The sequence below is a fragment of the Microcoleus sp. T3_A4 genome (assembly GCF_036700465.1).
Taxonomy (GTDB): domain Bacteria; phylum Cyanobacteriota; class Cyanobacteriia; order Cyanobacteriales; family Microcoleaceae; genus Microcoleus.
In genome coordinates, this window is the sequence record NZ_JAUBOY010000048.1 from 1 (window position 1) to 51,734 (window position 51,734).

Sequence of the window (51,734 nt, forward strand, 5' to 3'; positions counted from 1 at the left end):
TGGTCAATCCTAAGCACTTTAAAAACTGGTTTACAAGCTGCTGTTACTGTACTTCATAAACCTGGAATCTGCTGTATAATATTTAAAATATTTTAACATTTAATATCGTTTCCGGTTGCATCGGTATTGTTCAAATTTCCAAACAGTCAACAGTCAACAGTCAACAGTCAACAGTCAACAGTCATTCCGGTGCAACCGGAATTGATTTAACAGATATCGGAATCTGCAAAATTAACTCGGTTCCTCGGCCCGGAGCAGAAGTACAACTGATTTGACCTCGATGTTTTTCCACTACAATATCGTGACTGATGGCCAACCCTAATCCAGTACCGCGACCTACAGGTTTCGTAGTAAAAAATGGGTCAAATATCTGGTGGCGCACTTCCTCACTCATCCCACAACCGTTATCGGCAATGTGAATAACAACGGATTTATAGTTTTGAGTGGCTAATATTGAATCTTGATTGTGCAGCGCAGCTTCTGAGTCAAAACCTACTGAAGTGCTGATGGTAATTTTTCGGGGAGACGATTGATTTTCCAGGGCATCAATAGCATTAGTTAGCAGGTTCATGAACACTTGATTTAACTCACTCGCATAACAGGTGACTCTTGGCAGTTGGCTGTAGTTTTTAATGACCTCTATCTCACCAGCTTTGTTTGCTCCCTTCAGCCGATGTTGCAAAATAACTAAAGTATTGTCAATGCCTTCATGAATATCCACTGGCTTGTACTTTTGTTCGCCAAGGCGGGAGAAGTTCCGCAAAGACATTACAATTTCGCTAATCCGAGAAGCACCCTCTGTCATCGAATTCAGCAGTTTTGGATAATCCTCTGCGATGAATTCCGGTTGAATCTCATCCAATTCGCCGATAATTTCTGCAACGGGGTGCGGATAGTAATGTCGGTACAATTCGACGAGGCGAAGCAAATCTCGTGCATACTCCGCCGCTAGAGCAATATTGCCGTAGATAAAGCTGACGGGATTGTTGATTTCGTGAGCAATTCCTGCAGCTAGCTGACCTAAAGAAGCCATTTTTTCCTTCTGTATTAACTGAGCTTGAGTTTTCTTTAGTTCAGTTACGCTTTGTTCGAGTTGCTGGGCGTAGGATTGTGTTTGCTGGAACAACTGGCGCTGCGCGAGTTGATTTGAGACGCGAGCGAGAACTTCTTGTTCGTGAAACGGTTTTGTGATATAATCTATACCACCAACTTCAAAGGCTTTGACTTTATCTAATACTTCATTCAAAGCACTGATAAAAATAACCGGAATGTCCTTGGTTTTGGGAGAAGCTTTCAATGCTTGGCAGACTTTGTAGCCGTCCATACCGGGCATCATGATGTCGAGCAAAATCAAGTCAGGAGGAGTTAACTCGATCGACCGCAGCGCTAGTTTGCCGTCGGGGGCGGTGCGTGTTTTGTACCCTTGCTGCGAGAGTATTTGAGCTAAAAGTTGCAAATTAGCCGGAATATCATCAACAATTAAAATATTCCCTTTTATGACGGGAGTTGGTTCGTAATTCATATCTAGTTCGGTAAAATAACCTTTATATAGCAATCCTTGCAGGAGTCGTAAATTTTTGACCCCACCCCAACCCTCCCCTTATCAAGGGGAGGGAGTAAGAAATTCACAAATGATTTAGGATGGCTATAGGTTTGTAGTGAGTACGATCGCCCGATCGCGTTTTATGAGGACGATCGTACTCATTACAAACCTATCTCATATCCTGATTATTTTGGTTCGGGATGGATGAGGTCTAGTATTTGATTGAACTGAAACTCGTTAGCCAAGGCGGCTAGAGCGCTAGCTAAAGCGTCATTACGATCGCGAATTTGCTCAATGTGGATCAGAATTAACTCTAAATCGCACTCTATTGTGGCTTTCTCTAAAGCTGCCAGCCAATCTGCGGGTAAAGCTGCCAGACTCTCTGGAGTCGGAGCCTCAATTTGAGTTGAATCGGGAACACTCTCCGGTTCACCGTAAATGTAACGCACTCCCAGATGTTTGTGCAGGGTGGCAAAAATTTCTGTATCTCGAAAGGGTTTGTGGATAAAGTCATCGCAATCATCTGATACAGTAACTGTTTGCGTTTCCTCGGCGTTACTGGCACTCACGGCAATAATTGCCGTAGCATGACCTTTAACGGTGGCTTTAATGCGTTTGGTCGCTTCATGTCCATCCATCACGGGCATCCACATATCCATAAAAATTAAGTGTGGCTCAAAACTCGACCACATTTCAATAGCTTCCATGCCGTTGCTGGCTTCTTCGAGTTCAAAGTCAAAGACAGCGAGGAGTTTAATCAGCAATTGGCGGTTGTCTAATTGATCGTCCACAATCAAAATACGATAGCGTGGCTGGTTGCGTTCCAGGGCTATCACCCGACGCGGTGGCTGTACGGGTTGAGTCGCCGGGGCATCAACGGCGCTGATGGGAATATCAAACGCGAAGGTGGTGCCGCGTCCTACTTCACTGCGTACGGTAATCAGGCCGCCCATCAGCTTGATAAACTGTTGGCTGATAGCGAGTCCCAAGCCTGTTCCTTGCTGAGATTTGGTTCCTGTTTTGGTTTGCACAAAGGCTTGAAAAAGCTGATCTAACTCATCAGCAGCTATGCCGGAACCCGTGTCTTCTATTTCAAAATGTAATTGGTAATTACTGATTGGCACTTGCTGATTTTCACCGTCTATAAATGCACTTACTCTTAACCTAATTACTCCGTATTTCGTAAATTTAATGGCGTTAGAAAGCAGATTAATTAAAACTTGACGTAACTTCATTTGATCTGTTTGCACGTATTCGGGAGTTTCGCTAGAGCAGTCAAATATTAACTGCAATTGTTGCTCCCTTGCCTGGAGTTGAAACATCTCTTCCAAATCGTTCAGCAGGCTGCTTAATTTAAAATCAGTTGGGTTGATTGTAATGCGCCCCGCCTCTATTTTTGCTAAATCTAATATTTGATTGATCAGAGCTAGCAAGTGCTCTCCGCTGCGGTTGATGATGCGGATATTTTCCTGTTGTTCGCGAGTCAGGTTGGTAGAGCGCTGCATCAATTGGGAGAATCCCAGAATTGCGTTTAGCGGGGTGCGGAGTTCGTGGCTCATATTTGCTAAGAAAGTGCTTTTGGCAAGGTTGGCAGCTTCTGCGGCCCAGGCGGCTTGTTGGAGCTGTACTGCTTGCTGTTGAGTGGCTTCTAGCAATTGAGCTTGTTGTAAGGCGACTCCCAATTGAGTGCTAATTTGCAGCCCAATATTGATTTCTGCTTCGCGCCAAGTGCGGGAGCCAGAATTTTGATAGCTGGCGAGCAAACCCCAAAGTTGACTGCCACAAAATATGGGAAAAATAACGTATGCTCTAGCTTGAAATTGTTTTAAAAGTTCTAGGTAACAAGGACTTAAACCAGCGCTGTATATGTCTTCAATTATGCGGTAAGGAACGCCTCTAGCATACATACCGCCTTGATTTTTTTGTAGATAGGTATCCAGCACTGGCGTACCGCCGGCTTGCATAGTTTTGACGGTACAGCGAGAGTCTTCGACGAGAGTGTTTGGCACATTAAAATCGTCGGCTTGTGGGATCAGAGACTTCCAGCCGGCAGCCATTGACTCGGCAACAAATTCCCCACTCCAATCAGGATTAAAGCGATAGATACCGACACGATCGCATTTTAGGGTTTGTCGCAGTTCAGAGGTTGTGGTTTTGAATATTGTGTCAATATCTAAGGATTGACGGATGCGATCGATCGATCGGGCGATGGCTTGTTCTCCCTGGGCGCTTTCTCGCAAAGCGGACTCGGCTTGTTTGCGCTCGCTAATATCTAAGACAGTGCCGAACAAACGGATCAACTGCCCTTTTTCATCATAAACAGGTTTCCCTCGGACTTCAATGTAACTGAGCGAGCCATCTCTTCGGATCAGCCGCAGATCAATTTCAAAGCTTTGTCCCTTCATCGCTTGATCGCGCACCATTGCCAGATAGCGCGATCGATCTTCTGGATGAAAACGCTCGATTAATTGTTCGGTTGGCAGCGGTTTTTGAGTAGGATCGAGCTCATAAATGCGATATAGTTCCTCACTCCAAGTGGTTGTTGCTGTGGCCATATCGTATTCCCAACTGCCAATACGGGCAATTTTTTGGGCTTCCAGCAGTCGGGATTCCGCCAACTGGCGATCGCTAATGTCGCGCGCTACCCAAACAGCGGAGCTATCGGACAGTGGCGAAATTTTAGCAGCAAACCAAACTTCTTGGTTATTAATCTGCATCCTGTAATCAAAACTAATAGTTTGTTGGGTTTCCAATGCCTGTTGAACTTGAGCGAAATAAATCTCCTCGTTTTCCTCGTGAAATAATTGTTCGATGATGGAGTCGATCTGATTCGTCTGATAGTTGTATTGATCAATCCCCTTTGTCGGTATAATCTGGATACTTTTTTCGGTCTGGTTAAATATCAATACAACATCGGTTATCGACTCAAATATTTTTACAATTTCCTCGGCAGAAGTGTAAAATTTTTGTTCGAGCAATTGGCGATTGGCAATTTCATCTTGTAATAGTTCGTTAGCACGAGCTAAGGCGTAGCTACGTTCGGCAACTTCGGCTGCTAAAGTGCGATTGTAGTCAGTTAATATTTTTTCAGCTTGTTTGCGCTGTGCGATGTTAGAAAAAGCAGTGATGGCATAAATAATGTTTCCCTCTTCGTCGAAAATGGGTGTGGCGCGCACCTCAAAAGGAATAAATTTCCCATCTCGATAAAGTTCTATATCTTCAAGGAATACCGTTTCGCCGCGCAGTGCTCGGAATGCAGGCAGTTCTTGAGTTGGATACGGCTGGTTTTGGCGGTACATTTGATAAACTTCTACTGCTTCTTCTAGAGTCGCATCGGGGATAGTTTCTACGCTGAGCCAATGCTTGGCAGTTTCGTTGAAGTACACGACTTTACCGGAGGCATCGTGGATAGATACTCCCGCAGGTATGGCTTCGATAAATTGCTTGAGTTGGCTCTCGCTGTGCGCTAAAGCTTCATTTAAAGATTTTTGGTCTGCAAAAGCCTTTTGCAGTTGCGCTGCCATAAGATTGAAGGAATTGGCGAGTTCTCCGACTTCATCGAAGCGTCTAATTTCTAAAGGTTGATCCCATTTTCCTGTGGCAACATTTTTGGCTGCGGTATTCAAGCGCATAATTGGCTTTGTTACCCAACGGGAAGTCAAAAATCCGATCGCGATCGCCAGCGGCAGTGTACCTGTCAATAACCACAATGTATGGCGCGTATTTGCTTGAATGCGAGCCATGAAATCAGACTCTGGCACCACCACCACAATCAACAAATCCAAGCCACGGAAATCTCGATAGGTAGTGACGCGGACAAACTGCCTATCGCCCTTGCTCGCTAGAGTCAATTTCTCGGTTGTTTGCAGGGTGCGGAAGTTGCCAAATCGGTTGGCGAGTTGTCGAGCAATATCTCGCGTTCGGGCATCCTTGCTGTTGGTGGCTAGCAATGGCGTCGGTTGCTTTTTTGTTGGCATCACCAAGGGTGTTTCTAGTGTGGATGTGGCAATCAGATTGCCCGATCGATCCATAATAAAAGTTTGTCCCGATGCCGAGAAGTGCAGCCTAGCCAGAAAGGTATTGATTGCCGAGAGTCCATTATTATCCGTGAGGCGATCGCTAATTCGCTCTCCTACTTGTTCGATTAGCTGATGCGCTACATCTTCGACTGATTCCTGACTACTTTTGAAAGAAAGATAGCCCACTAGCCCAACTACACTTAGCGTTTGCAAAACTAACGGAACAATCAGAACCGTTCGCAGCGGCAGCTTGCTGAAAAATTTGGCGGTTAGGCGGTTGAGCGGATAAATGGGCATGGGTGTGAACCAATTGCGCTGATAATCGTATTTTAACTGCTGGAGCGTGCCTTTCCCGGCAATTGGCGCGCCCTAAAAAATGTGAATTTTTCCGCCCGTTTCAATATAGGCAACTACCAGCGAAGATTGGACCATGCTGTCAAAATTTGCTTCTGTCAGTTCTGTTTTTAGCTGTTGGGAATTTGATTCAGTTTTACTTGCAAAAATTGTGATAAATTTTCTAATTGCTTTGTGTTTGTCGGCAATCCTGTTATTAATGAAAAGCCAGCGGGGGCGGGTTTATGAGTTTGTAGATTATGGGCGATTATTATTGGTGAACCCGCCCCTACAAGATTTAACATCATACAAATCCGAATCAAACGGAAGTGATATTATTTGTGGGTTCATCGAACCCGATCGCCCTAATGCCCATTTGTTAACTTGCCTAAAACGGTGGCGAAGAGAACGGGTTCGATCGGCTTTGTTAAGTGTTCGTTGTAACCAGAGGCGATCGCCCGATCGCGGTCTTCTTCGCTAGCATAAGCTGTCAGCGCCACGGCCGGCAAGCGCTTGATTTTGTCGGATGCGGACGATCGCACTTTGCGGATCAGCGAGTAGCCGTCCTCAACGGGCATACCGATATCACTAACTAAAATATCCGGCGGCGACTGCTGTAAAATGTCGATCGCCTCTGCAGCCGTTGCAGCAGCAATCGCAGTCGCCCCGCACTGTTGGAGGGCAACCATCAAAAACTCGCGGTTGTCGGGTTCGTCGTCAACTACCAACACCTTTAAACCAGCCAAAATACCCGGAGGCGTTGGATTGGATTTCCTTTCCCCTCTCAACTGCGGCTGCTTACTCCGACGCTGTTTGAGAGGCAGTGTCACCGTAAATGTCGCACCCTGGTCTTTACCGGGACTTTCCGCAGTCACAGTGCCCCCGTGGAGTTGCACCAAGTGCTCGACGATCGCCAATCCCAGTCCCAAACCGCTCTCAGCCTTAGTTTTCGAGGCGTCTGCTTGTCGGAAGCGATCGAACACGTAGGGCAGAAAATCAGCAGAAATGCCCTTTCCGGTATCGCTGACAGTAATTTGCACGTAATTGGGTGATGAAGAATCGCTAACAGCCACCGCAGACAAGCGCAGTTGCACAGTTCCCCCCGAAGGCGTAAACTTCACGGCGTTAGTCAGCAAATTCCACACTACCTGCTGCAACCTCGGGGCGTCGCCCCACATCAAGCCGACTGCGGGGTCAAGTTCTAACGAAATGGTGACAGACTTGGTTTCGGCTGCCAAACGAACTAAATTATGAGCCGCCTCGATCGTCCTTACCATGTAAAACCAGCCGGGTTTCAGAACCAGCTTGCCTTGAATAATCCGGGAAACATCCAGCAAATCTTCCACTAGCTGGATCTGCACCTTCGACTGACGCTCAATGGCTTCCAAACCCGAGGCTAATTTATCTTCGTTGTAGGGATGGGCGCGCAGGATCTGTGCCCACCCCTGAATCACATTTATAGGCGTTCGCAATTCGTGGGAAAGAGAGTCTAGAAACTCGTCTTTCCGGCGGCTGATCGCTTCTGCTTCCGCCCGCGCGGCTTGTTCGCGATCGAGCAACTGAGCGCGTTGGGCCTCGACTTGCTTGCGATCGCTGATGTCGGCGAGGATCGACATACAGTTGATATTGCCGTTGCTGTCGCGGACTGGAGTTGCCCACCAACTGATGTCGATCAAGCTGCCGTCTTTCTTTTGGCGGTGGGTTTCCATGCCGACGATCGCGTTTCCTGCGCGAATTTTTTTCAAATTAGCCGTAAATTCCTGCCGCTTGTCTGCGGGAACGCAGGGCACAAATTGACCTACCGCTTCTGATTCATGCCAGCCAAAAATCCTCTCGGCGGCTGGGTTCCACATTTTCACAGTGCCGTCGTCGCAGTCCAAAAGGGTAATTGCTAGGGGACAAGCCTGAATCAAGGCTTCTAAAGTTTGATGGATGTGCGATCGCGCCTCTTCTGCTTGTTTGCGATCGGTGATATCGACGTTCACCCCGATCATCCGCAAAGGCAAACCCCCATCGTCCTGAAACACCTTAGCCCTGCAAGCAATCCAGCCCACGCTTTTGTCCGGGCGGCAAATGCGAAACTCTATGTTTAATTCCTCCCCGGACATCGCCCCAGCCTTTACCTGCTTTTGAGTAACAGCGCGATCGTCTGGATGCAACATTTCCACCCAACTTTGATAGCTGTCGATACCACCGGCCGGCAGCCCGTACAAAGCCTCTAACTCCCGTGTACACGCGATATCCCCGGTTTCGATGTTCCATTCAAAAGTTCCGATTTTGCCTGCTTGCTGAGCGATTTGCAGCCGTTCTTGATTGTGTTTGAGTTCTGCTTCCACCCGCGATATCTCGGTCAAGTCGATGTAGAATGCGACGATCGTCTCTGGTTCGCGATCGTCCGGGGACAGAGTGGTTCCGCCCATCAGAACCGGCACGCGGCTGCCATCTTTGCGGATGTACTCTTTCTTGAAAGGAGTTGCCACTCCCTGATCCCGCAGTTCTTGGGCCGCCAGGGCGTCGAGGTGCAGGTATTCGGGGGGGGTCATCCTGTCCCACCGCATTTTACCCGAGAGCAAGTCTGAGCGGGTGTAGCCGACCATGTTGAGCAGGGATTGGTTGGCGTAGGCGATGCGGCCGCTAAAATCGCCGATCGCAACTCCGAAAATATTTGACTCAAACAGCCGCCGGAATATGGCTTCGCTTTGCTGCATTACCCGTTTTGCTTGGTTGCGATCGGTAATTTCGGCAATCACGGTGCTGACTCCCAGCAGCGTTCCTGATTCATCGCTCACTGGGTAAAAGCTGATTTGCCAATCCCGCAAAACTCCCGGCTGTTGCTTGGTTTCGGCCTTAACTTCCAAGTCGAGCACGGGGGTTTGCGTCGCCAGCACTTGGCGGTAAATCCGCTCTACCATATCGGCCATTTCGGGAATTACTTCTCTAACGGTGCGCCCGATGTGCTCTGCGATCGATCGGCCGTTGATCGCAGCGAGGCATTCGTTCAGGCGGATGTAGCGCAAATTGGTATCGAGAAAGCACAGCCCGACTGGTGTAGTCTTGTAAACTAAGTCGAGTTCTGCTAGTTGGCGGCGAATGCGTATTTCGTTTTCTCGAAGTTGATTTTGGGCTTGTTTGCGATCGGTGATATCTAGTACGAAAAATGCTCCTTTGTCTTTGCTTCCTTGGAAGTTTCCGCCGCCGACTAAAACGGGGAAGCGCGTGCCGTCTTTGCGGAGATATTCTTTTTCAAAAGGCGCGCAACTTCCTGATGCTTCGACTTGCGCGAGGGCGATGCGATCGAGTTCTTGATATTCCGGCGCGGTGAGTTCGAGCCAGCGGATATGTCCCGAAACTAAGTCTTCCCTCGTATATCCGATCATTTCCAGCAAGGCGTCGTTAGCGTCCGTAACTTCGCCGCTGGCATCCCAGAAACCAATGCCAATCATGTTAGATTCTACCACGCTGCGGAAGCGCATTTCGCTTTCCCGCAAAGCTAATTCGGTTTGTTTTTCTGCGGTAATATCTGTGATAATTAGGCCTACTCCGATTATTTCTGCCCTTTCATTTTTTACTGGGTAGTAGTTGGCGAGCCAGTAGCCGAAATATCCCGGTTTTCCATCAGGTTCGCCGCTCATTTCTAAGTTTAAAACAGGCTGACCGGTTGCTAAAACTTGCTGAATTATCGGCGCAAATTTGGCTGCATGTTCTGGCAACAATTGCCGGAAGTCTTGGCCGAGATGCTGTTCTATCGGCAAACCGTTGAGTTCTGCTAAAACTTGATTTATACGGATGAAGCGCATTTCGCGATCCATAAAGCAAATCGCTAGGGGAGATGCTTCTAATAGCGAGTCAATTAAGGCGAAGGATTGCGATGTTTTAGATAGTGCTTCTTGCGCTTCTGTGTAAAGTCGGGCGTTGTCTAGGGCGATCGCCACGCGGTATGCTAAATCTTCTAGCATTGCCATGTCTTCTGCACTGTAGCGGCGGCCCAACTTCTGCGTAAAGCAAGTGATGGAACCCATTACCCGCCCGCGAGCCCTCAGCGGTACGCAAGCGTGAGATCCGATATTGAGCGATTGCAATATTTCCAATTCTGCTGCATTTTCGGCTCCTGCTGCTAAAATCTCCTCATCCACTTCGGCAATTAGTTCGGATTTTCCGCTGCTGATTACCAGCGGATAGCCGTTAACAGCATTTTCGGCGCTCACACTTCGGATGCTCAAGTTATTAATAGTCTCAACCGTTGAGGGTTCTGCGTGAGCCACAGCGACTAGACGCACATTTGAGTCGCTTTCGGTCAAATGAATGCAGCACCCATCGGCGATCGAATTTATGGCTAATTCTGCTACCTTTTGCAGCACCGTTTCCCCGTCAAACGCATCAGCCAGCATTTTGCTGACTTCTGCTAAAAATGCCGAGCGCTGCTGTTCTATTTCCGCTTTTTCTCTTGCTGTTTGCTCGATTGTCAACTGCAATCTTTGAGTTTCTGCAAGTTTTATTTCTGTGATATCGCGGGCGACAATTAAGGCTGATTCTGGTACGCCATTTTTGTCAAATTCTGGAACTACGCGGGATTGATAACTTCGGATGCCGTTGATTGATAAAGCCTGAAATTCGATAATTTCTTCTTGACCTGTTTCTAACACTTTATGCAGGGTTTCATCCCACCTCTGGCACAGTTCCGGCGGCATTCCTATTTCTTGACTGGTTTTACCCAAAAAGAATGAAACAGGTTTTCCTTGGGTTCTTTCAACTGCTTTATTGACATAAATATAACGCAGTTCTTTGTCGGTGCGGATAATGATGTCTGGCGTATTTTCTAGCAGCGTTCTCAGTTGCTGTTCGCTGCTTGCTAATGCTGCTTGCGCTTGTTGTCTTTCCGTGACATCTCTCACCGTGCCCACGTATCCGATGAGTTCGCCGGAGTCGGAGAACATCGGCGATGAACAAACGTTAATCCAGCGCACAATCCCCTGTGGTGTTTGCACGCGATACTCGATCACATAATCCCCACCTTTCCGAGTATAATTCAGCCATCGGGCCAATACGCGATCGCAATCTTCCGGGTGAATGCAATTCTCCCAACCGTCTCCTAAAAGTTCTGTCAAACTTAAGCCGCAAATAGCCTGACAGCGAGGGTTTCCATAGGTGTAGCGCCCCTCAAAATCTGCCATAAAAATGCCGACAGGCGAACAGGAACTTAAACAGCGAAATCGTTCTTCTTGAGCTTGCAGCGCTTCTTTAGCTACTGTTAGTTCTGCTGTGCGTTCTTTAACACGACTTTCTAGCTTAGTGTAGGATAAAGCCAGGGCTATTTCTGCTTCTTTGCGGTCAGTAATATCGATCCCCGTTCCTATCACATATTCTACCAAACCCTCGCCATCTGTCGTCACAGTATTCGACCAAGAAATTAAGCGCTTCTCGCCGTTTTTACTGCGCCAATAGTTTTGATATTCGCTGTTATAATTTTCGACTTTTAGCTGGGTAAAAACTGTTTTAACCGGCTCTATTTCTTCGGGAATTAAGAATAAATCCCAAACATATTTATTGATTACTTCTGCTGCCGAGTATCCTGTACTTTTTTCGCAAGCTTGGTTAAACCGGACAATCCGGCCTTGGCTGTCGAGAACTACAATCAAGCAAGCCGTCGTCTCAATGACTTTGGAAATAATCTTACGTTCTATTTCTTGTTCTTGTTCTACGGACTTTAAGCCAGCATACCAAGCGCTAACCATTGCAGTGGCCAAAAGTAAGATTACAGGAGCTGCCTGGTATGAAAACAGTAACAGAGTTGTCAGCAGTAAAGCGGTGCCGGCACTCAATGTAGCAATTTTGTAAGATGTAATGGGTGAGGTCAAGACCTGAAACCGACTCATTTTTATTGACCTGTAGCGATGGCGCGATCGCACTATTGCTGATGTCGATGAAACAACCTGGTTAAAACTTAGTTAAAACTAAGTATTTATTTTTTCTATACAAAACCACATTTGTCGGCTCTGTGCCATCTTCCCAGAGACAGATTGGCTGCGGGATTGCTGCTGAAGCAACTGCTATCATAGATCAAGAGACAAATTAGATAATCTAATTTCTGGGAGCAATAAGCGAGTGAATCACAAGCTGGCAAAAATTATCGGATTATTTTTCGCAGCCGCCACCCTCTTTGGATTCGTCGGTTACGCGCTTCAAAATCCCAACTTTGCCAGCAGCTCAGCGATATCGATCGGCTTCCCCAATCTTACCACCCTGGCCGTCGGGGCGATCGACAACAAACGATCCCAAATCTATCTTAACGGAACTTGGCAATTTGTCCCCGCAGTTGGCAACCCCCAAAACCCCCCCGTCTCCCCAAGTTGGGGTTCCATCCAAGTACCCGGAGACTGGCAAAAAGAAAACAACGAATCCGTACCCGGAATCATCACTCGCGGCAGCGGCAAAGATTGGGAAAACTTCAACAGTAAACAACTATCAAAAGCTTGGTATCAGAGAAATATAGACATTCCCGGCGACTGGACAAACCGCCGAATTTTTCTCGACTTAGCCAGAGTCAGCACCGATGCAGTCATCTTTGTCAACGGCATTAACTGCGGTCAAATCCCCTGGCCCTACGGCACTATTGAAATTACCAAAGCAGCCAAACCAGGTCAAAACACCCTATCTATTTTAGTGGTGGCAGTATCCGATGAAAAGGAAAAAGCCGTCATCATGGGCCCCACAGAAATTTACACAGAAAAATCCAAGTTGCAATCGCGGGGAATCATCGGTGAGGTAAGGCTTCTGAGCCTTCCCCCAGGCCCGCTGATTAGCGACGTATTCGTCCAAACTTCCACCCGAAAAAAGCAAGTTAAATTAGATGTAGAACTCAAAGACGTTGCCCAAAGCGGTCAAGTTAAATTAATCGCGGAAATGCTCGATGAAAAAGGCAAAGTACAACAAAAATTCACCGCAACTACCAAGGTTCAAGCTAAACCAATTCAAACCGTCCAAGTTCAGTGGAATTGGCCAAATCCCCGTCTTTGGGATGTCGGACAACCAAACCTTTACACCCTGCAATTAGAAGTAAAAGGCAGCGGCATAGACACGCAATACCACCAACCTTTTGGCTTCCGCGAATTTTGGATAGAAGGGCGCAAATTTTTCTTAAACGGAACCGAATTGCGGCTGCGACCAATCTTGCACTCGGATACTTGGCAAGGCGGGACATTAGAAGTTGCTGATAGCCTAATTGACAGCTACGTCAAAGCCGGTTTTAACATAACAGAAATGTGGCCTTGGAATCACGACGAACGGGGTAGATGGCACTTCCGAGAGTTATTTTCCGAAAGAGCAGACCTCAAAGGTTTTCCCATTATGGCTCCCGCTTTAGATATTAGTCCTATCGCTTGGAACGGCAAGTGGAAGAACCCCCTGTGGAAAAACCGCTGGAAAGACCGAATGGTGACAGAAATGCGCCGCTACCGCAATCATCCATCAGTATTAATGTGGGCGACAAGTCCTAATTTTTTCGGCAACGCTGACGACCTAAATCCGCGTCGCATCGGCAAAAGCAAAGTAGAAGGAACTCTCAGTCCCTCGGACAACCAGCGTTTGCGGGTCAACACTCCCCTAGGAAATGAGGCTATAGCTGCGATAAAATCGGCTGACCAAACCAGACCTGTGATGGTACACCAAGGCGCCAACTTCGGTGATGTTTATGCGCTGAATTCTTATTTAAATCTGATTCCCTTGCAAGAACGAGAAGAGTGGATTTCTGAGTGGAGCAAAACCGGGGAAAGACCCTACATGGCAGTCGAGTTTGGGACTCCTCTGCACGCAACGATGATGCGGGCCCGCAAAGGTTTTGGTCTGGCAATTCTCAGCGAACCTTGGATGACGGAGTTTGCGGCAATTTATTTTGGTAAGCAGGCTTACGAGTTGGAAACATCCGCTTATAAATCTAAAATTCGCGAGCAATTTGTCAAGGGTCAGGAGTATCAAAGCTGGCATTTTCAAAAAGAGTTGGATTTTGCACCCGCTTTTCAAAAGTTGCAGCAGTTATTCAGTACAAATACTTGGCGGAGTTGGCGGACTTTTGGAATGTCTGGGGGGATGATTCCTTGGAATGACGGACATGGTTGGGAAGTTTCCGACGCTGGCAGAAAAAAGGTGGATATTGGGGCATTTCAACCGGGTGGCAGGGGAGTTTATTTGAAGCAAGTGTCGAATAATCTTTTGAATTATTTGCAGCCCGAAGCTTACACTGTTCATCCTGGGGGCGAGGCAATTATGAAGAATAATAGCTCGACTTTGGCTTGGATTGCTGGTGCTAGCCCGGTTTTTACTGCGAAAGATCACAATTTGTTTGTGGGCGGAAAACTGGCAAAGCAAGTAGTGTTAATTAACGATACGCGGGCGGCGCAAGAATTTTCGTTTAATTGGCGAGTTTTGGTGGGGGGCAAAGAAGTAAAAAAAGGCGAGCAAAAAGGGAGGATTGAGCAGGCAGGAACACTGTTTTTCCCAATTGATGTAAATTTGCCAAATACCATTTCTAGCAAGGCTGACGGCGAAATTCGCTTGACTGCACGGGTGGGCGATCGATCGCATTCTGATACATTTGCTTTCCGAGTTTTTCCCAAACAATCCAAAAGTAAGGATACGCTGACAATTTTCGATCCAGTCGGCAAAACATCGGCCATGTTCAAACAGTTAGGTTATCAGCTTGTACCGTGGAATGGTTCGCAAGTTTCATCGCTATTAGTTATCGGTAGGGAAGCATTTTCTAGCGGGGAAAATTTGCCGGGAAGTGTAGAAAATTTGGTGCAAAATGGCGGCAAAGCAATTGTGTTTCCTCAACGGAGGGAATGGCTGGAAAATACGGGTTTCCGAGTTGCTGCCCACGTCAGCCGCCGCGCTTTTCCAGTTGACAGCAACCATCCCGCAATTAGCGGTTTAGACAGTGAAGATTTGCGGGATTGGGCAGGGGAAAGCACGCTGCTTGAAGCTTATCCAGATACGATCCAAACTGGCCCTAATTTGAGTCCGGCAAATAAACCTTGGTACGGCTGGCGTTGGGGAAATCGCGGCGGTGTCAGTAGCGCTTCAATTGAGAAACCGCACCGCAGCGGTTGGCGTCCAATTTTGGAATCTGAGTTTGATTTAGCTTATTCGCCACTGATGGAATTGGATTACGGAAAAGGGCGGCTGATTTTAAACGAGTTAGATTTGGAAGACCATTATTCTGTAGATGCTGGGGCGGCGCAGTTAGTGCAACAAATTGTGAGTTACGGCATGAATTCTTCGGTGGTTGGAAAGCCGGATCAAGTGGTTTTAATAGGGGGAGATGAAGATGCCCAAAAATTGGACAGTTTGGGGGTAATTTATCAGCGCGCTAGTTCCCTTTCTAATGATGTTGGTTTGGTGATTGTGGGGAGAGAAGCGAATCTAAAAGATGCAGATTTGCGCGGTTATTTGAATGCTGGCGGAAAGGCGTTTTTCTTGCCGCGTCAAGTAGCTGCTGCGGGTTTGGGCGTGGGTTTGCAGCAAGCGCAGGATTTTGGGGGTTCGCTGGCGGTTCCGAGTTGGGATGAGGTGAAGGGGGTTAGTGCTTCAGATTTGCGATCGCGCTCTTTTTATGATACTTGGTTGATTAAGTCTGGGGGAGAAGTCGGCGCTGACGGTTTGTTAAGTCGGGTAAAAGTTGGCAAGGGTGTGGCGATTTTTTCTCAGATTGAACCGGACAGTTTGAATGCTGATACTAAGACTTATTTGCGTTTTACTCGCTGGCGGCAAACCAGAGCAAATGCTCAGATTTTGGCTAATTTAGGGGCGAGTTTTAAGGCGGATGGATCTGTGTTTAACGGTGCGAGTCGGGAGTTTTATCACTGGGATTACAAAACGGATTTTGAGAAGGGGGACGATCCTTATCGGTATTATCGATGGTAGGAAGAAGGAAGTTTAGCAACGGATTCGCTCCACGGATGTAACGGATGTAACGGAGATGTTGCACCATTCTCAATTACTTGCTTAGGAACAGGCAAGATGCCTGTTCCACAAGAGATAAATTTTCTTGTGGAACAGGCATCTTGCCTGTTCTTGACAATGGTGCAAGATGTGAGATGTAACGGATTGAAGGAAGAAGGAATAATGTATGAGTATCCAGCAGTAATTTCATAGATTCCCTGTCCAAAATTCGTCTGGTAACGGTTCATCAAAATCATTACTTGTCCAGATTGCTCCTGCGTGCAATCCTGCTGTACGCTGCTTAGTTGGGGATGAGATCGGCGCTAAACGGACAAGGGGAATGCCACCTTCTGTGAGAACAACCTCTATGCCTTTAAGTGCTAGAGATAATAACTCTTTTAAATTTGTCTGTGCTTCTTGCACGTCTACTGTTTTTGTCAGCATTGCAGTTATCCAAGCTAGGGATTAAAAGTGCGATCGAACAGAGGTTAGCAATTTCAAGCTTAAATTGCTGATTTTATTATACTGTTAAATATCACAGGTCAAAGTGACGACGGAAGCGGGGGTCTAGTTTGTCGGTTTTCTTTTGGTTGCAGGTGCCGCAGAGGGTTTGCAAGTTGCTGATGTCGTTGCTGCCACCGCGCGCTAGGGGGATGATATGATCGATCGTGAGTTGGGTTTCTAGTTTGGTTTGGCCGCAGCTTTGGCACTGGTATTTATTGCGAGTAAATACGTATTTTCTGACTTCTGGGGGAATCGGGATTCTAGGGGTTTTGCTCATGAATTGTTCGGTTGATTTTCTTGATTGAGGAGTTGGCGGCGCAAATCGTCAAGTGGTGATTCTGGCGGGATGATTTGTAATTGATTGCTTTCTGGTGTTTCTTCAACTTCTGGTTCGTCGGGGCAAAATTCTATAGTGACATTGAGTTTGAGCTTAATCTTTCCTTTCTTCCAGCCCTGAGCACCCACTCTGAGAATTTCACAATCTATACCTTGACCAAACCATTCTTCGTATGACCAATTTTTTTGCGGATGATTGCAAGGAACATCTATATTTAGGTTTTCTTTTCTTAATAAATCATCAAGTGTTTCTCCTAAATCCCACTCAGACAAAAGTTTATTTACTGTTTTCCTGAGTTTTTCCATTTTTAGCATTGTCATACCGAAAGATACAGCATCATCATTGCCACAGTTGTGGAAATCTAATTTATTTTTCATATTAATCTCTCAGTTTTTTTAACTGTCATCCTAACTATTTTAGAGTAGCATCTCTCTTTTGACAATAGCCCCGGCGAATAGAATTCGCGTCTACACAAACAATGTCCGCCTGCGCGGACTAAGAATGTTTTCTTTCAACCCGCGAAGGCGGGTTTTGTCTGTGTAGGCGCGATTTCCAATCGCCGTAATTCCAATCGCCAAAATTGCAATCATTCACCATCCGCCGAAACGCTATCATTTTGTCCAATTACCGGCAACAAATGCTCGTGCAACTTCATCGCCTGCAAACAACTATTAATCCCCGAAACCGCCCGATCGTACTTTTCGATTTTTTCTTCATTCTCCCCTTGCAGCCGCTGGTTGCGGGCAATTTTCTCCTCCGCCTCCTGCGCCAAAGTTTGTTCCACATAATCGCGGGCTTGACTGTATTTCTGCAAAATATCATCCGCTTGCTTTTCGGCCAGCGGTAACAAATGATCTTTCAGCGTCTTATTAACAGTTTGGCGGAAGGTTTGCCGAATAGTTTTAGATACTTTTGGCTCGAAATCCAGCCGCAACAATTGCCGAATTGCGGGTTGGGCATCTACCATGTTTTCGCAGTCGTAACCTTGAGATGTTTGCTGCAATGTTTGCCGAAATTGATAAATAGAAAATGTGTCTTCGTCGTAAAAACGGGGACTTTCTCGCACGTAGCGATCGCACTCCACCCCCGCCGCATTTACCAAAGCATCAGAAACCCGCTTTGATAACTCCTCTAACTGCTGTTCAATTCCCCCGTCGTTCCCCAACAACCGATAGAGTAATCGATAGTATTCCGACTTGCGAACGCTATCTTTCAAATACTGGAAATAATTATCAACCAGTGACTTAGTAGCCTCTACTAAAATATCTTCCAACTGATTCGCTAAATAATAAAGCGCTTCAACTAAAACAGCAATTAAAGGGGCTGTGGCATTGCGGGGATGATTCCGCAAAGTGCGTCCGTAAGCCGCCTCAACAGAAAATCCGTCTAACAATTCATCCAAGCGCCGGATCATCCGAGATTGCAATTGCCGAAAGTCTATATCGAAAATATCGCATCTGTTCATAATCATTTCATTGACTTCTTCGGCGATATGTTCCCGAAAATCCTGTCCGACTTGCTGCAACTCTTGATTTAGCCGCAAAAGTTCTTGCGCTTTCATTGCTTCAATTTCGCGGGGCTGGCTGTCCAAATTCCGCTGAATTGTTTGGTAATGTTTCCGCAGTTGAATGCACAAATCTTCTAAATCGTCAGCGAGATTTTTGAACAGTTGCGGGCGTTTTTCTTCTGTGAGGTAGCGGGTGATGGCTGTGCGAAAATCTTCGATACCGCTATCTTGAATTAATTGAGCAATTAATGGTTGTCCTTGTTCCGCAAGAATCCGCACGTAGTTTTCATTTGGTGTTTCGTAGCTGTTTACTGAAATGCGAAATTTGCTTGGAGATAACTTGCCAGAATTCGCACAATAGCGATTAAATTCACTAACAAATTGCGGAGTTTCTTCACTAATACCGATAAATTCTGAATCTAATTTATCATCTACAGAAACTCGCCGTTGACTGGTGGCAAAGATTGTATTTAAACCAAAGCGATCGCGCCCTGTTGTCCCTCGAATCAAACTCCCGTAAAATCCCAACAATCCGCTAGTTTTGTAAACTCTCGCAGTATCGCGAAAGTCGGAATTAATCAGATTTTCTAAGCGCTGTCGCAGTTGCGTGTTGTACCAAGTTTCGTCAATGCGGTTGAAAATGTAAAACAGTCGATCGCGAATTCCCGGATTTCCCCGTGTCTTTTCCATCAACTCGGTTTCTTCCGTCGTCATTTCCCCAGACGAAGCCGCTTTCAAAACACAGACAACTGCCGAAGTATCCGGGCTTTCAATCTTATCATAAGTCAATTCTGCATCCCGCTGCACTGGCGCATCAATTCCCGGCGTATCGATAATAATATTGCCATCTTGCAGCAGCGGATGATAACAGTAATATTCAACTCGCTTGAGTACAGCACTGTTACTACCGCGACGGGCATAACTAGCAGCTTCCTTGAGATTGGAAAAATTAAACTGTTCCATCGAATAGGTAGCGTTTTCGAGAGTTTGGATGCGATCGCGATTTGCCTCAAAACCTTCTAACAGCAGCATCAAGGCCTTAGCTTTTTTGGCTAGTTCGGATTTATTTTCGCCGCCTTCCGTTTCAATAATTATGTTACATCCCTGAGACAACAGCGACACTACATCTGTTTGATTAATATTAAGTTCAGTAGCCAAACCTAATTGATGGCAAAGCACAGAAGCTTGCTGGCTAATCTCAAACTCGCTCAAAAAAGTGAGAACTACGCGCTCTTTTTCCGGCTCAGCAAAGGCGATATAACATTCCGTACCTGTCGCGTGTCCTTCAGCACTGTAGAGCAATTCCCGCTCCAGCAAAGCATTAATCAGCATCGATTTTCCCGCACTGAAAGCGCCAGCAAACACAATTTCAAACTCAGGAGAAATTGCCTTTTTCAGAGAAGCTTGTACCGCCGTGATATCTTGTTGTCGCAAAGACGATTCCTGACGCAGCAGTTGCACTAAAGAATCAACTTGCTCTTGCAGACTGGTGCATTGAGGGGGCATTTGAGTCATGGCGGCAGACTGCTCCTGATTGTGGGAAAATTACCTTATTGTTAATTCTCTGCTAGTTCAGGAATAATCACAACAGTAATTTTACTTATGGGAGCCAGGATTGCTGAAAGTGCGATCGGCTATTCTGGCGACAAATCCTATCGTTTACGGTTGTTTTGGAATGATTAAACCGCAGAGGCCGCAGAGGGCGCTGAGTTAGAGAAGAGAGAGAGGAATAAGAGGAATAATTGGTATACCCACGGATTTGATATCATCTATTTACAGCCAAGTGGCTAAATGTCATATGTCAGTAAAATTTAGCCAAGCATCTCCTAATTTTTCGTACAAAATTAGTAGTAAGGCGCGCATTATTGCGCCCCTACAGAATTAAACGAGCGCATTGCGTACTCTACATTAAACCGATAAATCCTGACGCGGTTTAAAAGACTCAACCTGCCGCAACTTTTCGTATAATTCCCGTTCCTCTTCAGTAATTTCTTTGGGAATTAACACCTGAATTTCTACCAATTGATCGCCCCGATCGCCATTTCCCGTCGGATAGCCCTTGTTAGCCAGCCGCAACCGCTTTCCAGACGTTACTCCCGGTGGCAATTTCATCTTTACCAAGCCGTCCAGCGTCGGTACTTCAATATCTCCGCCTAACACCGCTTCGCTGGGAGTCAGAGGCAATTCGCAGCAAATATCTGACATTTCCAATCGAAAAAATGGATGGGGAGAAACCGTGATTTTCAAATATAAATCTCCGCCGCCCATACCTTGATTTCGCAAGCGAATCCGCTGGCCTGATACCATAGCAGGAGGCAGATTCACCTCGATCGCTCGCCCATCTTCCAGACGAATTCGCTCGGTACCGCCCGAATAAGCCCTTTCCAAAGGCAGAGTTAGCCTGGCCTCGATGTCTCTTCTCGTTTCGCGCTCGACTGTTTCCCTAATTTCCCGTCGCATTTCGCGATCGGCTATATCCCTTCTGATTTCGCGATCGACTATCTCCCGTCGCATTTCGCGATCGACTGTTTCTCGTCGCATCTCGCGATCGTCTGTTTCTCGTCGCATTTCGCGATCGACTGTTTCTCGTCGCATTTCGCGATCGTCGAAATCCCTTCTAGGTGGGCGAGAATTAGCAACATAACTCGTTTTCTTAGAAGCCGTACTCCACGGTTCAGAGGAGGCGACTCCCGCTGCATCATTCGCTGTCGCCATCCTCACTTCCCGGCGCCTTCCGAGCACTTGGTCGAGAAATTTATTAAAATCCGAGTAATCACTAAAATCTACATCTTCTGTCGGTTTTTTGCGGGTAGTTTTACTGTTTCCCCAAGTTTTGAAATTGGGAAGTCGCACCCCTTGCTTTCCTTGAAATCCTTTTTGTTTCCAGAATTTACTAAACTGATCGTATTGAGCGCGCTTGTCAATATCGGAAAGAATATCATAAGCTTCATTAATATCCTTAAACCTATCTTCAGCAGATTTGTCCCCTGGATTTACGTCAGGGTGCAACTGTCTGGCTAGCCGTCGATAGGCTTTTTTTATCTCATCAGCCGTGGCCTCTTTGGGCACTCCCAAAATTAGATAGTAATTACGAAAATTCTGCATAATTAGTCATTAGTCATTAGTTATTAGTCATTAGTTATTAATTATTAGTCATTAGTCATTAGTCATGCTGCTTCCCTGCTTCAAACTAGGGACTAATGACTAGGGACTAATGACTAACCACTAATTACAGCCAATCGTCGTCATCATCCCAATCGTCGCTTTGATTTTGATAAGGGCGAGTGGGGCGATTAGCACTGCTTCTACGATCGCCCATACGATCGCCCATACGATCGCCCATACGATCGCCCATGCGATCGCCCATACGATCGTTCATACGATCATAGGGGCGATCGGGAATTGGATCGACAGTCGATCGCCTGTACGGCTTAGCATTGGTATAATAGCTGCTGTCATCGCTGCGTCGCTTGGTACTGTCGCCTGTAAAAGTCCGCTTCACAGACTCAAAGAAATCATCATCATCGTCATCATCAGCAAAAGCTGAAACTTCTCGGCTCAAATCGTAAAGAGCATCTTGCAAATCCGAACCAACTTGGTCAACTCCCCGCTCATCATTGCGTTCCAAACTGTCTCGCAATTCCCGAATTAAAGTTTCAATTCGCTGGCGGCTTCTTTGAGCAAACTGCATTCCGCGATCGAGCGCAACTTCCCGCAACTGTCGCTCGGCTTGATAAGCTAAAGCTTCAGCGCGATTGCGTTTTTCCACCTTTTCGCGCTGCAACTTATCAGCTTGAGCAAACTGTTCCGCATCGCGAATCATTTGATTCACTTCCTGCTGAGTCAGCGTCGAAGCACCTTGCACAGTAATGCTTTGTTCCCTGCCGGTTGTTTTGTCCAAAGCAGTCACCAACAGCATCCCGTTAGCATCAATATCAAAAGCTACTTGCACCTGCGGAATCCCTCGCGGTGCCGGCGGAATTCCCGTCAGTTTAAACCGTCCCAAAGACTTATTATCTCTGCCTAATTCCCGTTCCCCTTGGATCACGTGAATTTCTACCACAGTTTGGTTGTTTTCAGCAGTCGAAAAAATGTCCGATCGCCTGACGGGAATAGTAGTATTGCGAGGAATCAATTTTTTCATCACCCCGCCGATAGTTTCCAAACCCAGCGACAGCGGCGTCACATCCAACAGCAGCACATCGCGGACATCGCCACCCAAAATCCCCGCCTGAATTGCCGCACCCACCGCCACAACTTCATCGGGATTCACATTTTGATTGGGTTCTCGATCGATTAAACTGCGAACAACTTCCTGCACCAAAGGAATGCGAGTCGAACCGCCGACCAACACAACTTCATCAATGCGAGAAGGACTCAAACTTGCATCAGCCAAAGCTTGTTTGACTGGCCGCCGCAACCGCTGCACCAAATCTGTGCACAGCCCCTCAAATTGACCGCGAGTCAGCCGCGTCTCCAGATGCAAAGGCCCATCTTCATTCGCATCGATAAACGGCAAATTAATCTCCGTGACACCGACTCCCGACAGTTCAATCTTGGCTTTTTCAGCCGCTTCGATTAAGCGCTGCAAAGCTTGGCGGTTGCGTCGCAAATCAATTCCTTCTTTTTCTAAGAATTGTTCTGCCAACCAGTCAACAATTTTAGAGTCAAAATCATTGCCGCCTAATTGAGTGTCGCCGCTAGTTGCTTTAACTTCAAATACTCCGTCTCCCACGTCTAAGATAGAGACATCAAAAGTACCGCCACCCAAATCAAACACTAAAATAGTTTGACTTTCTCGCCTCTCCAAACCATAAGCCAAAGAAGCCGCCGTCGGCTCATTTAAAATCCGCTTAACATCAAGTCCCGCAATTCGTCCAGCATCGCGCGTCGCCTGTCGCTGCGAGTCGTTGAAATAAGCGGGAACAGTAATTACAGCCCCCGTTACCTCTTGTCCCAGATAGCGGCTGGCTTCATCGGCCAGTTTCCGCAACACCATCGCCGAAATTTCCTCTGGGGCAAAATCTTTTTTCAGGCGCGGACACTTGACTTTGATGTTCCCGTTGTCGTCGCGGCGAGTTGTGTAAGGGACGCGCTTTGATTCTGGAGTCAATTCAGTATATTTGCGTCCGATGTACCGCTTGACGGCGTAAAAGGTGTTTTGCGGGTTGAGAACAGTCTGGCGTCGGGCCATCTGTCCCACAAGGCGTTCTCCTTCCTTTGTGAAAGCGACTACTGAGGGAGTTGTCCGCATCCCTTCTGCATTGGCAATCACAACCGGTTTGCCGCCTTCCATGACGGCTACTACTGAGTTTGTTGTTCCGAGGTCAATGCCAACTACTTTACCCATGCGTCAGTTGTCTCCTGTGGCGTTGTGTGTAGCCTTTTCAATATAAGCGTTAAGTATGATTGCATTTATTGTACCGCGTCGAGAAGCGGGGGCTGCAGGGGGATTGCCTCACCTGCGGTTCAGGTTGCTGGGGTTGGCTGGGTGCGATCGATCCACTGGTGGATCGGCGAGATCCTGCGAGAAGTAGGAGTGTCAACTTGGGAAAGCAGTGTATGTTCATCTTTTGACAGCCAAAAAAATTTCAGAATAGATTAACTAATGCGTTTTGCTAAACTAAAAGCAGCTAGCAGGATTGTTGAGTAAACAGGAACATACAAATATGACTGTCAACTCTGTTCAAAATTCAGAATCCTCTCAAGAACACTCGATCGTTGACGTGCAACAGACAAGCTGCTGCATTGTCGGAGGTGGGCCTGCAGGTGCTGTTTTAGCTTTACTTTTAGCGAGGCAAAACATTCCAGTCATCCTGCTAGAACTACACAAAGATTTCGATCGAGAATTTCGCGGCGATACGCTGCATCCGTCTGTAATGGAAATTATGGAGCAATTGGGTTTAGCAGAAAAATTGCTGCAATTGCCCCATACAAAAATGCACAAACTCACCATCCAAGCTGCTGGGAATACCGCCACACTCGTAGATTTAGCCTGTCTTAAAACCAAGTATCCTTACATCACTATCCTTCCCCAAGTCAAGTTTCTCGAATTCATCACTGCCGAAGCGCAGCGCTACCCCAGTTTTCAGCTAGTAATGGGAGCTAATGCACAAGAAACGATCGTAGAAAATGGGGTTGTGTGCGGAATTCGATACCGGGGACGCGGGGGATATCATGCAGTGCGATCGACCCTCACAGTCGGTGCAGACGGTCGATTTTCCCGCCTGCGCCAATTAGCAGGTTTTGAACCGATTAAAACTTCCCCGCCGATGGATGTCCTTTGGTTTCGTTTGCCGCGCAGTCCCCATGATGTCCAAGATTTTGGCGTGGGAGGTCGAGCGGTTGGAGGTCATTTATTAGTCATGATTGACCGCTTGGATTATTGGCAACTCGGTTACATTATTCTGAAAGGCAGCTATCAGAAATTGCGCGACTCAGGAATAGAAGCTTTGCAAAAATCTGTTGCTGAATTAGCACCAGAATTTGCGGATAGGGTCGAGCAACTGAAAGATTGGTCGCAAATTTCTTTCTTGTCGGTTGAATCGAGTCGCCTTCCCCGCTGGTATCGTCCCGGTTTGCTCTTAATTGGGGATGCTGCTCATGTCATGTCGCCTGTAGGCGGTGTGGGAATTAACTATGCTATTCAAGATGCTGTCGTCGCGGCTAATGTACTCAGCACCCCCCTGAAAAATAATCACTTGCATCTGTGGGATTTGGCAGAGGTGCAGCGACAGCGGGAGTTGCCCACACGCATTATTCAAGCATTTCAGTCGTTTGTACAGGAGCGAATTATTAAGGGGGCATTAGATACAAATCGACCGTTTACACCGCCACTTTTGTTGCAGTTACCAATTTTGCGAAATATTCCAGCGCGATTAATTGGTTTTGGATTAAACCGGGTTCGGGTGCGAAATCAATGAGATACACCAATCCTAAATATAGAGGTAGAATGACGCACGGGTGGTCAGAAATCGGGTTTTTTGACGAAAATCTTTCGCACTCACCCAGATATTCGGTAAAAAACCCGGTTTCTTTGGCATAGATGAGTAATTCCTGACCAGATTGAATTTCAGTACCAACTTAATGAGGCCAGAGTTATGCAAAGTATTAAAGTACGATCGCGCGTTGGTGCAGACAGAATTACTTGTTGAGAAATATTGTTTGCAGACTTAGAGGAAAACGATGATCGAACAACTGACCCCGCAACAAAAAGCCCTGATTCCAGTTTATCGAGAAAAATGGCGAAAAATTGCACTCTCTACTGAGCCGATCGAGCGCGAAGCAGCAGCAAAATCCGTAAGATTTGCCTATGCAGCCCTCGGCTATAAAGAGCCGCAGATAATAATCTGTGATAGCCCCCGTGCAGCTTTCGATCGCATCTTTATCCCAATTTTTGAAAGCTGCCAAAAATCTCCATCTGGGAGAAATATCAAACAGGAAATAACCGCAGTTTTAGGCCATGATCTGACATACAAAATGCTGACTCAAATAGTGACCAGAAAAGAGGAGTTTTTTTTTCTCTGCTGAATACAGAGGTATATAGATTTCTAAGATACCAATTGGTAGACTATTTTAACCTGCTGCTGTGGTCAGCATTTGGCAGTTTAGAAAGCTGTATCAATTTTCGCAGGCAAATCACCGGAATTTATACATGGCACGAAAGATGGCGTAAATTCGATAGGTTTGCCAGACACCAACACAATGACATCAATAAATTTTTTTTTGCATCGATATCTCGCGGCGCGTTAAGTGATTTCTATATTTCAGTATTAAACGGCGATCGCGATCCAGTTAAATGGAGAGCATTTCAGTTGCTAGTTGCCAACTGTGGGTGGATTTATCCTTTTGAAAAGACTTGTATTGTGTGCGATCGCCCCCGCATCCTCTCCTTCGACAGTGAACACCGCCTCCACGCCGAAGGAGGGCCCGCCATTCAATTTGCTGACGGATACAGCCTCTATGCTTATCACGGCGTCACCTTACCCGAAAAATACGGCAAAATCCATCCGAACGAATGGCGATCGTAATGGCTTTTAGAGGAAGAAAATACCGAATTAAAGAAATTCCTAATTCAAACAATTGGTGATAACTGATATCTGGCATCAATAGTTATAATTTCAGTTAAAACCTCCATTGCTCTCCCTATCAAAAACACCTACAATCTAAATAAAACTATGAAATTTACCCTAGATGTAGAAAACAACCCTACAGGCTGGCCAGACCACACTCAGCTACCCGAATCAGACGGTACTTTTGTGAAAAATTTCCAAGAACACCCTCAAAGCATCCTGCTAACAGATTCAATTACTCCCGTTTTGCAAAGAATTCACGCTGACGGGAACTATTGCATCGGTCAAGACAGCGGCATTTATTGGCGATTAACTGAGCCGCTAGAACGGGGTGCGGAAGCACCGGACTGGTTTTATGTGCCTAATGTTCCGCCAACAATTGACGGTCAATTGCGCCGTTCTTATGTGATGTGGCAAGAGTTTGTATCACCGTTAATTGTGTTAGGATTTGTATCCGGTAATGGGGTAGAAGAACGGGAAAGAACGCCTTTATTGCGATCGGGTCAACAGGAAACTAAGCCGGGTAAATTCTGGATTTATGAAAATGTCATCCATCCGGCATTTTACGGAATTTATGAAGTAACAAAGGCTAGTGTTGAAGTCTATCACCTGATCGAAGATAGGTATCAATTAGTTGCTGCAAATGAGCGCGGTCATTATCCCATTGAACCGTTAGGAGTGGAATTGGGAATTTGGCAAGGAATGTATCAAAATGTGGAATTACCTTGGTTGCGCTGGTGGGATAGTGAAGGGAATCTGTTGTTATCGGGAGCAGAAAAAGCCGATCGCGCCGCAGACCAATTAGAGCAATTGCGCGCTCAGTTGCGAGGGGCTGGAGTTGAACCGCAATTGTGAATTGTCTGAAAATGCGATCGCGCCCATCCCCAGCGATCGCACCTAAAAACTTTACAATGGCGATCGGGAACATCGATCGCTCCTATTGAAGCTAAAATCAAACAACAACCCAAAATAAATCTATGGGACTCTTTGACAAGATTCGCGGCGAATTTGTCGATATCATCGAATGGTTGGACAATACCAGCGATACCATTGCCTATCGATTTGAGCGCCACCAAAACGAAATTAAACAAGGTGCTAAACTAACTGTACGACCAGGACAAATAGCAGTCTTTGTCAGCGAAGGTCAAGTTGCCGATGTATTCGCTCCGGGAATGCACGAACTGTACACCCGCAATTTACCCGTTCTGAGTACCTTAAAAGGTTGGCCCTACGGTTTCAACTCTCCCTTTAAAGCAGAAGTCTACTTTTTTAACACCAAAATATTTACCAACCTGAGATGGGGAACCTCTAACCCTGTAATTATCCGCGATCCAGAACTCGGTCCAGTGAGAATGCGGGCTTTTGGCACATACAATATTAAAGTTTCCCATCCAGAACAACTCTTAAAACAACTAATCAGCACTGACGGACTATTTCAAGTAGATGAAATCACCGATCAACTCCGCAATACAATAGTCAGTGCCTTTGCCAATTGGGTTGGCAATTCCCGCGTTCCCCTGCTGGACTTTGCAGCAAACTACACGCAGATGGGCGAACAGGTACGAGTTGCCATAGAGCCAAGTATCCAGCAGTTTGGGTTAGAATTAACTCAGATATTAATTGAAAATATCTCGATGCCGCCTGAAGTTGAAGAAGCACTCGACAAACGAGCCTCTATCGGACTTCTGGGAAATATGCAGCAATATACCCAATATCAAGCTGCTAACGCCATAGAAGCATCAGCAAATAACCCCAGCGGCGGCAATCAAGCATTAGAATTGGGCATGGGAATGGCACTAGGTCAGCAAATGACAAATATGATGCAGCCGCCAGCATCGCAAACACCGCCGCCACCTCCTCCGCCAACACAACATCAGTGGTATATTGCCCAGAACGGTCAACAATCAGGCCCTTTTGGATTGGAGCAACTTTTGCAAAATGGTTTGACACATCAGGTAATGGTGTGGCGTGCCGGTTTTGACGGCTGGAAGTTAGCATCGCAAGTGCCGGAATTAGCATCTTTGTTGGCGACAGTACCGCCGCCTCCCCCGCCAGCAGCAGCATAAATTTTTGTTTGCATATTTAGTTAATTGGTAATTGGTAATTAATCTGCTTTCCCGATTACCAATTACCAATTACATCACCAATAAACTATTATGAATACTTCTGAAACTGCTGTTAAACGTTTTCCCTGTCCTAGCTGCGGGGCTTATTTAGAGTTCAACCCCCAAGCAGGAAAGCTCAAGTGTGCTTACTGTGGCTGGGAAGATGCAATTCCCCAAACTGCTGAAGAGGTAAAGGAGAACTCTTACGAACAATATCTCCAAGTCGATCGCACGACGCTGGCAACTTTATCAACAACAGCCGTTGAAGTAAAATGCAATGATTGCGGAGCAAGTGTTACTTTTGAACCGCCGAAAGTAGCGGGTAAATGTCCATTTTGTGCTTCTCCAATTGTGACGCAACCTGCAAAGGCTAGCCCTAGCGTGCATCCAGAGGGAATTGTTCCTTTTGAAGTTACTGATAAACAGGCCAGAGAAAGCATTCAGAAGTGGCTAAGCAACCGCTGGTTTGCTCCTTCTGCTTTGAAATCCCTAGCCCAACAGGAGCAAATTCAAGGCGTTTATTTGCCGTTTTGGACTTACGACACTTATACAGTGAGTTATTATCAAGGTTCTCGCGGAGAACACTACTATGTGACTGAAACTTATACAGAAAAAAACTCCCAAGGCGAAACTGAAACTAAAACTCGCGAAGTGCAACATACTAGGTGGTGGCCTGCTTCTGGCAGAGTCGATCGCTCTTTTGATGATATTCTGATTCCCGCTACAAGTTCAGTCGATCGCCCGCGTCTGGATGCGTTAGAACCTTGGCATCTCAAGGAGTCGCTGCGCGCTTACAATTCATCTTATTTGGCTGGGTTTGAAGCTCAGCGATCGCAAGTTTCTCTCACTCAAGGATTTGAATCTGCTAAAAATGTCATGGCCGGTACTATTCACTTCGATGTTTGCAGGAATATTGGTGGCGACGAGCAGCGGGTTCACAGCATTTCTACTGATTACAATGCTATCACTTTTAAGCATATTTTGCTACCTGTGTGGCTGTGTGCCTATCGCTATCAAAACCAGCGATATCAAGTAATGGTTAATGCACGCACCGCTGAAGTTCAAGGCGAGCGTCCCTACAGTGTTTGGAAGATTACTGCTGCTGTGGTTAGCGGTGTCGTCCTTGCGGGTGTTATGTACCTCTTGTTTACTGGTAATTGGAAATATATCCGTGTTCCCGGTTTGCCTCAACCCCAACCCCAACCAACTTCCTTACCTGTACCCAGCCAAAAATTACCGCCAGCGCCTGTTCCCTCTACCGCACCTGTACCGAGCCAAAAATTACCGCCAGCGCCTGTTCCTTCTACCGCACCACCGAATAAAAAATTACCGCCAGCGCCTGTTCCCTCTTCACTGTAGCAATTCTGGATGGAGCAATCATCGGAGGCGGCGGAGGCATCGTCGTCGGTGGAGTAGTCGCGATCGATGTCAGTAAAATTAACTCAATTATTATTTGCTCCGAATCAATAAATTTAATGTAAATCTGCCTTAAGGAGTACACAACAGTGTTTGTACGTGTATTTTTTAAAACACCTAAATTAAAGAGAAAAAAATCTCTTTAATTTAGGTGTTGCTTTAAGGATAGATTATGAGTACAGTCGATTTAATTGTACTGAGGATTTTAATTAAAACCAATAATATTTTTAGAAAAAATAGACTAAATACGAAGTATCGACATTTAAAAACACGTTCAAAAACTGCACTTTATAGCATATCAAAGATACAAAGAAAGCAAAATTTTGTATATGTATTGTATCAAAAATTTAAACAAATCTTTAATAATTAGTACAATAAACGAAGTTTTTATAACATAATTTGAGGATAAATTGTATGAATCAAAATCAAATTAAGTGGCTGGCCGCAGCTCTAATGCTAATAGACCACATCGGATTTATGCTTGAAGCAGAACCCATGCGTATCATCGGCCGCCTCAGTTTTCCGTTGTTTAGTTGGGTATTTGCTCAAAACTGGAAACGACCGGGGGACAAAAATCCTCTAATTACTCGACTGATATTATTTGGGGTACTTTCTCAAATACCTCATATGTTACTTTTTGGCAATTTACAGTTAAACATCATGTTTAGCTTTGCCGTAGCAGCACTAACTTTGAGCTACATCCGACGCTTCGATCGCAAAATTGCAGTTTTAAGCACAGGTCTAGTAACTGCTCAAATTTTAGGAGTGAGTTACGGCTGGTATGCAGTGGCTTGCCCGCTATTGATGATTAGGTGGAAAGGAGGAGGATCTCGCCTTTGGTGGTTCCGCTGGACTATAGCAAATATCGCATATGCAATTAGTTGCAAAAGCTGGATTCAAATTTTCGCCCTATTCACACCGCTAGTTCTGGCATACTACGATAGCTCTAAAGACAAAAAACCCACGGCTATAGAAAAAAGATTTTTCTATTATTTTTACCCACTACACCTTGGGGGGCTAGCGGCACTGCGAACAATTGTCTAAATAAGACTGCGGATTCTAATTAGTTCATTGTTGATTTTTTCTTTAAGCGAAGTACAACCGCGTCTCTGAGCGATCGCGCTCTTCTGGGGGCGATCGCTTTCTAAACTGTATTGCCAACATTCAACTGACCGAGGCGCTTCAAAATACTCAGCACACTGTACAAATCATTCCCCGGATTGAAAAGGTAAAACTTCCGAGAAAAAGCGTACTGTGCTGTTTCCCGCTTAACTAATTTGACAAATAGAAAATCTGCCCCATTCATTAACAATCCGTAAGTAGGTCGATCGCTATTCAGATTAGCTAACATATAAGCTAGTAACTGCGGGATGCCTACTTCCAAAGAAAACGCCGCTTTCTTAGATTCAATAACTACTACCCACAACTCCTGAAACAAAGCCAAAACATCCAACTGTCCACTGACAATCATTCCTTCATCTTCGTCCACAATTTCTACAGATTTTTCGGAAGTAACATGAAAAGGAGCCAGATAAAAATCCGCTAGCTAAATCCAAAAAAGGAGACAGCACAACCATTTTGACTGTATTTTCTAGAAGTGGCGGATGTTTGAGCAAATTCCTGTAACTTGCCTTCACTCGGTCTAATCGCTGTTTTTCATAATCGCTAATTTCTGGCAAATCATCTTGCCACTCGCGAAAGAATTGGTCATCCTCAACCCACTCTATTTTGAAGTTGGTTTCCAAATCGTTCAGCGCGACATTTCTAGCGTGAATTGTTTCTACCATAAAATTAAGCAATTCATCCAAATCTGCTCTTGATTTATGATAGCAATAATTGCTAAATTTCCGTTAATACTGAAGTATTGCGTCTTTTAAAACAGGACATCGCTGAATGCTGAATAACGATATTGCCCGCAGTTCCCTTAGTCCGGCAGGGGTTTAAACCCCTGCCTCAAAGCAAAAGTCCTCTGAAAGAGGACTAATGTATTCTTCAGTCCTCTTTCAGAGGACTTGCGCTATGAGACAGGGAATTCATTCCCTGGCGGACTGTGGGACTGAGAGAGGGCTCGCCGCATCCACCTTCCCCATTTCCCAAAAAAATGTAACGAGTTGTAAAGTATAATTAAACCGAAGCGAACACAGAGGCCAAGTAGTATCAAATGCGAGTTGCGATCGCCGGAGCAGGCTTAGCAGGACTTTCCTGCGCTAAATATCTTACCGACGCGGGCCACACCCCCATCCTCCTAGAAAGTCGGGACGTACTCGGCGGCAAAGTAGCCGCCTGGAAAGATGCAGATGGCGACTGGTACGAAACCGGCCTCCACATCTTCTTCGGTGCATACCCGAATATGCTCCAACTCTTCAAAGAACTTGACATTGAAGACCGGCTGCAATGGAAAGAACACTCGATGATTTTCAATCAGCCGGAAACCCCCGGAACCTATTCCCGCTTTGACTTTCCCGACCTTCCGGCCCCCTTCAACGGCGTCGCAGCCATCTTGAGCAACAACGATATGCTCACCTGGCCCGAAAAAATCCGCTTCGGTATAGGTTTGATTCCGGCGATGCTTCAGGGTCAAAACTATGTCGAAGCAATGGACAAATACTCGTTTTCCGACTGGCTGAAAAAGCAAAACGTCCCCCCCAGAGTCGAAAAAGAAGTATTCATCGCCATGTCCAAGGCGCTCAACTTCATCGACCCCCACGAAATATCTGCAACCATACTGCTGACAGCCCTCAACCGCTTCTTGCAAGAGAAAAACGGCTCGAAAATGGCCTTTTTAGACGGTTCCCCCACAGAGAGGTTGTGTCAGCCGATGGTAGACTACATAACTGAGCGCGGCGGCGAAGTCCGGCTGAATGCACCCATCAAAGAGTTTTTGCTCAACGATGACAACACGGTGCGCGGCTTCCACATTCGGGGCGTCAAAGGGGCAGAGTCAGAAATTCTGACCGCCGATATTTACGTTTCCGCGATGCCGGTTGACCCGCTGAAGCTGATGATGCCGAAACCTTGGGGCGAAATGGATTATTTCAAACAGCTCGAAGGTTTGGAGGGAGTACCCGTCATTAATGTACACTTGTGGTTCGATCGCAAGCTAACTGAAATCGACCATTTGCTGTTCTCGCGATCGCCCCTGCTGAGCGTCTACGCCGACATGAGCAACACCTGCCGCGAATATGCCAACCCAGACAAATCAATGCTGGAACTGGTTTTAGCACCGGCCAAAGACTGGATCGGCAAATCTGACGAAGATATCGTCGCAGCCACAATGGTCGAGTTAGAAAAACTCTTTCCCGATCAAATCCCAGAACCAGCCAAACTGCTCAAATATCACGTAGTCAAAACCCCTCGTTCCGTCTACAAAGCCACTCCCGGACGCCAGCAGTGCCGTCCCACACAAACAACTCCCATTAGCAATTTCTATCTAACGGGGGATTATACGATGCAGCGTTATCTTGCGAGTATGGAAGGTGCCGTGCTTTCTGGTAAGCTGACAGCGCAGGCTATTTCAACGGCCAATAACCAATGAAAAATTAAGAATTTTTCATAAAGACGTAAAAAATCTCCCGTTTTCTAAACGGGGGAAAATCAGTTCTAATCTTTAAATTTCTTATTCTCGGATGCTGCAACTGTCAAAACTCCAGTGCATGAGAACTCTGGCCTCTGTTGATGACTCCTACGAACTGTGCCGCCAAGTCACGGCGAGTTATGCCAAAAATTTTTATTTAGGCACTCAACTCATGCCCGAAGCCAAGCGTCGGGCGATTTGGGCGATTTATGTCTGGTGCCGCCGCACCGACGAACTCGTAGACGGGCCGGGTTCTGATGCAACGACCCCTGAAACCCTCAATCTGTGGGAAAAACGCCTAGAATCTGTGTTTGCCGGCCATCCTCACGACGACTACGACGTAGCTTTGGTGGATACGCTGTCTCGTTTCCCGATCGACATTGGGCCGTTTCGAGAGATGATTGCGGGCCAGCAAATGGACTTGTACCGCAGCCGCTACGAAACTTTTGAAGAGCTCAATCTTTACTGTTATCGAGTAGCGGGTACTGTCGGACTGATGTCGATGTCTGTCATGGGTGTGGACGAGTCGAATCCGGCTGCTAACTGGAATTGGCACTGGGGCAATAAAATTCCCAAAGAAGAAGCCATCTCCCTCGGTATTGCCAAGCAGTTGACTAATATTCTGCGCGATGTCGGAGAAGACGCCCGCCGCGGCCGTATTTACATTCCCTTAGAAGACTTAGCCTTGTTTAACTACACCGAAGAAGATTTATTCAACGGTGTAATTGACAACCGCTGGCGGGAATTGATGCGGTTTCAAATTCAGCGAGCTCGCAAATTATACGCCAGCGCCGAACCGGGAATTAAAGTGCTCAGTCCCGATATCCGCTGGACAGTTTGGGCGGCTACAATGCTGTACAGCAGGATCTTAAATGCGATCGAACGCAATCAATATGATGTGTTTCAGAAGCGGGCTTATGTTACCAATTCTCAGAAACTGCTGTGTCTCCCCGCCGCTTGGATGAAGTCAAAAGTGCTTTAACCGCAGGCAATTTTGCTGGCGATTCGGCAACGGGTAAGGGGTATTTGTCAAGTTACAAATTATATGATGTCCAGCAAATTGCATATTAGGTTTTTGGGGACAGGGCAGTGCCGTGTCCCTACCTGTTGTGTGTTAATTGGAGTCAATCGATTTTAGATTTTAGATTTTAGATTTTAGAGGCGACCCCACGGATAAATGCGGGGGCTTGAGGATTTTCGATTTTCGATTTGGGATTGATTCCACCGATAAATCACGTGGCGGGTACCATCAAGAAATTCTTGGTCAAAGTGGCGGTGTAGCGGGTAAAATTTTCAATTGGGCGATCGAACTTTCCAACAATTGCTTTTCCTGCTGGAGTTTTGCTTCTAAATTTTGAATTTGTTCTCGGCGGGCTTCAACTTCAATCAAGCGGCGAGACAATTCTTGACTCTGCAAAGTGAGAGATTGCCTCCAATCTTCTACTTTTTGGGCTTCTTGCTGCAAAAAATCGGGAGTAAAACCTGTTGTTAAATATTTCTCTACTAATTGTAGTACCCAGTTTGTAGCTGCTTGAATATCCAAAACCTGGCTATTTTGGTCAACATTTGCTAATACTAAAATCCCTGCATTTAAAACATTCGTTGCAGAGTTAATTGGATTGTGAGCAAAATCTTTCTGTAATGTCAAGAAACTTTCTTCACTAAGAATAGCCCAAGTATCATCAGAATTTTGGCAAGCCAGCAATTGCAGACTTATCTCGCCTAAATTTTCCTGATTTTGTACTTTGGCTAAATATAACATGAGGGTTATTAGTAATTGGTAAGTGGTAATTGGGTATTAATTATTGGTTATTAGTTATTTGTTGTAGGATTTGCGAGATCGTAGGGGCGGGTTTTACAAACAATCTATGCCTGAAACTAACTATCTCGTAAACCCGCCCCGGCCACAGTCAACAGTCAACTCTTAAAACAACTTTAGCCGATCGCGCCTGTGGTGCGTGAGAGTCAATATTTTCCTTGGGATTCCCAGATTTTTCGCCCTCACGCAGCCTACCAATTGACTAAAAACAGTCAACAGTTAACAGTCAGCAGTCAACAGTCAACAGTCAACAGTCAACTATTAAAACAACTTTAGCCGATCGCGCAAAATCTCCGCTTGTTTTTCGGCTTCCGCCAAAGCATCCCTCGCCCCCTGAACAACATCAGGAGTAGCCTTATCCACAAACTTCTGATTAGTCAAACGCGCCGCAGTATGCTTAATTTCAGCTTCCACTTTGCTCAACTTCTTTTCTAATTTAGCACGCAAAGCCGCCAAATCGACCACCCCAGCCAGAGGAATCAATACTTGCACAGTACCGACAACCCCAGCAATTGTCTGGCCCAAATCTGTATCCAAACTAGCAGTTACAGTCAGATTTTCGACTTTTGCCAAATCCTGAATGTAAACGCCTCCATCTGAGATTATTTGGCGTTCTTTCTCGTTTTCGCTTTGCAAAATCGCCGTCACCTTCACACTGGGTTTGATATCAGAATCAGCCCGCAAATTGCGAATAGTGCGAATTGTACCGAACAACAACTCAAACTGCTGTTCCAAATCAGCATCAATGAGTGATGCGTTTGCTTCAGGATAAGCTTGCAAAGCCAAACATTGATCATCACCTGTTTGAGTCAGAGTGTGCCAAATTTCCTCAGTAATGTGCGGCATAAAAGGATGTAGTAGTTTCAGAATCCCTTCCAACACCAAAGCAAAAGTTTGCTGTGCCACTTTCTTAGAATTTGGTTCAGCATCCTGTTGCAAGCGAGACTTGACTAACTCAATATACCAGTCACAGAAATCGCCCCAAATAAACTCATAAAGTCCCTTCGCCGCTTCCCCCAAACCGTAATTTTCCAAACAATTACGGCTTTGTTGCACAACTTGATAATAGCGAGAAAGAATCCAGCGATCGCACAATTCCAAACCACCTCCCACAGAAGGACTTCCCAATTGTTGCGGAGTCTGTCCCTCCAAATTCATCATCACAAACCTAGCCGCATTCCACAACTTATTCGTGAAGTTCCGCGAAGCTTCCACCGATTTCGATTCATCAGTTTTGCGATCGTACTCCATGCGAATATTTTGACCTGCCCCAACCACTTCCTTAACCAAAGTGTAGCGCAAAGCATCAGTACCGTACTTACCAATCAACAGCAGCGGGTCGATACCGTTGTTTTTACTCTTAGACATTTTCTGACCGTTTTCATCCAACACCAAACCGTGAATGTAAACAGTATCAAAAGGCATTTTTTCAGTAAAATGTCCTGCCATCATCGTCATTCTAGCCACCCAGAAAAAGATGATATCAAAACCTGTTACCAAAGTAGTTGTCGGATAGTAAAACTCCAAATCTTTAGTTTCCTCCGGCCATCCGAAAGTTGAGAAAGGCCACAAACCGGACGAAAACCAAGTATCCAATACATCTGGATCTCTTGCTAGCTGCACGTCATTACCAAATTTAGCCGTAGCTTTTTCCCTAGCCTCAGCTTCTGTTTTCGCAACTATAAAAGGTGTTGTATCAGTAATTTCGCCCTGAGTTTCGCTAACAGCATACCAAGCCGGGATTTGGTGTCCCCACCACAATTGCCGGGAGATACACCAATCCTTCAGCTTCACCAACCAATCGCGATAAACCTTTGTCCATCTTTCAGGAACAAAGACTGGTGAGTAATTTTGGTCTAATTCTTTTAAAGCACGTTGAGAAAGAGGATCGATCTTGACAAACCATTGCGTAGATATCAACGGTTCGACCGGGACTTTGCCGCGTTCGCTGTAGGGAACTGTATGCTTATAATCTTCTATTTTAACCAAAACACCGTCAGCTTCTAACCGCTTTACCACATTTTTGCGGGCAACAAATCGGTCTTGTCCTTGGAACTCTCCGGCATTTTCATTTAAAGTGCCGTCCTTATTCATGATGTTAATAAACGGCAAATTGTGACGTTTACCCATCTCGAAGTCATTCGGATCGTGGGCGGGAGTCACCTTGACACAACCAGTTCCAAAAGTCGGATCGACAAACTCATCAGCAATGATTGGAATTTCGCGATTGACGATCGGCAAAGTGACAGTTTTACCGATAAGATGCTTGTAGCGATCGTCCTGTGGATTCACAGCCACCCCAGTATCACCCAGCATCGTTTCCGGCCGAGTCGTCGCCACCTCCAAATAACCAGAACCATCCGTCAAAGGATAGCGGAAATGCCACAAATGGCCCTCAACTTCCTGCTGATCAACTTCCAAATCCGACACAGCAGACTGACTAGCCGGACACCAATTCACCAAGTAATTGCCGCGATAAATCAGCCCCTCATCGTACAGGCGGACAAACGCTTCTAAAACCGCAGCGGATAAGCCTTCATCCATCGTAAAGCGTTCACGCGACCAATCAACAGACACGCCCAAACTGCGTAATTGATTAGTAATAGTATTGCCAGATTCTGCTTTCCACTCCCAGGCCCGTTCCAAGAATTTTTCTCGGCCTAAATCGTGGCGAGTTTTGCCTTCTGCTTTGAGTTGCTTTTCGAGAATAGTTTGAACTGCGATGCTAGCATGATCCGTTCCCGGCAACCACAGGGTATTGCGTCCAGTCATGCGGTGATAGCGGACGAGGACATCAATCAGCGTCTCTTCAAAAGCGTGTCCCATGTGGAGACTGCCGGTGACGTTGGGCGGCGGGATGACGACGCAGTAAGGTTCGCCGCCGGCTTCTGGGTCAGCTTTGAAGGTTTGATGATCTTCCCAGTATTTTTGCCATTTGGCTTCGGTGGCTTGGGGGTCGTATTGCGGGGGTAGGTTTGCGGTCATTGGCGAGAGGGTGCAGGTTTTATATATAAGATTGTGCCACAGCGGGGGGAAGAGAAGAGGTTTGAACCGCATCGGCGTCAGAGGCAGAGGGAAGACGGATATTCAAGGCGGGGCGAGTTTACGTTAAAATGAAGGTAAAATTAAAAGGTTTGATGGCATTATGAATGTAGCAGCACTTCGACATCAAATCGATCGATGGCTCGATCGACTCTCTCCAGAACATCTGGCATTAGTTGCGAGTTTTATAGAGTTTCTAAGCCAAAAGCAACGTCAGGGAGTAATCATTTCGCAAAATAATCTGCCAGAGGTTTTCTCAGCAGAAATCCAAGAGATGCCTCCTGCTAATTCTTTTAGTATTCCAGAACCCTCAGAAATTGACGGAGAGGGCCAATCTAAAGCAGCGCTTCTACAAGATTTTCGGCAAGCTTGGCACGAAGCCATGACTGGGCAAACCATTTCGGTTGCTCAAATGTGGGAAGGAATTGAAGAGGTTTCGACATCTTCAGTGGTAAAATCCTTTTAATATCTTATTTGACAGAAATCCCTAATCCACAACCCGCCTTCTCTGGGAGAAAGCCACGATTTTGCAGACAAACCGATTTTTTTTTGCCTTAGTCCTACTGGTAAAACAAATTGCAATAATTAAGAATCGCAATGAATAACAGTTATCAAACTCCATAAATTGCGTTTTTTGTTCTCAAACTCAAACAAAAATTTCTAGTTTGTAGGCGGGGTTTAACCTCGTATAGCAACACGGGCTACTGCTATACCTCGATTACTTCACCTCCTTATAATCCACTCCATAACTCGTATCTCGCCCCGAAAAATACGTCTTTTTCCCCGTTAAAGTTTCCAGAGTTTTTTTCGTTTCAGCCGAAGTAATCGAATTCAGCGGCACGCCGAACTTGCTAGCCAAGCCAGCCGCCACGCCCACACCTTGTCCTTGATAAATATTCACCGTCGCAATTCGCCCGACGGATACAGCCATACCCACATAACCGGACGATCGCCCGACAATTGCTAAATTCTTGACTTTGCTAGCCAAAGCGCTTTCTATGCCGAAATTATACACGGGCAGCGGCGGAATTCTCGCAGATAAATTCTTGACTCCGCCCCGCATATCGAAATCGTAGGAAAAACTGCCGATCGACTTTCCGGGTACTGTTCCTCCTTTGATAATCTCCTTCCCCGTCAACGGATCTACCACATCGCGAACGTTCAAACTTTGCCTGATATAAATCTCGTCTGGAATAAATACTCTCACATCTTTACCAGACTTCTTTTGTAGCCAGTGTTGGAGATATGACATTTCTCTAATCATCTCAGGAGTCGGTTTTCTGCCATTAGCTTCCATCTTCATGATTTGGTCAACTTGGTATTTAAACAGAAACCCGTTCCAGGACAGCACATTTTTGTTATAAACGCAGACATTGCCTTTATCAAAAAAGAATCCTTTATTTTGACTAAAGGGCAGATTTCTGTCTATGTGATACGCTGCTCCTATGGCTACACTTCTGATGTCGTAGCCGTCTGTATATGGCTGATAAATCGTACTCCAGAAATTCCTCATCCAGAATTTTGTACTAGCCGGATCTTTAGATTTTGTAATGCTTTCTTTAATCTTTTTTACCAAAGATCGATTGTATAGAATGTCATCTTCTATGCTGCGGAATTCGGACATCGTTATACCTGTAATTGTCGGAACTATAGAGACAGCTAAAGTTTCATTTTTGGATTTTATATTTTGAGATTCATATCCTGTATAATAAGATAATCCGGCTTTCCTGGCTAATTCCGCGTCTTGAGTTACGTCAATAAAAGAGTTGGCTTTAATTCTTAAGGTGCTGCCTTTTACTTCGGCATATTCGATTTTTTTATCTACGACGTGGGGAGTAAGAGTTGAGTTGGAAATAACTCTGACTTTTGCTGCTGAAAGCATTTGCCTGAGAGCTTGATCTGCCCTTTTTGGATCTAAGCAAGATTCGGGCGCATTCGCTTTATCTAAGAATTCCTTAAAACATTGGGCGTAGGGTTGGCGATACCAACCGGGGATTTTATCTACATCGATGTAAGCTAAACCGCCACGGGTGAGTAAGCCGCCCAAAGGTGCTCTTCCGTAGTTCGATCGCACGATCGCAACTTTGCCCTTTGCGCCTAAAGTTTTCTTCGCCCATATCGCCGCACATATCCCCGGTACTTCATCACCATATACTACTACATCGAACGTTTGCTCCGGTGCTTTTTTGGGAGGTACCGGAGGCGGGCTGCTGGATTTTTGCTGCAGAGTTCCATTGTCTAAAGTGGCACTTGCTGGGTTTCTATTTGCGATATAATTTTCTATTTCTCTGAAAGCCGGATAATTCAGTAAAAGTTTTATGGCGGCAAAGATGATTGCAATTGAAGCTAGTTTCTTGAAAGTAGAGAGCATTCAGTTGACTCGTGGATAAATTTGCAATACCTGATAGGGAAGTTCAGGGTTTACGGAGTTGAATATAGCACGTTTAGATAATTTCGACACAGTTTTAAATTTTCCGGGAACCGTGGTAAACGAATCTTCTCAACCCAAACCTGGTGATGCTGTCCTTGGCGGCCAAAATGCTACAATTACATCAATCACCAATTGAAACATAAAAAACATGACTTTTGAGGCAGTTTTAAATCTTGTTAAGCACTTGTCTCTCGCCGAAAAGTTACGATTGATTAAGTGGATAGTTCCTGAAATAAAACGAGAATTAGTTGTTGGGCCGACTCCCCGCAAATCATTGTGGGGTTTATGTGCTGACTTGGGAATTGCACCCTCTGTCGCTGATATAGATGAAGTTCGCAGGGAAGAATGGGCGAATTTCCCAAGGGAGGATTTCTAATGCTGCGTGCTGTAGCGGATACTCATGCTGTGATCTGGTATATCTTTGCCGATTCGCGACTTTCGGTGACTGCTAGAACGACAATAGAACAGATAGCTGCCGAAGGAAATCAGGTGGCTTTTTCATCAATTACATTAGCAGAAATTGTCTATCTGAGCGAGGGATAGCGGATTAATTCAACTACTCTCGATCTATTATTGAGAGAAGTTGAGAGCGATGATGCCTTATTGGTTGAAATTCCTTTCGATCGCAATATAGCTTTGACTTTAAGGCAAGTTGACCGATCGCAAATTCCCGATTTACCCGATCGCATTATTGCTGCTACTGCTTTGTATCTTAATGTACCCGTTATTAGTCGCGATCGCCGGATTCAATTATCTAGTATAGACACAATTTGGTAAATCTGAGTCACTCGACACAGTTTTAACTTTTCCGGGAACTGTTGTTAGCGGTTTTGCCAGTGTTACTGGTTTGGCCGGGCTATTGATGAGGGTAAGGATGGGGGGTACGATCGCCTCTCAGATGTCTGGTGTCGGGAATGGCGATCGGCTACAATAATTTAAGAACAACAATTGAGTCACCTTAAACATACAGAAAAAATGGAAAAACTTTTTGTACATCCTGAATGTCCTTTTTCAGAAAACACATTTAACCTATTGACCAATTTTTATAAAAACCCCAGCTCAGATTTTTACATGGCACACAAAAGAGATTTCTTAAAATATGTAGAAGAGCCATTGAGGTATATTTTCAGTCATGTAGAAGAGCTGTTGCCTGATTTTATAAAAAAATATATAAATATCAAGTGGGAGCAACTTGGCTCAATTGTTGAAACAAACGGTTTACAATCAGTAGCTTACAGTGTGGCTTTTGGTTATGGAGACATCAATTATATAGAGGATGCTCACTTAATGCTAAGATTTGACAACCAAGACTTAACTTTTGGTTTGTATGCAGAATTTAACGAGCTTGATTATATAAGAGATAAATATGAGAGCAATTATATAAATAATCCAAGGGCAATCAACAGCCTTAAACTTTATAACCTTCCCAATCAATATCATTGCTATTTAACTAATAGAATCATTCGCCAGAATTCCTATAGACCTGAATATCGCCAGATCGTAGTTAAACCTCAAAAATATATTGATAAATTATTAAATAGTATTATTTATTTAACGAGCGAACAACCACCAGATTTAAAAGAAAATGAAATTATTAATATTCAGGTTGCTCGATCGCTTGCAGCCGAAGAAGTATTAGGATCTTCTGCAAAACAGTTAATTTACATAATAGCACAAACCTTTAAAAAAGTATTTCCCTTATTTTTTTTGTGTTCCAATATAGTGGAGAATGATTCACCTATACCTATCAATGAATATTTTTCAGTATATGAAAAAGAATTTAATCTCTCGTACAATCTCGAAGAAATTTCAGAACTAACTGGTTTTCAAACATCTGAAATCAACCGCTGGATACGCACCATTAACCGCAAGCAACAAGCCATCATCCAAGGCCCGCCCGGAACCGGAAAAACCTTCCTTGCCCAAAAACTCGCCCAACACTTAATCGGCGGGGGTGACGGTTTCTCAGACACGATCCAATTTCATCCAGCTTATACTTATGAAGACTTTATTCAAGGTATCCGTCCCCAAAGTCAAGATGGGCAATTAACCTATCCAATAGTTTCCGGTAGGTTCCTAGAATTCTGCGAAAAAGCCGAAGCCTGTGAAGACACTTGCGTTCTCATTATTGATGAAATTAATCGCGCAAATCTATCTCAAGTCTTTGGCGAGTTAATGTATCTCCTAGATGACCGACAAGACACAAAACGCTTTATTACACTAGCCAGCGGTCAAAAGTTTAAAATCCCTACAAATGTCCGCATTATCGGCACAATGAACACCGCAGACCGTTCTATTGCCTTAGTCGATAACGCACTCCGCCGCCGCTTCGCATTCATTCCCGTCTATCCAAACTATGAAGTGCTGCGACAGTATCACCAGAGAGAAAAAACAGGTTTTCCAGTTTATAAATTAACTAGCATTCTAGAAGATGTCAATCGGGCAATTAACAACAAACACTATGAATTAGGCATCTCCTTCTTTTTGACAAAAACCTTAGCTGAAGATATCCAAGACATTTGGCAAATGGAAATTGAGCCATACCTCGAAGAATACTTCTTTGATAACCTGGAAAAAATGGATGACTTTCTCTGGGAGAATATCAAGACAAAATTGGGCTATTGACAATCTAACGCCGTCATTAACGCCGATACGGTGGCGTTACCGCATCCACCACAATTATGAAACCAGAATCCCGCCGAATTATTGAACTTAAAGAATATCTATTAGCAACTTTTGAACAAGACTCAATCCCACAATCAGTAGGACAGAAAATATACCATAATTATGCCAAGGAAATCGAGATAGAATTTCCTAACTTTAAAACAAAATATCAATGGCACTTAAAATCTAAAGGCAGAGTTGGCAACATTCCCATCACTCCAGAATTCCACATCGCCATCCGCCCAAAGGTTCCCATCAACAACCTCTTCGGAATGATTGACTATGCCTACAACCTTAAGATAAAATTTCCCCAAGGCTCGATTCAGTGCCAATCTTTAGAAGAAAGTTACGAGAAATTAGCTAACATTCTTGCCCACAAAATTCTAGAACGCTGTCGCAAAGGATTATATCGTGATTACTTACCAAAAACAGAAAGACTCGCCTACATTCGCGGCCGCGTCGATTTGCGGTCAGCCCTGCAAAAACCTTGGGATGTTAAACTAAAATGCCACTATAACGAACAAACAGGCGACATCGAAGATAATCAAATACTCGCTTGGACACTATTCATCATTGGCCGTAGCGGTTTGTGCCGTGAATCTGTTTCATCCACTGTGCGAAAAGCCTTTCACGCACTCCAAGGATTTGTTACATTAAAAACTTTTAAATCAGAAGCTTGTATTGATAGAAATTATCACCGTTTGAATCAAGATTATCAACTTTTACACGCCTTATGTCGATTTTTTTTAGATAACACAGGGCCTAGTCACGAAACAGGCGATCGCGAAATGCTCCCTTTTCTCATAGACATGGCTAATTTATATGAACAATTTGTCGCTGAATGGCTCAAAGCAAATACACCAAAAGGCTTTTTTGTCAAACAACAACACCGAGTCACCCATGACCAAAATTATTACGATCGCATTGACTTACTCCTAGGCGATAGTGAAACAAAAAAAATCCAATACGTCCTCGATACAAAATACAAAGCTCCCGATAAAGTAGCCAATAATGACATTCATCAAATAGTTGCTTACGCAAATGCCTTAAAGTGCCAAAATGCAATTCTCGTCTACCCGCAAAACCTCAAACAGCCACTAGATATAAAAAATGACGATATTCGAGTTCGCAGTCTAACTTTTTCCCTAGATAGCGACCTCCATGAAGCCGGAAAAACCTTCTTAAAATCTCTAGTTCCAAACACCCTCCCCTAACTCTACTCTGCGCCCTCTGCGCCCTCTGCGGTTCATTTATCCACAAAAAAAGAGGCGCAATTGCGCCTCCCAAATCTTTCATGTCTGTGTTCTAAACACTAACAGCCACTTTCGCTTCTTTTGCAGTCAACTTCTCGTAAGTCGCCCGCATCTTCAATCCGACTAACACTTGGAACAAACCAGTTCCATTGTTAGAACCAGGATATTCGCGGTGCTGAAGCAACAGGTGAGTTAACTCGCCTTCATACTTCGCAGAAGTCTTGCTCAAATGGCTTTCGATGTAAATAACTTCTTCGAGATTCTCGAATTGACCATCTACTTCCAAAATCGAGACTTCGTGACCGTAGAAAGCATCAGGCCCGTAGTACATCTTAATTCCGGGATAGGAACAAGTCAGCTTGCGGCCGCAAGGAACCCAGTTAATTGTTGAACCTTCGTCAAACAAATACGCAGGCTCAAAATTGGCGATGCCTTCGCGCTGGATCATCTGCACACGCAGAACTTTCCGCTCTTTGTCATCTTTGATCAAGTTGGTCGGCAACACTTGAATTACCACATCAGCATATTGCTTTTGCGGGTCGATGTAGGCGGTAAAATCCGGTTTGCGAGCATTGATCGCAAACAGCACGTCTTCGTAACGGTGGCCCCGTTCCGCCATGTCGCGCTGGATTTTCCAAGCAATTTTTACCTCGTCGCTGATGTCGAGGTAGACGCTGAAGTCGAGGAGCGATCGAACTCGCTCGTCGTACAGGGGATGCAGCCCCTCAATCACAATCACATGATTCGGCTCTACCCGCTCAGGAGGGTCGAGCAGACCGGTTTCGTGGTTGTAAATCGGCTTGTCGATCGCATGACCTTCTTTGAGAGCCTTCATTTGCTCTGCCATCAGGTCAAAATTGTTCGCTCTGGGGTCAAGGGCTGTAATCCCTGTTTCCTTGCGCTGCTTGCGATCGAGACAATGATAGTCGTCGAGGCAGATTACAGTAACGAAATCTTCCCCGAACAAATCTGTCAATCGGCGTAAAAAAGTAGATTTCCCGCATCCGGAATCTCCGGCAACGCCAATTAAAACCACGCGATCCGGCTTACTGGTCATAGTTTCCCTCTAACAAAATCACTGTTTACTAACTAACTCAAGTCTAGATTCCACAAAATTTCAGCCCGCAGGTAGCCACAAGCAGGCTTTGTGCTGCTTTGCTACCCCGAGAGGATCAAGTTCTCACCAGCATACAGCAGTGAGTTGACTGCCTGCCCGGGAAGACCCAAGCAATCTTCAAGGCAAGTAATTAATACTAACTTTAGCGGTTAATCTTACCAGAATGCGTCGGCCCCCTACAAGCTCAGCCTCATTAAACTGCTCGAATCTTCCTTGATCTGGTGGGGCGCTCCCCAAATCACAAGGACTTATCGGGGCAGATCCCCCGATCGGGTAAAATATTGGCAGTACGCAGACAACAATAGCTATAGGTCAACAGCCGAACGCAAAGCTGGCTCGGTGAGCGCGGCGTTCGGCTAGTAGGGATTTGATAACGCGAGCGATCGCAACTTCAACACTACGGACGGCGTGGCGAGGCCCAAAAATTGGCGCGGCCAATTAGTCCCGATGGCCTTAAGAAAAAAGTAAATTGAGTCTAACGTCACATTCTCTTTCTTTATAACTCTGTATCGTGAAGGAAAATCAACAAATGTACAGCCCAAGCATATCTGGTGTTGCGGCAAACTCAGAATCAGGCAGCCGCATCTTTGTTTACGAAGTGGAGGGTATGCGTCAGAGCCAAGCAACTGACCAAATAAGTAACCCGATTCGCCGTAGTGGTAGCGTATTTATCTCCGTGCCCTACGATCGCATGAATCAGGAAATGCGTAGAATTGCTCGGATGGGTGGCAAAATCGTCAGCATCCGCCCCTCAAACAGCGCTCCCGAAACAAATGGCAAAGTCGCACCAGAAGCAGGGCTACAGAGTCAGAAATCTGGAGAAGAAACTAAGCCCATGACTCAAGCCAAGGAAAAAGTTCAGGTTCCTGTTAACCTTTACAAGCCGGCCAATCCCTATATTGGTAAGTGCATTTCTACAGAAGAATTAGTCAGAGAAGGCGGCGACGGCACAGTCCGCCACGTCACCTTCGACATTTCTGGAGGCAATTTGCACTATCTCGAAGGTCAAAGTATCGGGATTATTCCCGATGGCACGGATAAAAACGGCAAACCTCACAAAATTCGGCTTTACTCGATCGCCTCCACCCGTCACGGCGACCACCTCGACGACAAAACAGTCTCTCTGTGCGTCCGCCGCCTAGAGTACAAAAGCCCGGAAACTGGCGAACAAGTGTTCGGCGTTTGTTCAACTTTTCTCACCGGTTTGCAACCTGGAGATGATGTCAAAATCACCGGCCCCGTAGGCAAGGAAATGCTCTTGCCCGACGACGAAGAAGCCACCATTATTATGATGGGTACCGGTACAGGTATTGCTCCTTTCCGGGCTTATTTGTGGCGGATGTTTAAAGAAAACAATCCCGATTACAAATTCAAAGGTTTAGCTTGGCTGTTCTTAGGAGTTGCTTACACTCCCAACATTCTCTATAAGGAAGAGTTGGAGCAATTGCAGCGCGAGTTCCCCGATAATTTCCGCTTGACTTATGCCATCAGCCGCGAGCAAAAGAATGCTGACGGCGGCAAGATGTACATTCAAAACCGGATTCAAGAGAACGCTGAGCAATTGTGGGAATTGGTTCAAAAGCCAAATACTCACACTTATATCTGCGGTTTGAAGGGTATGGAAGGCGGAATTGATGAGGGAATGTCAGCCGCGGCTGGCAAGTACGGCGTTGACTGGGCTGCGTATCAGAAACAGTTGAAGAAAGAGCACCGTTGGCACGTTGAAACTTATTAATGTGTTACCTGATTTAATCTGATTTGTAGGGTGGGCTTGGCTCGCCCTACAATTTTTGAAGCAGTTTTGAGTCTTGAGGGGCTGGTTCACCCAAGACAAGTGTAAAATATACAGTAAGCTCACCGAAAAAGGGAGATAACTGACATGGTTATAACTTCTACCCAAAAACTCACCTTTGAAGAATATCTGAACTATCAGGGAGAATCAGGTGTTTGTTATGAATTATATCGGGGCAATCTAATCGAAATGCCAACACCTACAGCAATACATATCAAAATTTGTGAATTTTTAGTTTATCAGTTCCGGCGCTTCTTTGCAGCACACAACCTACCGATAGTTGCAATTGTGACTGCCGCCGTCCGAACTGAGGAAAACTCTTGTCGGGTTCCTGATGTGGTGATTTGCACTCAGAGTCTGTGGGAACAAGTCGGCGCGCAACCTGGTTCCGCAGTGCTGGAATTTGAAGAAAAACCGCTGTTAGTTATAGAAGTTACCAGTCAAAATTGGCGGGACGACTACATTCGCAAACGGGCAGAATATGACTTAATTGATATCCCTGAATATTGGATTGTAGACCCAAATCAACCGAAAATACGAGTATGCAGTCGCCCGGAAAATGAAGGCAGTTATTCTCATCAGGAATTTTTGCCGGGACAGCAAGTTCAGTCTGTACAGTTCGCTGAATTTATTTTATCGGTTAATCAAGTGCTATGTCCGCCCCTAGTTGAAGATTTAATTCGAGAAGAACAAGCACAGCTACAGCAACTAGGACAGCAAAATGAGCAACTAGAACAGCAAAATGAGCAACTAGAACAGCAAGTTAATGCCGAAAGGCAGCGGGCCGAAAGATTGGCGCAGCGGCTGCGAGAAATGGGGATAGAGATGGATACAGAACTTTAAATTGCCATGTAAAATCTGGATTAATTAGTCATGTAGATCCCGGACTTTTTTAAGAAGTCGGGTCTCTGGGTATTCAGTGAAGCCACGGTTATCATACAATGATTCTAGATGAAGTGAGTTTCAACGGGTCAAAGTCGTGGCTTTCAAAATTGGTTTGTTAGGTTTGGGTACAGTTGGCGCGGGAACAGCAGAGATTTTGCTCTCCCCAGATGGCCGCCATCCACTGTTGCAGGAATTGGAAATCTATCGGGTGGGAGTGCGCGATATTTCTCGAACTCGGTCTTTACAATTGCCAGAAAATGTGCTGACAACTGACCTAGAAGCGATCGCAACTGACCCGGAAATTGATATTGTAGTAGAACTGATTGGGGGATTGGAACCGGCGCGATCGCTCATTCTGCAAGCTATTGCCAGCGGCAAGCACGTCGTCACTGCCAACAAAGCAGTTATCGCCCGCTACGGAAATGAAATCTTCGAGGCCGCTAACAAAAAAGGCGTTTACGTAATGCTAGAAGCTGCTGTCGGCGGCGGCATTCCAGTCATTCAAACCCTCAAACAATCCTTAGTTGCAAACCGCATTAAAAGTGTCACCGGCATCGTCAACGGCACAACTAATTACATCCTGACGCGGATGCAAACAGAAGGCGCAGACTTTGCCGAAGTGCTCGCCGACGCTCAGCAATTAGGTTATGCTGAAGCTGACCCCACAGCAGATGTAGATGGATTAGATGCTGCCGATAAAATTGCTATTTTAGCCTCGCTAGCTTTTGGCGGACGCATCAAATTAGCCGATGTTCACTGCGAAGGTATCAGAAAAGTTAGTGCGGCGGATATTGACTACGCCGACAAGCTGGGATTTGTGATTAAATTGTTGGCTATTGCTCAAGAAACCTCCCACTACAATGGCAAGCAAGCTGAGGGAGAAAGCGAACTGCTGTCAATTCGAGTGCATCCGAGTTTTGTGCCGAAAACTCATCCGCTGGCTAGTGTTAACGGGGTTTACAATGCAATTTTAGTCGAAGGAGAGCCGATCGGGCAATTGATGCTGTACGGGCGCGGCGCCGGTGCGGGCCCCACAGCTAGCGCCGTAGTATCCGATATCATGAATGTAGCGGCCATCCTGAAAACCGAAACTGTTCCGATTCCTCATCCTTTGCTGAGTTGCAGTCACCAACACTACTGCAAAATTGCTCCGATGCAGGAACTTGTTACTCGCTTTTATGCCCGTTTTTTAACGCACGATACTCCGGGGGTAATTGGCAAACTAGGCACTTGTTTCGGCAACCACAAAGTTAGTTTGGAATCAGTTGTGCAGACGGGAATTCACGGCGATTTAGCAGAAATTGTCGTCGTGACTCACGATGTTAGGGAAGGTAATTTTCAACAAGCACTCGATGAAATTCGCGCGATGGAAGCAGTCGATAGTATTGCTAGCACGTTGCGAGTTTTGTAAAAGTGATTTGCTAGGGGCGGGTTTCACGGACAATATTTGCCAATAATTGAGAATCTATAAAACCCGCCCTCGCCCCACCATAAATCCCCACATACATTTTGCGGATTTGGTAGGGGCGGGTTTCACCTAAAATATGTGCCAATAATTGACAATCTCTAAAACCCGCCCTCGCCCAACGATAAATCCCGATGTACATTGTTCGCCTTTGATATAAGTAAAATTTGATGTGGGCTATCTGTTGTGTGGGGGCGGGTTTATGTAGATTGTTTGTGGTAATTAAATATTGTTGGTAAAACCCGCCCCTACCAGATAATGAAAGGAACAGAATTCGATTTTGTCGATCGCAAAACGGGAAGGCACTTGCTAGATTCTCTCTACGAAAAGTTTGCAAAACCCCAACTGCACGATACTTTTAAACCCAATAATCCTTCAATTTACATTCGGCACCAGGAAGGGCAAGTTATTGATGGAAATTATATCATAACAAAAGTGTTTGAAGACTCTCGCACTGGTTTTTATGCTGAAAGTCGCGTCCCCATTTCTGGCAATCATCCACCTGTTTTAGTGATTCGCGGCTACGGTTCTTGGTATCCTTTCGATCGCGTTTTGGAAGATACGCCCGATGTATTTATGGCAAAACTAGAACGCCAGTTAAAATCGGCGCAAACTGTGGGTGCTATTGATTGGATAAAGCAGCAATTTTACAGGGGAAATCCGCCGGATGTCATCGGAGAAAGTTTGGGTGGCAAAGTTGCTCAGCAAATAGCAGCAAAATACCCGGATTATATTAGATCCACTGTAGTTTTTAATTCTTTGGGCGTTTCGGAAAAGTTAGCTAAAACTTCCACCGCTAACAATGTTTTTCACTACTTTACTTTAGGTGAAAGGTATGCTTTCTGGGCAAATGAAGGCGATTACATACCGGGAACGATTTTTGTGATTTCCCCGAAAGGCAAAAACTGTGGTTATAAAATCGAGGAGGCGATCGTCCGAATGGCGCGTTTTGAAGGCAAGTTTCTCAAAAGGCGCGCGATTGTGGCAATATTGGCTCAGTTGCTTTTGCTAAACAGACACAATGCGATCGTCCTCAACAAGCGGCGGCCAGTAGTCGTTCAGATTGATCGCACTCAATTGCAAATTTTCCGAAAAAAGCGCTTTGTTTAAACTCAGACAGAATTGCTTCAGGCCGCAGATGGCTGGTTTTCCCGCGCTGCGACTGCCAGAAGCAGACAAAGTGCTGCGATCGCTTTTTCCCATTCTTGCTTTACAGCGGTGGGTTGAACTTCATCAAAGGCGCTAACTAAACGAGGGATCGCTCGTTCTAATGCCTGTCTGGGAATTGATTTGTGCAGTTCAACTAAACGAGTTAAACTTTCTTGATTCTTCAAAAAACCGACTACCCATTTCGTAGTATGATCTGGACTCTCAGGGACGTTTTTAATTCCGAGTTCTGTTTGCAACCAGTCGTAAAAAGGCGGCAGCTTTTGAGCTAAAACAGTTCCAGCAGTTGGCAAAGTTTCTTTGAGTAAAGCAGTATCCAGGCTTTCCAAGAGTTGATTGAATTCCGGTGAATCCAGCAAGGTGGTTAATGGAAGTGAAAGCAGCGCTTCTGAAGCGTCAGGGGATACATTTAAAGTCCGCGAAAATGTTTGCAGCATTGGAAAGTCTCTGGTAGAGATGACTTTTTTAGCCTAACAATCACGCGAATCAATGAATATGAGCTACCTCATATTAGCAAAATTGTAAGATCTCGATCCCCAAAGAAGCCTCTAAATCTAGCTGCGTGCCTCTGCGGTTAATAATTTCCCATTAATAAATATTCTACACAAATTCTCCCTTAGCAACCATCACCACCTTACCACCCACCAAAACTGCTATTTCCCCTTCATTTTTGGCAGCTTGTATAGTTATTTCAAATAAAAATGAGACACTAAGTTGCACAATAAGCGCGAATAATCTCATCAAGAGATGTGGCAG

Annotated in this window: 38 protein-coding genes; 21 read left to right on the forward strand and 17 right to left on the reverse strand. The window is 45.5% G+C overall.

Features of this window, described 5'->3' with window-relative positions:
• Window positions 1-181: 181 nt before the first annotated feature.
• The 3 genes from QUA07_RS23580 to QUA07_RS23590 all read right to left on the reverse strand — a co-directional run bounded on the left by QUA07_RS23580 (window position 182) and on the right by QUA07_RS23590 (window position 11,768).
• Window positions 182-1,522 (reverse strand): response regulator, encoded by a 1,341-nt coding sequence (locus QUA07_RS23580; RefSeq protein WP_333329906.1) that lies wholly within the window; start codon window positions 1,520-1,522, stop codon window positions 182-184.
• A gap of 206 nt (window positions 1,523-1,728) precedes the next feature.
• Window positions 1,729-5,859 carry an ATP-binding protein gene (locus QUA07_RS23585; protein ID WP_333329908.1) on the reverse strand — a complete coding sequence of 1,377 codons (4,131 nt, stop codon included), beginning with the start codon at window positions 5,857-5,859 and terminating at the stop codon, window positions 1,729-1,731.
• 401 nt (window positions 5,860-6,260) lie between these two features.
• On the reverse strand, window positions 6,261-11,768 hold the full coding sequence (locus QUA07_RS23590) for a PAS domain S-box protein (RefSeq protein WP_333329910.1): 5,508 nt from the start codon (window positions 11,766-11,768) through the stop codon (window positions 6,261-6,263).
• Between the two features lie 229 nt (window positions 11,769-11,997).
• Between QUA07_RS23590 and QUA07_RS23595 the strand changes: the two genes are divergently transcribed.
• Window positions 11,998-15,810, forward strand: a complete 3,813-nt coding sequence (locus tag QUA07_RS23595; protein WP_333329912.1) for a glycoside hydrolase family 2 TIM barrel-domain containing protein — start codon at window positions 11,998-12,000, stop codon at window positions 15,808-15,810.
• Window positions 15,811-15,906: 96 nt separating this feature from the next.
• On the forward strand, window positions 15,907-16,041 hold the full coding sequence (locus tag QUA07_RS23600; RefSeq protein WP_333329914.1) for a hypothetical protein: 135 nt from the start codon (window positions 15,907-15,909) through the stop codon (window positions 16,039-16,041).
• On the opposite strand, the gene QUA07_RS23605 is transcribed toward QUA07_RS23600, so the two are convergent.
• The 6 genes from QUA07_RS23605 to dnaK all read right to left on the reverse strand — a co-directional run bounded on the left by QUA07_RS23605 (window position 16,036) and on the right by dnaK (window position 23,526).
• Entirely contained in the window at window positions 16,036-16,272 is a 237-nt protein-coding gene (locus QUA07_RS23605; protein ID WP_333329916.1) for a toxin-antitoxin (TA) system antitoxin, read from the reverse strand. The two genes, QUA07_RS23600 and QUA07_RS23605, sit on opposite strands and share 6 nt — an antisense overlap.
• A 91-nt stretch (window positions 16,273-16,363) precedes the next feature.
• A complete protein-coding gene (locus QUA07_RS23610; protein WP_015179287.1) occupies window positions 16,364-16,609 on the reverse strand; it encodes an HNH endonuclease in 246 nt (81 codons plus the stop codon).
• Complete coding sequence (locus QUA07_RS23615) at window positions 16,606-17,046, reverse strand: KGK domain-containing protein (RefSeq protein WP_333329918.1); 441 nt, start codon at window positions 17,044-17,046, stop codon at window positions 16,606-16,608. The genes QUA07_RS23610 and QUA07_RS23615 overlap by 4 nt, the downstream gene beginning before the upstream one ends.
• 209 nt (window positions 17,047-17,255) lie before the next feature.
• Window positions 17,256-19,691: a dynamin-like GTPase family protein gene (locus QUA07_RS23620; RefSeq protein WP_333329920.1), complete on the reverse strand. Its 2,436-nt coding sequence runs from the start codon at window positions 19,689-19,691 to the stop codon at window positions 17,256-17,258.
• Between the two features lie 393 nt (window positions 19,692-20,084).
• Entirely contained in the window at window positions 20,085-21,281 is a 1,197-nt protein-coding gene (locus tag QUA07_RS23625) for a DnaJ C-terminal domain-containing protein (RefSeq protein ID WP_333329922.1), read from the reverse strand.
• Between the two features lie 124 nt (window positions 21,282-21,405).
• Complete coding sequence (gene dnaK / locus QUA07_RS23630; RefSeq protein ID WP_333329923.1) at window positions 21,406-23,526, reverse strand: molecular chaperone DnaK; 2,121 nt, start codon at window positions 23,524-23,526, stop codon at window positions 21,406-21,408.
• A 319-nt stretch (window positions 23,527-23,845) separates the two neighbouring features.
• Here dnaK and QUA07_RS23635 point away from each other — a divergent pair, with 319 nt between their 5' ends.
• The 7 genes from QUA07_RS23635 to QUA07_RS23665 all read left to right on the forward strand — a co-directional run bounded on the left by QUA07_RS23635 (window position 23,846) and on the right by QUA07_RS23665 (window position 30,813).
• Complete coding sequence (locus tag QUA07_RS23635) at window positions 23,846-25,099, forward strand: FAD-dependent oxidoreductase (protein WP_333329925.1); 1,254 nt, start codon at window positions 23,846-23,848, stop codon at window positions 25,097-25,099.
• A 262-nt stretch (window positions 25,100-25,361) separates the two neighbouring features.
• Window positions 25,362-25,706 carry a hypothetical protein gene (locus QUA07_RS23640; RefSeq protein ID WP_333329927.1) on the forward strand — a complete coding sequence of 115 codons (345 nt, stop codon included), beginning with the start codon at window positions 25,362-25,364 and terminating at the stop codon, window positions 25,704-25,706.
• A 32-nt stretch (window positions 25,707-25,738) separates the two neighbouring features.
• Window positions 25,739-26,206, forward strand: coding sequence for a DUF6745 domain-containing protein (locus QUA07_RS30120; RefSeq protein ID WP_445305907.1), 468 nt, complete (start codon window positions 25,739-25,741; stop codon window positions 26,204-26,206).
• 147 nt (window positions 26,207-26,353) lie between these two features.
• Window positions 26,354-27,103: a Uma2 family endonuclease gene (locus tag QUA07_RS23650; protein WP_333329929.1), complete on the forward strand. Its 750-nt coding sequence runs from the start codon at window positions 26,354-26,356 to the stop codon at window positions 27,101-27,103.
• 122 nt (window positions 27,104-27,225) lie between these two features.
• Window positions 27,226-28,314, forward strand: coding sequence for an SPFH domain-containing protein (locus QUA07_RS23655; RefSeq protein ID WP_333329931.1), 1,089 nt, complete (start codon window positions 27,226-27,228; stop codon window positions 28,312-28,314).
• Window positions 28,315-28,404: 90 nt separating this feature from the next.
• Window positions 28,405-29,712, forward strand: a complete 1,308-nt coding sequence (locus QUA07_RS23660; RefSeq protein WP_333329933.1) for a hypothetical protein — start codon at window positions 28,405-28,407, stop codon at window positions 29,710-29,712.
• Between the two features lie 471 nt (window positions 29,713-30,183).
• Window positions 30,184-30,813, forward strand: a complete 630-nt coding sequence (locus QUA07_RS23665) for a TraX family protein (RefSeq protein WP_333329935.1) — start codon at window positions 30,184-30,186, stop codon at window positions 30,811-30,813.
• 100 nt (window positions 30,814-30,913) lie between these two features.
• On the opposite strand, the gene QUA07_RS23670 is transcribed toward QUA07_RS23665, so the two are convergent.
• Window positions 30,914-31,258: a hypothetical protein gene (locus QUA07_RS23670; RefSeq protein ID WP_333329937.1), complete on the reverse strand. Its 345-nt coding sequence runs from the start codon at window positions 31,256-31,258 to the stop codon at window positions 30,914-30,916.
• Window positions 31,245-31,556 carry a hypothetical protein gene (locus tag QUA07_RS23675; RefSeq protein WP_333329939.1) on the reverse strand — a complete coding sequence of 104 codons (312 nt, stop codon included), beginning with the start codon at window positions 31,554-31,556 and terminating at the stop codon, window positions 31,245-31,247. Before QUA07_RS23675 ends, QUA07_RS23670 begins: the two co-directional genes overlap by 14 nt.
• A gap of 374 nt (window positions 31,557-31,930) precedes the next feature.
• On the opposite strand from QUA07_RS23675, the gene pds reads away from it, so the two are divergent.
• Window positions 31,931-33,304, forward strand: coding sequence for a 15-cis-phytoene desaturase (gene pds / locus QUA07_RS23680; protein ID WP_006632784.1), 1,374 nt, complete (start codon window positions 31,931-31,933; stop codon window positions 33,302-33,304).
• Window positions 33,305-33,395: 91 nt separating this feature from the next.
• Complete coding sequence (gene crtB / locus QUA07_RS23685) at window positions 33,396-34,325, forward strand: 15-cis-phytoene synthase CrtB (RefSeq protein WP_333083196.1); 930 nt, start codon at window positions 33,396-33,398, stop codon at window positions 34,323-34,325.
• 282 nt (window positions 34,326-34,607) lie between these two features.
• Here the strand turns inward: crtB and QUA07_RS23690 are convergent, their stop codons facing one another.
• The gene (locus tag QUA07_RS23690) at window positions 34,608-35,105 is read right to left on the reverse strand and encodes a hypothetical protein (protein WP_333329941.1); all 498 of its coding nucleotides are present in this window, start codon (window positions 35,103-35,105) and stop codon (window positions 34,608-34,610) included.
• 318 nt (window positions 35,106-35,423) lie between these two features.
• Window positions 35,424-38,147 carry a valine--tRNA ligase gene (locus QUA07_RS23695; RefSeq protein WP_333329943.1) on the reverse strand — a complete coding sequence of 908 codons (2,724 nt, stop codon included), beginning with the start codon at window positions 38,145-38,147 and terminating at the stop codon, window positions 35,424-35,426.
• Between the two features lie 160 nt (window positions 38,148-38,307).
• Here QUA07_RS23695 and QUA07_RS23700 point away from each other — a divergent pair, with 160 nt between their 5' ends.
• Window positions 38,308-38,670 (forward strand): hypothetical protein, encoded by a 363-nt coding sequence (locus tag QUA07_RS23700; RefSeq protein ID WP_333068154.1) that lies wholly within the window; start codon window positions 38,308-38,310, stop codon window positions 38,668-38,670.
• A 252-nt stretch (window positions 38,671-38,922) separates the two neighbouring features.
• On the opposite strand, the gene QUA07_RS23705 is transcribed toward QUA07_RS23700, so the two are convergent.
• Window positions 38,923-40,575 carry an FAD-dependent oxidoreductase gene (locus QUA07_RS23705; RefSeq protein WP_333329946.1) on the reverse strand — a complete coding sequence of 551 codons (1,653 nt, stop codon included), beginning with the start codon at window positions 40,573-40,575 and terminating at the stop codon, window positions 38,923-38,925.
• A gap of 208 nt (window positions 40,576-40,783) precedes the next feature.
• Between QUA07_RS23705 and QUA07_RS23710 the strand changes: the two genes are divergently transcribed.
• From QUA07_RS23710 to QUA07_RS23730, 5 genes are all read left to right on the forward strand, one after another.
• Complete coding sequence (locus QUA07_RS23710; protein ID WP_333329949.1) at window positions 40,784-41,011, forward strand: hypothetical protein; 228 nt, start codon at window positions 40,784-40,786, stop codon at window positions 41,009-41,011.
• On the forward strand, window positions 41,011-41,178 hold the full coding sequence (locus QUA07_RS23715) for a hypothetical protein (RefSeq protein ID WP_333329952.1): 168 nt from the start codon (window positions 41,011-41,013) through the stop codon (window positions 41,176-41,178). Before QUA07_RS23710 ends, QUA07_RS23715 begins: the two co-directional genes overlap by 1 nt.
• Window positions 41,179-41,208: 30 nt before the next feature.
• Window positions 41,209-41,412 (forward strand): PIN domain-containing protein, encoded by a 204-nt coding sequence (locus tag QUA07_RS23720; RefSeq protein ID WP_333197174.1) that lies wholly within the window; start codon window positions 41,209-41,211, stop codon window positions 41,410-41,412.
• A gap of 198 nt (window positions 41,413-41,610) precedes the next feature.
• Window positions 41,611-43,260, forward strand: coding sequence for an AAA family ATPase (locus QUA07_RS23725; RefSeq protein WP_333329955.1), 1,650 nt, complete (start codon window positions 41,611-41,613; stop codon window positions 43,258-43,260).
• A gap of 56 nt (window positions 43,261-43,316) precedes the next feature.
• The gene (locus QUA07_RS23730; RefSeq protein WP_333329958.1) at window positions 43,317-44,513 is read left to right on the forward strand and encodes a 5-methylcytosine restriction system specificity protein McrC; all 1,197 of its coding nucleotides are present in this window, start codon (window positions 43,317-43,319) and stop codon (window positions 44,511-44,513) included.
• A 91-nt stretch (window positions 44,514-44,604) separates the two neighbouring features.
• Here QUA07_RS23730 and QUA07_RS23735 read toward each other — a convergent pair whose 3' ends face one another.
• Window positions 44,605-45,609 (reverse strand): phosphoribulokinase, encoded by a 1,005-nt coding sequence (locus QUA07_RS23735; protein ID WP_333035850.1) that lies wholly within the window; start codon window positions 45,607-45,609, stop codon window positions 44,605-44,607.
• Between the two features lie 589 nt (window positions 45,610-46,198).
• Here QUA07_RS23735 and petH point away from each other — a divergent pair.
• From petH to QUA07_RS23750, 3 genes are all read left to right on the forward strand, one after another.
• Entirely contained in the window at window positions 46,199-47,404 is a 1,206-nt protein-coding gene (gene petH / locus QUA07_RS23740) for a ferredoxin--NADP reductase (protein WP_333329961.1), read from the forward strand.
• A 144-nt stretch (window positions 47,405-47,548) separates the two neighbouring features.
• Window positions 47,549-48,304: a Uma2 family endonuclease gene (locus QUA07_RS23745; RefSeq protein WP_333329963.1), complete on the forward strand. Its 756-nt coding sequence runs from the start codon at window positions 47,549-47,551 to the stop codon at window positions 48,302-48,304.
• A gap of 136 nt (window positions 48,305-48,440) precedes the next feature.
• Window positions 48,441-49,757, forward strand: a complete 1,317-nt coding sequence (locus QUA07_RS23750; RefSeq protein ID WP_333329966.1) for a homoserine dehydrogenase — start codon at window positions 48,441-48,443, stop codon at window positions 49,755-49,757.
• 10 nt (window positions 49,758-49,767) lie between these two features.
• Here the strand turns inward: QUA07_RS23750 and QUA07_RS23755 are convergent, their stop codons facing one another.
• Window positions 49,768-49,953, reverse strand: a complete 186-nt coding sequence (locus tag QUA07_RS23755; RefSeq protein WP_333329969.1) for a hypothetical protein — start codon at window positions 49,951-49,953, stop codon at window positions 49,768-49,770.
• A 116-nt stretch (window positions 49,954-50,069) separates the two neighbouring features.
• Between QUA07_RS23755 and QUA07_RS23760 the strand changes: the two genes are divergently transcribed.
• On the forward strand, window positions 50,070-50,921 hold the full coding sequence (locus QUA07_RS23760) for an alpha/beta hydrolase (protein ID WP_333329972.1): 852 nt from the start codon (window positions 50,070-50,072) through the stop codon (window positions 50,919-50,921).
• A gap of 17 nt (window positions 50,922-50,938) precedes the next feature.
• Here QUA07_RS23760 and QUA07_RS23765 read toward each other — a convergent pair whose 3' ends face one another.
• Window positions 50,939-51,415, reverse strand: a complete 477-nt coding sequence (locus QUA07_RS23765) for a hypothetical protein (RefSeq protein ID WP_333329975.1) — start codon at window positions 51,413-51,415, stop codon at window positions 50,939-50,941.
• Window positions 51,416-51,734 lie beyond the last annotated feature (319 nt).

Bases quoted from the DNA above. Each gene is read 5' to 3' on its own strand.
- QUA07_RS23580 (WP_333329906.1), bottom strand. From the start codon at position 1,522: ATGAATTACGAACCAACTCCCGTCATAAAAGGGAATATTTTAATTGTT.
- QUA07_RS23585 (WP_333329908.1), bottom strand. From the start codon at position 5,859: ATGCCCATTTATCCGCTCAACCGCCTAACCGCCAAATTTTTCAGCAAG.
- QUA07_RS23590 (WP_333329910.1), bottom strand. From the start codon at position 11,768: ATGAGTCGGTTTCAGGTCTTGACCTCACCCATTACATCTTACAAAATT.
- QUA07_RS23600 (WP_333329914.1), top strand. From the start codon at position 15,907: ATGCCTGTTCCACAAGAGATAAATTTTCTTGTGGAACAGGCATCTTGC.
- QUA07_RS23605 (WP_333329916.1), bottom strand. From the start codon at position 16,272: ATGCTGACAAAAACAGTAGACGTGCAAGAAGCACAGACAAATTTAAAA.
- QUA07_RS23610 (WP_015179287.1), bottom strand. From the start codon at position 16,609: ATGAGCAAAACCCCTAGAATCCCGATTCCCCCAGAAGTCAGAAAATAC.
- QUA07_RS23615 (WP_333329918.1), bottom strand. From the start codon at position 17,046: ATGAAAAATAAATTAGATTTCCACAACTGTGGCAATGATGATGCTGTA.
- QUA07_RS23620 (WP_333329920.1), bottom strand. From the start codon at position 19,691: ATGACTCAAATGCCCCCTCAATGCACCAGTCTGCAAGAGCAAGTTGAT.
- QUA07_RS23625 (WP_333329922.1), bottom strand. From the start codon at position 21,281: ATGCAGAATTTTCGTAATTACTATCTAATTTTGGGAGTGCCCAAAGAG.
- dnaK (WP_333329923.1), bottom strand. From the start codon at position 23,526: ATGGGTAAAGTAGTTGGCATTGACCTCGGAACAACAAACTCAGTAGTA.
- QUA07_RS23635 (WP_333329925.1), top strand. From the start codon at position 23,846: ATGACTGTCAACTCTGTTCAAAATTCAGAATCCTCTCAAGAACACTCG.
- QUA07_RS23640 (WP_333329927.1), top strand. From the start codon at position 25,362: ATGATCGAACAACTGACCCCGCAACAAAAAGCCCTGATTCCAGTTTAT.
- QUA07_RS23650 (WP_333329929.1), top strand. From the start codon at position 26,354: ATGAAATTTACCCTAGATGTAGAAAACAACCCTACAGGCTGGCCAGAC.
- QUA07_RS23655 (WP_333329931.1), top strand. From the start codon at position 27,226: ATGGGACTCTTTGACAAGATTCGCGGCGAATTTGTCGATATCATCGAA.
- QUA07_RS23660 (WP_333329933.1), top strand. From the start codon at position 28,405: ATGAATACTTCTGAAACTGCTGTTAAACGTTTTCCCTGTCCTAGCTGC.
- QUA07_RS23665 (WP_333329935.1), top strand. From the start codon at position 30,184: ATGAATCAAAATCAAATTAAGTGGCTGGCCGCAGCTCTAATGCTAATA.
- QUA07_RS23675 (WP_333329939.1), bottom strand. From the start codon at position 31,556: ATGGTAGAAACAATTCACGCTAGAAATGTCGCGCTGAACGATTTGGAA.
- pds (WP_006632784.1), top strand. From the start codon at position 31,931: ATGCGAGTTGCGATCGCCGGAGCAGGCTTAGCAGGACTTTCCTGCGCT.
- crtB (WP_333083196.1), top strand. From the start codon at position 33,396: ATGCTGCAACTGTCAAAACTCCAGTGCATGAGAACTCTGGCCTCTGTT.
- QUA07_RS23690 (WP_333329941.1), bottom strand. From the start codon at position 35,105: ATGTTATATTTAGCCAAAGTACAAAATCAGGAAAATTTAGGCGAGATA.
- QUA07_RS23695 (WP_333329943.1), bottom strand. From the start codon at position 38,147: ATGACCGCAAACCTACCCCCGCAATACGACCCCCAAGCCACCGAAGCC.
- QUA07_RS23700 (WP_333068154.1), top strand. From the start codon at position 38,308: ATGAATGTAGCAGCACTTCGACATCAAATCGATCGATGGCTCGATCGA.
- QUA07_RS23705 (WP_333329946.1), bottom strand. From the start codon at position 40,575: ATGCTCTCTACTTTCAAGAAACTAGCTTCAATTGCAATCATCTTTGCC.
- QUA07_RS23710 (WP_333329949.1), top strand. From the start codon at position 40,784: ATGACTTTTGAGGCAGTTTTAAATCTTGTTAAGCACTTGTCTCTCGCC.
- QUA07_RS23715 (WP_333329952.1), top strand. From the start codon at position 41,011: ATGCTGCGTGCTGTAGCGGATACTCATGCTGTGATCTGGTATATCTTT.
- QUA07_RS23725 (WP_333329955.1), top strand. From the start codon at position 41,611: ATGGAAAAACTTTTTGTACATCCTGAATGTCCTTTTTCAGAAAACACA.
- QUA07_RS23730 (WP_333329958.1), top strand. From the start codon at position 43,317: ATGAAACCAGAATCCCGCCGAATTATTGAACTTAAAGAATATCTATTA.
- QUA07_RS23735 (WP_333035850.1), bottom strand. From the start codon at position 45,609: ATGACCAGTAAGCCGGATCGCGTGGTTTTAATTGGCGTTGCCGGAGAT.
- petH (WP_333329961.1), top strand. From the start codon at position 46,199: ATGTACAGCCCAAGCATATCTGGTGTTGCGGCAAACTCAGAATCAGGC.
- QUA07_RS23745 (WP_333329963.1), top strand. From the start codon at position 47,549: ATGGTTATAACTTCTACCCAAAAACTCACCTTTGAAGAATATCTGAAC.
- QUA07_RS23755 (WP_333329969.1), bottom strand. From the start codon at position 49,953: ATGTACATCGGGATTTATCGTTGGGCGAGGGCGGGTTTTAGAGATTGT.
- QUA07_RS23760 (WP_333329972.1), top strand. From the start codon at position 50,070: ATGAAAGGAACAGAATTCGATTTTGTCGATCGCAAAACGGGAAGGCAC.
- QUA07_RS23765 (WP_333329975.1), bottom strand. From the start codon at position 51,415: ATGCTGCAAACATTTTCGCGGACTTTAAATGTATCCCCTGACGCTTCA.